We start from the raw sequence: 56,333 nt of genomic DNA, 5'->3' as shown, positions 1-56,333 counted from the left end.
GCAATGGCTACGAAATCGTGCTGATGGCATCGGACGCCCGCCTGGGCGGCAAGCTGCAATGGGATGGCAAGCGCGCCATCGTCGAGGGCAGCGTGATTCGCGTAGTGCAGGACGCGGCAAGGAAGCGTTGGCTGGTGAGCCAGCTGCCCGAGATGGAAGGCGCGCTTATTTCCGTCGAGGCGAACAGCGGTGAAATCGTCGCCATGGCGGGCGGCTTCGATTTCTACCGCAACCACTACAACCACGCCATGCAGGCCTACCGCCAGCCCGGTTCCAGCTTCAAGCCCTTCGTGTATTCGGCGGCGCTGGAAAAGGGATATTTCCCCGGCACGGCCGTGGACGATACGCAGCGCTTGCTGCTGCCGCAGGAAACGGGCGCGCAGCCGTGGCGTCCGCGCAATTACGGCAACAATTATGAAGGCTTCATCAGCGTGCGGCGCGGCCTCGTGCGCTCGAAAAACCTCGTGGCCGTCAGCCTGATGCAGGCGGCCGGTCCCGGCTACGTGCAGCACTACGCCACGCGCTTCGGCTTCGAGGGCGCGCGCAATCCCGTCTCCCTGCCGCTGGCGCTGGGCGCGGGCGCCGTCACGCCGCTGCAGCTGGCGCAATCATATGCCGTCTTCGCCAATGGCGGCATGCAGATGCCGCCAAAGCTGATCAAGGAAGTGCGCAGCCGCAGCGGCGCGGTGCTGTTCAGCGATGCGGCGCCACGCGCCAAGGGCGACCCGGCGCCAGGCACGCAAGTCATCTCCACGCGCAACGCCTACGTCATGGACAGCATGCTGCGCGACGTCGTCAAGAGCGGCACGGGACGCGGCGCGCTGGCGCTGGGACGCGGCGACGCGGCCGGCAAGACGGGGACATCGAATAACGCGTATGACGCCTGGTTCGCCGGCTATTCCTCGGGCCTTGTGTCCGTCGTCTGGCTCGGTTACGACCAGCCGAAAAGCCTGGGCAACGCCACGGGGGGGACTCTGGCGTTGCCCGTCTGGCGCGACTACATGCAAGTGGCCGTGCAGGGCCGCCGCGAACAGGTGCTGGCCGAACCGCCAGGCCTGGCCTTGCTCGACGGCGACTACGTGTATGCCGAGTACCTGGCCGGCGACTGCCTGAAGGATAACTTTGCCTTTATCCACAGCAGTGTCAGCTGCGGCAGTGGCGCTGCCGATACGCGCATGGCGCACGGTGAAGCTGGCGGCGATGGCGGCTCCAGCACGGGCACGAGCGAGGCGCGCACCTTGAGCGAAGCGCGCGAACGCGAACAAATTCTCAAATCATTTTCGGAAGAATAAGAGCATGCTGTTATATACGATTTACCTGGTGGCGATCGTCGCCGAAGCGATGTCCGGCGCCATCATGGGCATGCGGCGCGGCATGGATTTGTTCGGCATCTGCATGATCGGCACCGTCACGGCGCTCGGTGGCGGCACCGTGCGTGACGTGCTGCTGGGGCACTATCCGCTGGGCTGGATCGCGCATCCCGAATACCTGCTGTTTACCATCGGTGCGGCTGTCGTCACGGCTTTTGTCGCACGCTACCTGCACCATCTGCGCGCCATCTTCCTGCTGGTCGACGGACTGGGGCTCGTGGCGTTTTGCGTGATCGGCTGCGACATCGCCATGTCGGCCAAGATGCATCCGGCCATCGTCGTGCTGGCGGGGATGATCACGGGCGTCTTCGGCGGCCTGCTGCGCGATATCCTGTGCAACCAGATTCCCCTCGTGCTGCAGCGCGAAGTGTATGCCACCGTTGCCCTGTTTACGGGCAGCCTGTATGTGGGCCTGCTGTATTTCAAGGTCGACAGCTCTGTGGCGCAGCTGGCGTCCATCGGCGCCGGCTTCCTGTTCCGTTTCCTGGCCCTGCACTTTGAGTGGCGCCTGCCGAATTTCAATGGTGACCGCATACGTGGTTTTGAGTAAGGCAGTAGCCGCGTGAATATTTTTACGCGCCTTTAACCCCTTTTTCTGCGCCGCTGCGTTTCATGCTTGACACCCCAGCCAACCGGAGAAGAAGCGATGTCCAGCGCCCTCAAGATCACCCTGATACTGTCCCTGCTGCTGTCGGCAGGCTGCCATGCCGCCGGCACGGCGCCGCGCAAGACCCTGGCGCCGTTCGCCAGCGAGCAGGCCTTGAGCAGCTACCTGCAGCAGTTGCAGGCGCGCCAGGCGGCCCTGCAAAGGGAGCAGCAGAAACTGCAGCGCGCTACGGCGCAGTATTCGGCGCAGTACACGGCGGCGGCGCCGCCGGCCCCTGCTGAGCCGATGGTGGCGAAAGCCGCACCGGCAGCTTCGGCAGAAGCGGCGGAATCCGTCACCAATGTGCAGACGGCGGGCGTGGACGAAGGCGGCATCGTCAAGCTGCATGGCAAGCACCTGGTGATGCTCAGACGCGGCAAGCTGTTTACCGTGCAGGTGGATGGCAAGGCCTTGAAGCCCGTCGCGGTGCTAGACGCATTCGCGCCGGGCAGCGATCCGTCGGGCAGCTGGTATGACGAGATGCTGATCGACGGCGACACGGTGGTGGTCATCGGCTACAGCTACAGCCGTGGCGGCACGGAGATCGGCCTGTTCGACATCGATGCGAACGGCAAGCTGGCCTACCGCGCCACGTATCACTTGCGCTCCAACGATTACTATTCGTCGCGCAATTACGCCAGCCGGCTGATCGGCAGCAAACTGGTGTTCTATTCGCCCCTGTCGCTGAACTTGCACCGGGGTGACCCCTTTGGCGGCTTCCCGGCGCTGCGCCGCTGGCGTCACGATACGGTGCCGTCCGACTTCAAGCGCATCGCCCCTGCCACGCGCATTTACCGCACCGATGAAGAGCCCGAACCGGGCGCCGGCCTGACCCTGCATACGGTCACCGTGTGCGACCTGGCGCAGCGCGACATGCGCTGCGAAGCGACCGCCGTGATGGGGCCGCAGGGCCGCGTATTTTATGTGTCGGGCGAATCCGTTTTCGTGTGGACGACGCGCCGGGGCCGCGACTCGGGCGTGTTCCGCATTCCCCTCGATGGTTCGGCGCCCAGCGCCCTGAAGGTGGCGGGCGCGCCCGTCGACCAGTTTTCGTTCCTGGAAAGCGTGGATGGCCACCTGAACGTCTTGCTGCGCGCCGAAGGCCAGGGCGACGCCATGTGGGATGGCGCGCGGGGCCGCGGCGACATGGCCTTGCTGCGCGTGCCATTGACGTCGTTTTCCGATGGCCGCGACAGTGCGCCCGCCAGCAGCTACAAGCCGCTGCCCGGTGGCGGCGGCTACGGTCTGCAGAACCGCTATGTGGGGTCCTATCTGTTGTACGGCAATCCGGGCAATGGCGGCCGGCGGCAGGCGGACCAGGCCTGGCCGCGCCAGCCCCTGTATGCCGTGCGCTGGGCCGATGCGGGCAGCGTGCAAGCCTTGTCCCTGCCGCACGGCGTGGAGCGCATCGAGGCGCTGGGCAATGATGCCGTGGTGATCGGCGCGCAGGGCAAGGATCTGCACTTCAGCAGCATCCGCCTGGGGGCACAGGCGGCGATTGCCACGCGCTACATCCGCGCCGATGCGGCGCAGGGCGAGTCGCGCAGCCACGGCTTTTTCTACAAGCCACAAACGGCCAGCGAGGGCATGATCGGGCTGCCCATCCTGGGCGCGGACGAGCGGCCTGGCCTCAACAAGTCAGCCGCATCCGTGCTCTATCTGCGTAACAGCGGCTTGCAGTTGACGGAGCTGGGCGCGCTGGCGGCGCGGCCTGGCCCGGCGCCGGACGACGGCTGCCGCGCTTCCTGTGTGGACTGGTATGGCAATGCGCGGCCCCTGTTCCTGCAGGGCCGGGTCTTCGCCCTGCTCGGCTATGAAGTGGTGGAAGGGGCGCTCAAGGAGGGGCAGATCCGCGAAGTGCGCCGCGTCAGTTATGCACCTGCCGCACGCTGAAGGAGCATGTAAATTGTCGCTGCCGCGTAGTTCGGCTACACTGGTCCGCATGCCCGACACTTTACTGACCGCGACGGATGAAGACCTGATGCTGCGCTACAGCGCCGGCGACCTGCCGTCGTTTCGCGAATTGTACCGGCGCCATAGCCAGGGCCTGTACCGCTTCGTGGCCTGGCGTGCGCCGCGCCGCGCGTGGGTCGACGAGATCGTGCAGGATGCGTGGGCCAGCCTGCATGCTGCGCGCACGGGCTACCAGCCGCAGGCGGCGTTCCGCACCTATCTGTACCAGATCGCGCGCAACCGCCTGATCGACCTCCTGCGCCAGCGGGAAGGGCAGGAGCAAGGGGAAGCAGGCGAGCTGGCCGACGAGGGCGCATCGCCGCCGCAATCGCTGGAGCAGAAACAGCGGCACGCGCTGCTGCACGCGGCCATCGCCGCGCTGCCGGTGGAACAAAAGGAAGCGCTGGTGCTGCAGCAGTTCAGTGGCATGAGCATCCTCGAGATCGCCGTGGTGACGGGGGCGGAAGCGGAAACCGTCAAGAGCCGGCTGCGCTACGCCATGCAGAAATTGCGCGCGGGCTTGGACAGCGCCGCTGGCGCGGGAGGACAGGCATGACTACGCACGATACAGAGCATCAAGATGATCACGACGAAGAATTGAACGCGCTGCTGGCCAGTTTGCCGCAGCCCGCGCCTTCCAGCGCGCTCGATGCGGCCATTTTGGCAGACGCGGAAAAGGCCCTGCACAAGCCGGCGGCCGCGAACGACAGCGCCGATGGCGTGCTGCGCACCTTGCCCGCCAAGCAATCCCCGGACTATCTGCAGCGCTGGCGCGTTCCGCTGGGACTGGCGGCGGCCGTGCTGCTGACGGTAAACCTGATCGGCGTCGACTGGTTCGGCTCGAAGCCGGCGCAATTTCCCGTGGTTGGGGAACCGGTCACGCAGGAGGTGATGCCGGCTGCGGCGCCAGTGCCGCAGGCTGCCGTCTCCACGGCACCCGTGGCACCCGTGCAGGCGCCAGCACCGGCGCGAGTGCCAGCGCCAGCGCCGCGCGCCATGGCAGCAGCCAAGCCAGCGCCGCCGCCTGAACTGGCACCGCCACCGCCACCGCCGCCAGCCACGGACATGCAGCGGGCAATGGAGCAGCAAGTCGCCATGCAGGCCGAGTCCAGCCTGCAGCGCCAGGCACCCGTGCAGCGCGCGCTGGCCATGCCCGCTCCCGTCGTGGCAAAGTCGGCTCCGCTGCCGCTGCCGCCGCCGGCCAGGCTCGATGCTGGTGTATGGCTGGTGAAGATCGACGCCTTGTTAAAAGCGGGCGAAGGCGCGCTGGCGCACGAGGAATGGGCCGCGTTCCGGCAGGCGTATCCCGGTTATCCTGTGGCCGAGGAGCTGCGCCAGCGCCTGGAAAAAGTACCGAAGTAGCGCGCGTTACACGATCCCCTTCCTGCGCTCCCACACGGCGCTGCCGACGAAAATGGCGGCGCATACCCACATCACGGCCGGCAGGGCGTTCACGCCCACCGATTGCATCAGCACGCCCGTCAGCAGGGGGCCGCCGCCGCTGGTCACGCCCCAGGTGGCGTTGACGATGGCGCTGGCGCTGGTCAGCGACAGTCCCGTGAAACGCTCACCGCAGGCCACCAGCGCCAACATGTAGATGCCGCCCGCCGCCGCGCCCAGCAACAGCAGTAAGGTCCACCACAGCCACGGCGTACCGACGGCAAACGGCAGCAGCGGCAGCAGCAGGCAGACGGCCACGCCACAACCTGCGTGGACTTTGGCGCGGCCGAAGCGGTCGGCCATCCATCCCAGTGCGAACTGCAGGCCCGTATCGCCCACCAGCACCACGGTGGCCGACAGCAGGGCCAGGTCCGTGCTGATGCCGTGCTCCATCGCGTACAGCGGCAACAGGCTCAATGCCAGCGTATCGAACAGGGCAAAGAAGGCGGCGCCGAGCACGATCATCGGCATGCGCGGCAGGATCAAGGTCCATTTCACGCCATGTTCTTCCGGCTCGCGTTCCGGGCCACCGTTCGAGATCAGCATCAATCCCGGCACGGCCAGCAGGAACAGCAGGCCGCAGGCGGCGAAGCTCCAGCTGATCTTGTCGTTGAACAGGGCCACCAGGGCAGGGCCGATCAGCTGGAAAAAGGTAAAGCTGGTGGTGTACATGGCTACCACGCGTCCCCGCGAATTGTCGGGCGCCAGGCGGTTGACCCACGCTTCGCCGATGGTAAACAGCACGCCCATGGCGCCGCCAAACAGGAAGCGCAGCACGCTCCACGCCAGCAGGTGGTCGGTGAACTGCATGGCGATCGTCGCCAGCGACGCCACCCACACGGCGCCCAGCATGGTGGCGCGCGCGCCGAAACGTCCCACCCAGCGCGAGACGAATGGCGAGGCGGCCAGGATGCCGAGGGCGCTGACGGCCGTGATCATGCCGATGACGTCCGTGCCCACGCCGCGCTGGTGCAGGGTCAACGCGGTGAGCGGCATGGTCGCGCCCAGGCCCAGGCCGACCACGCCGATGCTCACCACGAGGGCGAAGAAGTCGCGCCACGGCATGTGCTTCATGTCTGCCCCCGCAGGGTGGAAAAGGTGTTTGGGATGGCTGGAAAACGGTGTGGATGCATGGGAAAGTAAGGGACTTTGCCTGCGGCGCTGGTGTTTGGCGCCGGACGGGCATATGATGATTTTAATAAGGGCAATATTGCAAAGCCGTAGTGTAGGCGATGTGTGCCACCGCTGGCCACGTCCATCGGTGTGGCCGCCGCTGCCGGCTCTGCTGTACAGTGAAGCGAGCGGCAGCGCTGTCATGGCGCTGTCATTGGATCGTCACGCCAGCGAGGAAGCTCTATGCGCCGTCCCATCGTTCTCGTTCCCGCTTGCCAGCGCCAGCTTGGCAGCCACGTCTGGCACATGGCGCAGGACAAATACCTGCACGCCGTGCTGCGCGGCGCCGGTTGCATGCCGCTGTTGCTGCCCGCTCTGGGCCTTGACGCGGACCTGGAAGCGGCGCTGCGCATCGCCGACGGCGTCATGCTGACCGGTTCGGCCTCGAACGTCGACGCTCGCCTGTATGGCGAAAACATCCTCCATCCCGACCTGCCGCAAGACTCCGCGCGCGACGCCACCACCTTGCCCCTGATCCGCGCCGCGCTGGCGCGCCAGCTGCCCCTGCTCGCCATCTGCCGTGGCTTCCAGGAAGTCAACGTGGCGCTGGGCGGCGGCTTGCACCAGGCCGTGCATGCGGTGCCGGGCATGCAGGACCATCGTGAAAACGTGCTCGATCCCCTGGCGCATCAGTACGCGCCCGCGCACCGCATCAAGTTGATGCCCGACGGCCTGCTGTCACGGCTGCTGGGCGGCGAGAGTGAAATGATGGTCAATTCCCTGCATGGCCAGGGCATCGCCCGGCTGGCCGATGGCTTGCTGGTGGAAGCCCTGGCGGACGACGGCCTGGTGGAAGCCTATACGGTGGCCAGCGCCGCCGGTTTTACCCTGGCCGTGCAGTGGCACCCGGAATGGCAGGTGGAAGACAATCCGCAGTCAATGCGGCTGTTCGATGCCTTCGGCCAGGCTTGCCGCGATTACCAGGAACAGCAGCATAGAAAGACAGGATGACAGGCGCGCCGCACGCAGTACGCGGTGTTCGATCAAGACCAACGAGAGGGAAACATGGCAATACGCGAAAATTTCACCTATACGGATATGGATTTGTGGCTCAATGAAAAGCGCGTCACGGAAATCGAATGCCTGGTACCCGATTTGACGGGCGTGGCGCGTGGGAAGATCCTGCCGCGCGGGAAATTCACCCAGGAGCGCGGCATGCGCATCCCGGAAGCGGTATTGGGCATGACGGTGACGGGCAATTACCCGGTCGACGATGGCGGCTACGACCGCGCCATTTCCAGCACCGACCGCGACATGATTTTAAAGGCCGATCCCACCACCATCACCATGGTGCCGTGGGCCACTGACCCCACTGCGCAAGTCATCCACGACTGCTATTTTGCCGACGGCATGCTGGTCGATTTTGCTCCAAGATCCGTGTTGCGGCGCGTGCTGAAACTGTATGCGGACAAGGGCTGGAAGCCCGTGGTGGCGCCGGAACTGGAGTTTTACCTGACGGCGAAGAACACGGACCCGGACCTGCCCTTGAAGCCGCCCATCGGGCGCAGCGGCCGGGCCGAGACCAGCCGCCAGGTGTACAGCATCGACGCCGTCAACGAGTTCGATCCGCTGTTCGAGGATATCTACGATTATTGCGAACTGATGAACCTTGACGTCGATACCCTGATCCACGAAATCGGCGCGGGGCAGATGGAAATCAACTTTCTGCACGGCGATCCATTGGGCCTGGCCGACAAGGTCTTCTTCTTCAAGCGCACCCTGCGCGAAGCGGCCTTGAAACACGATATGTACGCCACCTTCATGGCCAAGCCGATGGCCGGCGAGCCGGGGTCCGCCATGCATGTGCACCAGAGCGTTGTCGATGCGAAGACGGGGCTGAATATCTTCAGCAACGAGGATGGATCGGCCGCACCCATCTTCAAGCACTACATCGCGGGCCTGCAGCGCTACATGCCGTCGGCCATGGCCATCGTCGCGCCGTACGTGAACTCCTACCGCCGCATCGTGCGCCACACGGCGGCACCGATCAACATCCAGTGGGGACTGGACAACCGCACCGTGGGCTTCCGCGTGCCAGAGTCTGGCGTGCAGGACCGCCGCGTGGAAAACCGCATCATCGGCGCCGACGCGAATCCCTACCTGGCCCTGGCCGTCACGCTGGCCTGCGGATATCTCGGCATGACGGAGCAGCTGGAAGCGACGCCGATGATGGTGGGCAGCGCCTACGACATGAAGTTCGAACTGCCGCAAGGCTTGCCCGAGGCCTTGCAGTTGCTGCGCGCGGAAGACAAGCTGCGCACGGTGCTGGGCGAGCGCTTCATCGACGTGTATGCGGCTATCAAGGACCTGGAGCACCAGGAGTTCATGACGGTCATTAGCCCGTGGGAGCGCGAGCACTTGTTATTGCACGTTTAAAGGAACACGCATGAGCACAAACAACAATCCGCTGGCGCCAAGCGCCGCCCTGGTCGCCTCCGTGGCGCAGAAAAACGCGGCGCCGCAGGTATACGACACGGCCGCCATCCAGCAAATGGACTCGGCCCACTACCTGCATCCATTCACCGATTTCCAGGACCTGGCATCGAAAGGCGCTAGGGTGATGGTGCGCGGCGATGGTGTCTACCTGTGGGATAGCCAGGGCAAGAAAATCGTCGACGGCATGTCGGGCCTGTGGTGCGTGAACGTGGGTTATGGCCGCACGTCGATCTCGCAAGCCGTGTACCGGCAGATGGAGACGCTGCCCTTCTATAACAGTTTCTTTGGCACGACCAACGTGCCGGCCGCACAGCTGGCCGCCAAGCTGGCGCAAATCTCGCCACCGCAGTTCCAGCACGTGTTCTTTACCAGTTCCGGCTCGGAAGGCAACGACACCAACCTGCGCATGGTGCGCCGCTACTGGGACATCCTTGGCTACAAGGAGCGCCACACCATCATCAGCCGCCACAACGCGTATCACGGCAGCACGGTGGCGGGGGCGTCGCTGGGGGGCATGGATGGCATGCATGCGCAGGGCGGCTTGCCGATACCCGGCATCGCGCATATCGGCCAGCCGAATTACCTGGAATCGGGCCACGGATTGACTCCCGAGGAATTCGGTGTAAAAGCGGCCGGTTGGCTGGAAGACAAAATCCTGGAAATCGGCGCCGACAAGGTGGCCGCCTTCATCGGCGAGCCGGTGCAGGGCGCCGGTGGCGTGATCATCCCGCCATCGACCTACTGGCCCGAGATTCAGCGCATCTGCGACAAGTACGGCATTTTGCTCATCGCCGATGAAGTCATCTGCGGCTTCGGCCGCCTGGGGCGCTGGTTTGGCTCCGAACTGTTCGGCATCAAGCCCGACCTGATCACCTTTGCCAAGGGCGTCACCTCGGGCTATGTGCCCCTGGGCGGCGTTCTGGTGGGCGACAGGGTGGCCAAGGTGCTTATCGAGCAGGGCGGCGAATTCACGCACGGTTTCACGTATTCGGGCCATCCCGTGGCCTGCGCGGCCGCGCTGGAAAACATTCGCATCATCGAGGAAGAGCAGCTGGTGGCGAAGGTGGCCGACGATACGGGACCCTACCTGAAACAGTGCTTTGCCAGCCTGGGCGAACATCCGCTGGTCGGCTATGCGGACAGCTGCGGCCTGGTTGCGGGCCTGAACCTGGTGCGCAAGAAGGGCGCCACCGTGCACGAGAACGAGCCGTTCGACGAGAACCAGGGCGTGGGCATGATCTGCCGGGGCCACATGTTCGACAATGGTGTCATCATGCGCGCCGTGGGCGAACGCATGATCGTCGCCCCGCCGCTGGTCATGACCCGCGCGCAGATCGATGAAATGGTGGGCTTGATACGGGTGTGCCTGGACAAGACCCATGCGGAGGTGCAGGCGAAGGGCTGGGTGTAGGTTTTTGCCCCATTTTGCCGCCATCTGCGCATTTTTTGGACCGCAATGGCGGCAGTTCCGCTAAACTTCCATCTTGGCCGCTCGTACAGCGGCCAGTTTTTCATTTTGACACCCTCTTACCCTGAAGCCACCCACACATGACGATAGCAACACCAGCCGCGTCGGCCAACGACGCCCCAGCGCCTTTCTTGCTGATTGATCAATTGGTCAAGGAATTCGATGGCGTGCGCGCCGTCAATGATATTTCCGTGACGATCAACAAGGGCGAGATCTTCGCCCTGCTGGGCAGTTCAGGTTGCGGCAAGTCGACCCTGCTGCGCATGCTGGCCGGTTTCGAGACGCCGACGTCGGGGCGCATCGCCCTGGCGGGCAACAGCATCGTCGATGTGCCGCCGCACCAGCGGCCCATCAACATGATGTTCCAGTCGTACGCGCTGTTCCCCCATCTGTCCGTGTGGGACAACATTGCCTTTGGCCTGCGCCGCGACGGTTTGCCGAAAGCGGAAGTGGCGGCGCGGGTCGAGCAGATGCTGGCGCTGGTGCAGCTGGGCCAATACGCGAAGCGCAAGCCGCATCAGCTGTCGGGCGGGCAGCAGCAGCGCGTGGCGCTGGCGCGCAGCCTGGCCAAGCGACCGCAATTGCTGCTGCTCGACGAACCGCTGGGCGCGCTCGACAAGAAACTGCGCGAACGCACGCAGATGGAACTGGTGAACATCATCGAGCAGGTGGGCGTGACCTGCGTGATGGTCACGCACGACCAGGACGAAGCCATGAGCATGGCCACGCGCATCGCCGTCATGAGCGAAGGGCGCATCCTGCAGGTGGGCGCGCCCGGCGAAATCTACGAGACGCCGAATTGCCGTTTTGTCGCCGACTTCATCGGCAGCGTCAACCTGTTCGACGGCAGCATCACGCAGGACGAGCCGGATCACGTGGTGATCGCCACGCCCGATGGCGAGCACTATGTCTCGCACGGCATCACGGGCAACCTGGGCATGGATGTTTCGGTGGCCGTGCGCCCCGAAAAAATCGGCATCCAGATCGAGCCACCCGCTTTGGAAGAGCGCGCGTCGCCAGCGGAACATGGTTACAACTGCGCCCAGGGCGTGATCGTCGCCATGGCGTATTTTGGCAATGAAACCAGCTACCATGTGCGCCTCGACAGCGGCATGGTGGTGAAAGTCTCGCGCACCAACGCGGCCCGCCACGACGCCGCGCGCCTCGAGCGCGAGCAGCGCGTGTGGCTGTGGTGGGATGGCGCCGACATCGTCGTGCTGACCAGCTGAGGCCATCATGACGTCCATTTTGCAATCGCTGCGTAACCTTGTCACCCTGCGCTGGGTCACTGGGCGCAACGCCGTCATCGCCGTGCCTTCGCTGTTCCTCGCGGCCGCTTTTCTGGTTCCCTTCCTGATCGTGCTGCGCATCAGCCTGTCCGACATGGACACGGCGGGCAGTCCGTTCGGTGGCTTGCTGTCGTACGTCGACGGCATCGTTGTGCTGAAGGTCAAAATCGCCAACTACCTGTTCATCGCCGCCGATGAACTGTATTTGCTCACCTATCTCAGTTCCCTGAAATATGCGGCGATCACCACGGCCATCTGTCTGTTCATCGGCTACCCGTTCGCCTACTTCATGGCGCGCGCCAGACCGTCCATCCGGCCCGTGCTGATGATGCTGGTGATGCTGCCGTTCTGGACCTCCTTCCTGCTGCGCGTGTATGCGTGGAAGGGCATCCTGGCCAACCACGGCTTGCTCAACGACCTGCTGATCGCGCTGGGCGTCGTGCAGGAACCGCTGCACATGATGAACACCTCGTTTTCGCTGGTGGTGGGCATGGTGTACGCCTATCTGCCCTTCATGATCCTGCCCCTGTATGCGAATCTGGTGAAAATGGACATGCGCTACCTGGAAGCGGCGGCAGACCTGGGCGCCACCCCTTTGCAAGCGTTCTGGCGCATCACCGTGCCGCTGTCAAAGTCGGGCATCATCGCCGGCGCCATGCTGGTGTTCATTCCGTCCGTGGGCGAATACGTGATTCCCGAGCTGCTGGGCGGCCCGGAAACCTTGATGATCGGCCGCGTGCTGTGGGATGAATATTTCACCAATAACGACTGGGCCATGGCTTCGTCGGTGACGGTGCTGGTGGTCTTGCTGATCCTCGTGCCGATGGCCATTTTTAACAAATACAAAACTGACCAGGACGCGGAGGAGCGCACATGAACGGACCTACCTTCCCGCAGCGCTGGTTCGGGCGCGGCTGGCTCTCGCTGGGCTATCTGTTCCTCTACCTGCCCATCATCGTGCTGATCGTCTTCTCGTTCAACAGCTCGCGCCAGGACATGGTGTGGAGTGGCTTTTCGCTGCGCTGGTACAGCGAGTTGATGAGCGATACGGAAATCATCTCGGGTTTCGGTTTGTCCTTGAAGATCGCCTTCATGTCGGCCACCTCGTCCGTCATCCTGGGCACGTTTGCCGCTTTCGCCTTGAGCAGCTACCAGCGCTTCCGTGGCCGCACGGTGTTTTCCGCCATGGTCAGCGCGCCTTTGGTGATGCCGGAAGTGATCATCGGCCTGTCGCTGCTGCTGATGCTGGTGTCCATGCAAAAAGTCTTCGGTTTCCCCGAACGTGGCGTGTTGACCATCTGGCTCGGCCACACCCTGCTGGGCATGGCGTATGCGGCCGTGGTGGTGCAGTCGCGCCTGCAGGAGATGAGCAAGTCGCTGGCCGAAGCGGCGATGGACCTGGGATGCCGCGCGCACCAGGTGTTCTTCCTCGTCACCCTGCCGAACATCACGCAGGCGCTGGCCTCGGCCTGGCTGCTGACATTCACCCTGTCGCTCGATGACGTGGTGCTGTCGGCCTTCCTGTCCGGCCCTGGTTCGACGACGATGCCGCTGGTGATCTTCTCGCGCGCGCGCCTGGGGCTCGATCCGCGCGTCAATGCCATCGCCGCGCTGACCATCCTGGTGGTGACGCTCGCCGTGATCGCGTATGCCGTGATGCTGGCGCGCGCCGACCGGAAACGCCGCAAGCAGATGTCTGCGGCCTATTCGGCAGACTAGGAGTAAGCTGGCGTTTTCACCTTGCAGGAGACGACCATGACGGAAAACACCAGTTGGCATGCGCGGGCCGCAGCGCTCGCGATCGATGGACGCGCCTTCATCAACGGCGAGCGCGTCTGGGCCAGGTCCGGCCAGACTTTCGACAATCTGTCGCCCATCGATGGGCGCCTGCTGGGGCAAGTGGCCCGCTGCGATGGCGCGGATGTGGACACGGCCGTGCTGGCCGCCCGCGCCGCTTTTGACGACCGCCGTTGGGCAGGCAAGTCACCCGCCCAGCGCAAGCGCGTGCTGATCAAATTCGCCGACCTGGTGCAGAAATACGGCCCCGAGCTGGCCTTGCTGGAAACCCTGGACATGGGTAAGCCAATCAAGTACAGCCAGAGCGTGGACGTGGGCGCCACGGCCAACTGCCTGCGCTGGTATGGCGAGGCGATCGACAAGGTTTACGATGAAATCGCGCCTACCCCGGCCAACAGCCTGGCCCTGATCACGCGCGAACCGGTGGGCGTCGTCGCCGCCATCGTGCCGTGGAACTACCCGATGATCATGGCTGCCTGGAAGATCGCGCCGGCCCTCGCGGCAGGCAATAGCGTGATCCTCAAACCCTCTGAAAAATCCCCATTGACGGCCTTGCGCCTGGCCGACATCGCGCTGGAAGCGGGCGTGCCGGCCGGCGTTTTCAACGTGCTGCCAGGCTACGGTAACGAGGCCGGCGCCGCGCTGGCGTTGCACATGGACGTCGATTGCATCGGCTTTACGGGTTCCACGCGCACGGGGAAATTGATCGTGCAGATGGCGGGCCAGTCGAATTTGAAACGGGCGTGGACGGAATTGGGCGGCAAGTCCGCCAACATCGTCTGCGCCGATTGCCCGGACCTGGACAAGGCCGTGGCGGCTGCCGTCGGTTCCATCTTTTTCAACCAGGGTGAAAGCTGCAACGCGCCCTCGCGTCTGTTCGTGGAAGAATCGATCAAGGAAGAATTCCTGGCCAAGGCATTGGCCATGCTGCCCCGTTTCCAGCCCGGCGACCCGCTCGATGAAGCCACCGTCATGGGCGCCATCGTCGACGCCACGCAGATGAACACCGTCATGGGCTATATCGCGGCCGGCAAGAACGAAGGCGCACAGCTGCTCGGCGGCGGCGACGCCGTGCGTCTTGAGACGGGCGGCTATTACGTGCAGCCGACCATCTTTGGCGTGGACGCCGGCATGACGATTGCGCGCGAAGAGATCTTCGGCCCCGTCTTGTCCGTGCTGGGCTTTACGGATATCACCGAGGCCATCAAACAGGCCAACGCCACGCCGTACGGCTTGCAGGCGGCCGTGTGGACGTCCGACATTAGCAAGGCCATCCAGACGGCGCGCGCCCTGCGTGCCGGCACCGTGCACGTGAACCAGTACGACGGCGACGACATCACCGTGCCGTTCGGCGGCTACAAGCAGTCGGGCAACGGGCGCGACAAGTCGCTGCACGCGCTGGACAAGTACACGGAGCTGAAGACGACGTGGATACAGGTGGGATAAGACGAAGCGCTGTCGGCCTGGCGCGCAGCGCGCAAGCCGACAGGCGGAATCACATCAGAAGCAGTGTTCCAGTGCCGGGAAGCTGCCATCCTTGACGGCTTTTACATAGCCGGTGACGGCGTCGTCGATGCTGGCCGCGCCTTCCATGAAGTTGCGTACGAAGCGCGCCTTGCGGCCTGGGAAGACGCCCAGCATGTCGTGCATGACCAGCACCTGGCCCGAGCAGTCGGGACCGGCGCCGATGCCGATGGTGGGGATAGTCAGCATGTCGGTGACTTCCTTGCCCAGCTGCGACGGCATGGCTTCCATCAGCACGATGGCGGCGCCCGCGTTTTGCAGCACCAGCGCGTCGTTCTTCAGTTCCGCCGCGCTTTCCGTGCTCTTGCCCTGCACCTTGTAGCCGCCCAGCTGGTGCACCGATTGCGGCGTCAGGCCGATGTGGGCGCAGATGGGGATGCCACGCTCGGTGAGGAAGCGGACGGTCTCGGCCAGCCAGGCGCCGCCTTCGATCTTGATCATGTGCGCGCCCGCCTGCATCAGGATGACGGCATTCGCGTAGGCCGTTTCGGGCGTGCCATAGGCGCCGAACGGCAGGTCGGACATGATCATGGCGGACTTGGAGCCGCGCGCCACGGACGCCGTGTGATAGGCCAGTTCGGCCACGGTGACGGGCAGGGTGGAGTTGTGGCCGTTGCAGACCATGCCGAGCGAATCGCCGATCAGCAGGATCTCCACGCCGCAGCGGTCCATCAGGGACGCGAAACTGGCGTCATAGCAGGTCAGCATGGTGATCTTTTCACGGGCGGCGCGCAGCGTGGCCAGCGTATGGATGGTCACGGCCTTGTTGGCGACAGGCTTGGATGGCGCCGGCGCCGGCGTGGCGGCCTTGTCTTTTGCGGCCAGATCTGTTCCTTGCAAATAAGCGGACATAGGTATTCTCTAGAGTGAAAGGGGGGTGATGCGATTGCGACGCCGCTAGTGTAGTACTTTATGCGGCGTGCTGCAGGAGCGGCATTGTAGAGGATGGGAGCGAGAAGGGTCGGAGCTGGGGTCAGAGCTGGCTGATGGCCTGGTCAGCGACGCTTGCCAGGTAGTCCTGCGCCGGCCCGAGTCCCGGCACGACGATGGCGGGCGCCAGGGCCAAGAGCGGCACCAGCACGAAGGCGCGCTCGGCCAGGCGTGGATGCGGCACCGTCAAGGTCGGGCTGGCGATCTGTTCATCGCCGTACAGCAGCAAGTCCAGGTCCAGGGTGCGCGGGGCGTTGCGGTAAGGCCGCTCGCGCCCGTGCGCCGCCTCGATGGCGTGCAGGGCCAGCAGCAGTTCCTCTGCCGGCAGGGTGGTCGTGAGGCGCGCCACGGCGTTGATGTAGTCGTCACCGCTCGAATCGATGGGCGCCGTGCGGTAGCTGGGCGAGGCGGCGATCAGCGAGGCGCCGGGCAGGCGCGCCAGGCGCGCAAGCGCATCCTGCACATTCGCGCGCGCGTCGCCCAGGTTCGCCCCGATGCCGATGTAAGCGGTCACTTGTGCTAGTGCGTTCATTATTCGTCGCTGTTGCTGCCGGTGGCCGAGCCGCCCGTACCCGTCTTGCTGCGCGTGCTGCGGCGTGGCGGACGCTTCTTCTTGACGGCGCCCGGCGCGGCATTGGCGCTGACGAGCAGCGCTTCGCGCGTTTCCTCGTCGCCTTCATAAAAGGCTGTCCACCATTCGCCGATGTCCATGTCGATCTCGCCCGAGGCGCAGCGCAGCAGCAGGAAGTCGTAGCCGGCGCGGAAGCGCAGGTGCTCCAGCAATTTGTATGGCGCCTTGCCGACCCGGCGCTCGAAGCGCGGCTGCATCGACCAGATGTCGCGCATGTCGGAACCGATCTTGCGCTGCAAGGCCAGCTTTTCCGTTTGCGAATCGAGCACGTCGTCGGCCGCAAGGTGCAGCGCGGGGATGGTCGACTCGCCGGCGGCGCGGTAGGCCGTCCATTTTTCCAGCACCTGGTGCCACAGCAGCGAGGCAAACAGGAAGCCTGGCGAGACGGTCTTGCCGGCGGCGATGCGTTGATCCGTGGCGTCCAGCGCCAGGGTGACGAATTTCGCGCCCAGCGGCTGTTCCAGCACCACATCGAGCAGCGGCAGCAGGCCGTGATGCAAGCCTTCCTTGCGCAGCTGCTGCAGGCAGGCCAGCGCGTGGCCGCTCATCAGCAGTTTCAGCATTTCGTCGAACACGCGCGGCGCGGGCACGTTGTTGATCAGCGGCGCCATGATGGGAATCGGCGCGGCCGTGTGCGGCTCGATGGTGAATTTCAGCTTGGCGGCAAAGCGCACCACGCGCAGCATGCGCACGGGGTCTTCGCGGTAGCGTTCTTCCGGCTTGCCGATCATGCGCAGGGTCTTGGCGCGGATGTCTTCCACGCCGCCGTGGTAATCGAGCACTTCCTGCGTGGCCGGGTTGTAGTACATGGCGTTGATGGTGAAGTCGCGGCGCAGCGCATCTTCGTGCTGCAGACCGAAGGTATTGTCGCGCAGGACGCGGCCATGTTCATCCTTGGGCGCCGAGTCGGCGCCGGCGCCGCGGAAGGTCGTCACTTCCAGCAAATCCTGGCCGAACATCACGTGCACGATCTGGAAGCGCTTGCCGATGATGAAGGCGCGGCGGAACAGGCGTTTGACCTGTTCCGGCGTGGCGTTGGTGGCGATGTCGAAGTCTTTCGGCTTCACGCCCAGCAGCAGGTCGCGCACGGCGCCGCCGACGACAAAGGCCTCAAAACCCGCTTCTTGCAGGCTGCTGGTGACGCGGATGGCATTCGACGACACCAGTTTCGGGTCGATTCCGTGTTGCGCAGAACCGAGCACGATGGGTGCCGTGGTGTCGCGCGCTGCCTCTTTTTTAACGCCGAGGATCTTGCGGATGAATTTTTTAATCATTGAATAAGTGGAGTGATGGCCAGCCGTGGAGGGATGCATGTGCGCTCAAAGCGGTGTTGGGATTGGTCGCGACAGGGTGGGTAACGACCGACAGCAAGGGAATGTCGTTGTGCGAATCGCTGTAAAAATAGCTGCGCTCGAATTGTCCCAGTTCCTTGCCCATCTTTTCCAGCCAGGCGTGGGTGTGGGTCAGCTTGCCCGCGCCCAGGGTCGGCGTGCCCAGCAGCTTGCCCGTGACATTGCCTTGTTCGTCATATTCGGGCATGGCGGCCAGCAGATGTTCGACGCCCAGCGCATCGGCGATGGGTTTGGTGATGAAATGGTTGGTCGCCGTGACGATGGCCAGCAGGTCGCCCGCGTCCTGGTGCTGTTTCAGCAAGGCCACGACTTCCGGGCGGATGGCCGGCATGACCACTTCGGCCATGAATTGCCGGTGCAGCGCTTCCAGGCGTTCGCGCGGGAATTGCGCCAGTGTACCGAGGGAAAATTCCAGGTATTCCACCGGATCGAGCGTGCCGGCCTGGTATTGCGCGAAAAATTCGTCGTTGCGGCGGGTGAATTCGGCGGCGTCCACGGCACCGATGCGTACCAGGAATTCGCCCCACTCGTGATCCGAGTCGATGGGCAGCAGGGTGTGGTCGAGGTCAAACAGGGCCAGATTCATCATTCTTTCGCTTCCGCCTGCAGCAACTCGCGCAACAATGGCAAGGTGATCGGGCGTTGGGTTTCAAGGGAGTAGAGGTCGAGAGAGTCCAGCATCGTCGAGAGCGAACGCATGTCGCGCCGGAAATGGGACAGCAGATAGGGTAACACGCCGGGCGACAAGGTCAAGCCGCGGGTGGTGGCCGCCTGGGTCAGGGCGGCGATTTTTTCATCGTCGGTCAAGCCGTGGATTTGATAGATCAGGCCCCAGCCCATGCGCGTGCGCAAGTCTTCGCGCACGGGCAGCACGGCGGGCGGCACGGCGCCGCTGCATACCATGTAGGCCTTGTTGGCGCGGATTTCATTGAACAGGGCAAAGGCATCGATCTGCGCCAGCGGCGACAGCTTTTCGCAGTCGTCGAGCAGGTACAGGTCGACGTCAGGCGAATACACGAATTCGGACTCGATCGAGAAAGGCGAAATGTAACGCGCGCGCTCGGTGCTGGCCAGGGCCTTGAGCAGGTGGCTCTTGCCGGCGGCCAGTTCGCCCCACAGGTAGGCAAAATGTTCGCGCGAAGTGCGCGCGGCGAACTGGCGCATCAGCTGCGCCACTTCGGCATTCTGTCCCACCTCGAAGGTATCGAGGCTGTGCGCCTGGTCTGTGCCTAAATCGAGCACCAGTTGTTTCATGGCGTACGCCTTGTCCTGTTTTTCATTACTGCTTGTGCGTCGTCGTCGCTGTTGTTGGATTTTTATTAATTTAACATTGTAGTCGTATCGAGTGCCTGACAGAAGCGTAGCGAGCGGCAGCGATTTGTGGCCGAGAAGCGCAACCGTACTATAGTACGGTGAGCATCGCCGGCCGCAAAGTGCGACGCGCAGTAGCTTATGTCAGTCACCTTGTCATGCATTATAGAAGGTGCTGGACAGGTAGTGGCGTCTTAGATGCTTAAAAGCGACCATCAGGACGGCAGAAGCGGGTAAAGCGAGCAAAACGCCGACGAAACCGAATAGTTGTCCGAAGGCCAATAAGGCGAAGATCACGGCCAGCGGGTTCAGACCGATGCGCTCGCCCACCAGGCGCGGTGTGAGGAAAAAGCCTTCGATGACCTGGCCGCAGCCGTAGATGACGGCCACGGCGATGACGCCGCTCCAGTCGGCAAACTGCAGCAGGGCGGCGATCAGCGCCAGCATCAACCCCAGGCCGAAGCCCAGGTAGGGGATGAACACGAGCAAGCCCGTGATGATGCCCACAGGCAATGCCACTTCAAAACCGGCGATGGCCAGCGCCGCCGAGTAATACGTGGCCAGCACCAGCATGACGAGCAACTGGCCGCGCAGGTATTGCGCCAGCAGGGTGTCGACTTCCTGCGCCATGCCCACCGTGCGGCCGACCCAGCGCCGCGGTACGGCGCTTGCGATGCGCGCCAGCATCGGATGCCAGTCCAGCAACAGGTAGAACAGCACCACGGGAATCAGCACGACGGTGGCCAGCCAGCCCAGCACGGCCGTGCCGCCGATGCGGGCCGAGGCCAGCACGGTGCTCCAGATTTCATCGCCGCTGGTGGCCATCTGCTGGCTCAGCATGCGCTTGATGCCGGTGCCGTCCAGGCGCACGCGGATGCCCAGGTCGCGCAGTTTCGGCGCCAGGAAGTCGTTCGCCTTGTTCAGAAATTGCGGGATTTGCGCCTGCAGCAACGGAATTTCCTTTTGCAACACAGGCACGACAATCAGCACCAACGCCGTAATGGCGAGGAAAAACAACACTACGACGATCAGCACGGCCAGCGGACGGGGCACGTAAAAGCGCTTGTAATGCAGGCGTTGCAGGCGGTCCACGCCGGGATTGAGCACGTAGGCGAGGATGGCGGCGGCCAGGAAGGGCGTCAGGATGGGACCGAGGCTGACGAGCAGCAGCAAAAATGCCAGCCAGACCGCGATCCAAAATGCTGTTTGCTTCTGTTCGGCGGTGATGGCGAATGGCATGTAGTTTGTGCTGTTGCGTTAAAAAAAGGCAGTTAATTACGAAATGGCGGGGCAGTTTGATAAAATAGCGACTTGATCGACCGAATTCACCCGCTGGCGTCCTGCCGCACGATGTTGAAAAACATGCTTGCGCGCGCGTGCCGACGGGTATCCGCCTTCTATTTTACCGCCTCCGCTGCCACCACACCATGAACCAGACTTCTAATGTTTCCCTTTCCTACCGTGACGCTGGCGTCGATATCGACGCAGGCGACGCTTTAGTCGAAGCAATCAAGCCGTTTGCCAAGCGCACCCTGCGCGAAGGCGTGATGGGCGGCCTGGGCGGTTTTGGCGCCATGTTTGAAATCAGCAAGAAGTACAAGGAACCGGTGCTGGTCTCGGGCACCGACGGCGTCGGCACCAAATTGCGCCTGGCGTTCGAACTGAACCGCCACGACACGGTCGGCATCGACCTGGTCGCCATGAGCGTCAACGATATCCTGGTGCAAGGCGCCGAACCGCTGTTCTTCCTCGACTACTTCGCTTGCGGCAAGCTGGACGTGGCGATCGCCACGGACGTCATCAAGGGCATCGCCCAGGGTTGCGAACAGGCTGGCTGCGCGCTGATCGGCGGCGAAACGGCGGAAATGCCGAGCATGTACCCGGCCGGCGAATACGACTTGGCAGGTTTTGCCGTCGGCGCCGTGGAAAAATCGAAAATCATCGACGGCACCAAGATCGCTCCGGGCGACGTGGTGCTGGGCCTGGCCTCGTCGGGCGTGCACTCGAACGGTTACTCGCTGGTGCGCAAGATCATCGAAGTGGCGAAACCGGACCTGGAAGGCGACTTCCATGGCCGCAAGCTGGCCGACGTGCTGATGCAACCGACGCGCATCTACGTCAAGCCGTTGCTGGCGCTGATGGATGCCATGGAAGTCAAAGGCATGGTGCACATCACCGGTGGCGGCTTGGTGGAAAATATTCCGCGCGTGCTGCAGCCTGGCCTGGTGGCCGAGCTGGATTCGAAGGCATGGACCATGCCACCGCTGTTCACGTGGCTGCAACAGCACGGCGGCGTGGCTGACGCCGAGATGCACCGCGTCTTCAACTGCGGCATCGGCATGACCGTCATCGTCTCGCAGGAAAACGCGGACGCCGCTATCGCGCAATTGCAAGCGGCCGGCGAAAGCGTCTCGCGCATCGGTACTATCCGCGCGCGCGTGGGCGATGAGCATCAAACAATTGTTATCTAAGCTGTAGCTTGAACAAACAAGGCAGGCACTCGCGAGAGGCCTGCCTTTTTTTACGTCGCGAATCCGCCTAGCGCGCGTGCGCTGGCTTCATGCGGCCGTCCGGTTGCGAGCCACCCCTGCCGATCATGGCCACGCTGACAGCCGAGACGAGGGGGGCGAACAGGATGTAGCCGACGATGTGCCATGGCTCGCCATTGCCCGTTTTCAGCAGAAAGGTGGCGATGATGGGCATCAGGCCGCTGGCGAAGATGCCGGAGTCCAGCTAGGGTTTCAGCACCTTCGCCACCTTGGCCGCCCGCAGGCGAAACGCATCCGGCATGCCCGAGCCCAGCAGCGGGCGCAGATACAGGCGGAATGCATCCGTTACGTCGGTGCCGCTGGCGCTGATGAATTCGTCTTCCATGGTGCGCGTCTTGCCCGCCACTTCCGTCAGGGGCAGCAACTCGTAGTCGACAGAATAAAAGCCCGTGCGCTTGATGGCGACGGAACCGTCGCGGTCACCCCACATGGCGAACTGCACCGCCTTCTCTCCCACTTCGCGCGCCTCGCGCTGGTCGACGTCAGAGACGCAGCCGATGAAGGAGCGCTGCAGATAGCCGAAGGTATCGCCACGCACGCGCTTGATGCCGAGCCTGGCCTTGATTTCGTCGCACAGCAGGTCGGCCAGCGCGCCCGTGCCCGACAATTGCACATTGCCGTGCGCATCGCGTTCCACCTCCTTGGCCAGCAGGCTGGCGATAGGTTCGCCAGAGGCATCATGGATGCCTTCCGAGACGGCGACCACGCAGCGGCCATACTTTTCATAGGTCGCCTTTACGTCGGCAAGAAAGTTATCCAGCACGAAGACGCGCTCGGGCAGGTAGATCAGGTGCGGGCCATCGTCGGGGAACTTCTTGCCCAGCGCCGAGGCGGCCGTCAAAAAGCCTGCGTGGCGTCCCATCACCACGCCCACGTAGACGCCGGGCAAGGCCGCGTTGTCCAGGTTGGCGCCGGCGAAGGCTTGCGCGACGAAACGCGCGGCGGAGGGAAAACCGGGCGTGTGGTCGCTGCCCACCAGGTCGTTGTCGATGGTTTTCGGGATGTGGATACAGCGCAGCGGATAGCCGGCCTTGTGCGCTTCTTCGCTGACGATGCGCACCGTATCGGACGAGTCATTGCCGCCGATGTAGAAGAAATGCTCGATCTCGTGCGCGCGCAGCACTTCGAAGATTTGCTGGCAGTAGGCGATGTCCGGTTTGTCGCGCGTGGAGCCGAGGGCAGACGACGGCGTGGCGGCCACCAGTTCCAGGTTGTGGCTGGTTTCCTGGGTCAGATCGACGAATTCTTCATTGACGATGCCGCGCACCCCGTGCAGCGCGCCATATACGCGCGTGACATGTTGAAAGCGCCGCGATTCGAGCACCACGCCCACCAGCGACTGGTTGATGACGGCGGTGGGGCCGCCTCCCTGGGCAACAAGAATTTTTCCGGACGGCATGAGGTCTCCTCGTAGTGGAACGGCCCTCCAGCCTACTCCTTTTTTGCCGGGGCGCTGTCTTTTCCGCTCGTTCTGTCGAGGAATTTTTCCACGTCATCCCAAGCCTGGATGTGCGCTTATTCCGGCGCCCGTATATGTTCCACCAGTCCCATGCTGCGGCGTCCCGGCGCCGGTGTCAGCCAGCTGACCAGCACGGCGGCTGCCAGGCCGGCCGGCACGCCGAAGATGCCGGCGGAGATGGGCGCGATATGCATCCATTGACCGCTGGCATTGCCGCCCAACATGGTGCTCGTATGCAGCATGTAATACAGGCACACGCCAAAGCCCGTCAGCATACCGGCCAGCGCGCCCTGGTAGTTGGCGCGTTTCCAGAAGACCCCCAGCACCAGCGGCGGGAACAGGGTCGAGGCGGCCAGGGAAAACGCTACGCCCACCAGCGACAGGATGTCGGCCGGTTTTTGCGAGGCTGCATAGGCGGCGATGAAGGCCACGGCCAGCAGCAGCAATTTTGAAATCGTCACGCGCTTTTGCGTCGAGGCGGTGGGGTCGACCACCTTGTAATAGATGTCGTGCGACAGGGCGTTGGAGATGGCCAGCAGCAAGCCGTCGGCCGTCGACAGGGCGGCGGCCAGGCCGCCGGCCGCCACCAGGCCGGAAATCACATAGGGCAGGCCGGCGATCTCGGGCGTGGCCAGCACCAGCACGTCGGCGTCGATGGAAATTTCCGCCAGTTGCACGATGCCGTCGCGGTTGACGTCGACGATGCTGATCAGGGGACTGAGCTTGTCCACATTGGCCCAGTACGACACCCAGGTGGGCAGGTTCGTGTATTGCGTGCCCACGAGAGCGGAGTAAATATCGTACTTGACCAACACGGCCAGCGCAGGAATCGTGAGATAGATCAACAAGATGAAGAACAGGGTCCAGAACACGGAGACGCGCGTTTCGTGCACGGAGGGCGTGGTGTACGATCGCATGAGGATATGCGGCAAGGCGGCCGTGCCCAGCATCATGCAAAACACGAGGGCCAGGAAATTGTTGCGCTTGATGTCGGACTGCTCCCGGTTGGCGGCGGGGAATGGCTGCGCGTGTGGAATGATCGGCTCTGCGCGTTTCTGATTCTGTGCGTGCGCGGCTTGCCACAGCACGCGTGCCTCGTCGGGACTCTTCGGATACGCGATCAGGTAGCGTTCCGCGTTGCGGATATCGAATAGCGAGGCATTGCGCTGGCGCAAACTATCGAGCTGGCGCTGGGCCGCCAGATGGCCTTGTTCCCAGGACGCGGGCAAGCCGGCTATGCGCGCCTGGTAGCTTTGCGCGCGCTGGCGGAAAATGGCGCGCACCTCGTTTTCTTTCGGGTCCGTTTCCAGCACGTGTTCGCGCGCGCTCAGTTGCGGCAGCACCTTGCCGTAGGCGATCTGCGGCACGGGATTGTCCGCATGCTTGACCGACAGCCATATGGCGGGGATCAGAAAAGCGACGAGGATGATGATGTACTGGGCCACCTGCGTCCAGGTGATGGCGCGCATGCCGCCAAGAAAGGAGCAGACGAGGATGCTGGCCAGGCCCAGGAAGATGCCGACGGAAAAATCCACGCCCGTGAAGCGCGAGGCGATCAGGCCGACGGCGTAAATCTGCGCCACGACATACGTAAACGACACGATGATGGTGGCGGCCACGGCCACCACGCGCACGCTGGCGCCTCGTTTGTCGGTGCCGCTGCCGTAGCGGGCGGCGAGGAAATCGGGAATCGTGTACTGGCTGAACTTGCGCAGGTAGGGGGCGATCAGGAGTGCGACCAGGCAATAGCCGCCCGTCCAGCCCATGATGAAGGCCAGGCCGTCGAAGCCGTTCAGGTACAGGCCGCCGGCCAGGCTGATGAAGCTGGCCGCCGAAATCCAGTCGGCGGCCGTGGCCATGCCGTTGAACATGGCCGGTACCCGGCGTCCCGCCACATAGTATTCGGTGACGTTCGAGGTGCGGCTGATGACGCCGATGGTGGCGTACAGCGTGATGGTGACGAGCATGAACAGGTAGCCGATCCACGCGCGCGGCATGCCTTCCTGTTCCAGCACGGACAGGGCCAGCAGGAAGGCGGCAAAACCGGCGGTAAATAGCAGGTAGTAGCGGCATAGGCGTGCAAAAAAGCTGGGCTGGCCGCTCATGCGTGCTCCTCGGCATGAAAAGCCTGGTCGAGGCGCCGCATGCGCCAGGCATAGAAGGCGATGATGGCCAGGTACACCAGCGAGGCGCCCTGGGCCGCCATATAAAAGGGCAGCGGCCAGCCGAACAGGTTCAGATGCAACAGCTCGCGCGCATAAAACACGGTCAGGAAGCCCGTCAGCAGCCAGATCAGCAACAGGATGGCCGTCAGGCGCCGCGTCTTGTGCCAGTGTACATCGAGGCGCGCCTGCAGTTCGGGGCTGGGCGTGCGCGCCGGCCGCGCCAGGGGAACGGGTGGGCTGGGCTTATCCATACGTGATGTCGTCCTCTTCTGGCGCGTCCGGCAACAGCAGGGCGATGCTCAGGCGCAGCAGGGTGCCCGGCAGCTTCGGCGAGTGCGCGCGCGGATTGTTAAAAATATCGACTTCGGCGCCATGCTGCTGGGCAATCTCGCGCACGATGGCCAGGCCCAGGCCGCTACCGTCGACATTGCTGCCGAGAATGCGGTAAAAGCGTTCGAACACGTGCGCCCGTTCAGCCTGCGGTATGCCGGGGCCCGTGTCTTCCACTTCCAGGATGGCCAGCTCCAGGGTGCTGCGCACGCGCACCGTGACGCTGCCGCCCGACGGCGTGTAGCGCAGGGCATTGTCGATCAGGTTGCTCAGCAGTTCACGCAGCATCATGGCATTGCCGGAAATCATGATCGCATAGGCGGGCTGTTCGAAGCCCAGGTCGATATGCTGGGCGAACGAAGCTTGCACCCAGTCCTGCACCACGCCGCGCGCCATTTCGCTCAGCTCGATCGGCTCGAACGCCGTGCCCGCCTGCGGCTGGTTTTCCGCGCGTGCCAGGGCCAGCAGCTGGTTGACCAGGCGCGTGGCCGCTTCCGAACTTTTTGCCAGTTGCAGCAGCGAGCGGTGAATCTCGTCGTGGTCAGTCTGGCGCAGGGCCAGTTCGGATTGCATGCGCATGCCGGCCAGCGGCGTTTTCATCTGGTGCGCGGCATCGGCGATGAAGCGTTTCTGCATGTCGATCGACAGAGACAGCCGCGCCAGCATCTCGTTGAGCGAACCGACCAGCGGCGTGATTTCCTCGGGCACTTGGCCCGATTCGATGGGGCTCAAATCGTCGGGCGGCCGGGCGCGTATGCGCTCCTGCAATTGCGCCAGCGGCGACAGGCCGCGTGCCAGGGCAAACCAGACCAGGGCCAGGATCACGGGCAGGATGATGAACTGCGGCAAAATCACGCCCTTGATGATTTCATTGGCCAGCTGGGCGCGTTTTTCCAGCGTCTCGGCCACTTGCACCAGCGCGCGGTGCGGCTCATCGTCGTTGCTTGAAGGAATGTCGAGATAGCTGAACGCCACGCGCACGGGCGTGCCGTGGATGGTGTCGTTGCGAAACAGCACCATGCCGCTGCGGTATTTGTCAGGGTCTTGCGGCGACGGCAAATCGCGGTCGCCGTCGAGGTACTCGCCGCGCGGGCCTACCACCAGGTAATACAGGGTGTCGATATCGTCACCGCGCAGAAAATCGCGGCCCTTGCCGTTCTTTTCCGGCGCGCGGCGCAGCATGGCGCCGTCGGCTTGCTTGACCTGCTGCGTGAGCACCGTCACGCTGTCTTCCAGCGCATGGTCGAAGGGCTGATTGGCGATGCCCTTGGCCACCAGATAGGTGATGGCAATGCTCATTGGCCACAGCAGCAGCAAGGGCGCCAGCATCCAGTCGAGGATTTCGCCGAACAGCGAGTGCTCGATGGTGTCATCCTGTTCCGTGGTGGGCGGCTCGAACCAGTCGTCGTCGTCCGCCTCGTCCGCTGGCGCCTCGCGCGCCTTCACTTGCTGGCGGGTCCGCTGGGCGGGCTTGCCGACTCGCCCGCTTCGGCGTTCAGGCGCGCCGCTTCCGAGTATTTTTCCAGGCAATAGCCGAGGCCGCGCACGGTGGCGATACGCACGCCGCCCACTTCGATCTTCTTGCGCAAGCGGTGGACATACACTTCGATGGCGTTGTTCGACACTTCTTCGCCCCATTCGCACAGGTGGTCGACCAGCTGCTCTTTCGAGACGAGGCGGCCGGTGCGGCCCAGCAAGATTTCCAGCAAGCCCAGTTCGCGCGCCGACAAGTCGAGCATCTGGTCGTTGATGTAGGCGCTGCGCCCCACCTGGTCGTAGCTGAGGGGGCCATGCTTGATGACGGTGGCGCCGCCGCCGGCGCCGCGGCGCGTCAGGGCGCGCACTCTTGCCTCCAGTTCCGACAGGGCGAACGGCTTGGCCATATAATCATCGGCACCGAGGTCGAGGCCATTCACGCGTTGTTCGATGGAATCGGCGGCCGTCAGGATCAGTACCGGCAGCAGCGAGGCGCGCGCGCGCAGGCGACGCAGCACTTCCAGGCCGGACATCTTGGGCAGGCCCAGGTCGAGGATCAGCAAGTCGAATTCTTGGGTGGACAGGGCCGTATCGGCCTCTTGACCAGTCTTGACGTAGTCGATCGCATAACCGGACTGGCGCAGCGAGCGGGTCAGGCCATCGGCCAGCACGCTGTCATCTTCGGCAAGTAAAATACGCATGGTGCACTTCCTATGCTTGCGGCGTTAGAAGTTTGTATTGTGTTTCATTTTCCGCAAGGTAGCGAGTTTTTGTGAAAAACCAGGCTTGTATTGATCTGTTTCAAAACAAATCCACGTTCCGCTTGCATTGATCACTGTTTTTTTATACAGTACTGTCTGTGTAAAGAATTTAACCCACTGGCGCTATCGCAGGCTGCAGGATTCACGTGAATCCGCAACTGTAGAACGGCTGAAAGAACATATGGACGATAAAAAAGCTGTAGTACCCGCATCGGAAAAAGCCAAGGCGCTCGCCGCCGCACTGGCGCAGATCGAGAAGCAGTTTGGCAAAGGTTCGGTCATGCGCATGGATGCCAGCGCAGCGATCGAAGAAGTGCAAGTCGTGTCGACCGGTTCGCTCGGCCTCGATATCGCGCTGGGCGTGGGCGGCTTGCCGCGCGGCCGCGTGGTGGAAATTTACGGTCCGGAATCGTCGGGTAAAACCACCCTGACCCTGCAAACCATCGCTGAAATGCAAAAATTGGGCGGCACTTGCGCCTTTATCGATGCCGAGCACGCGCTGGACGTCGGTTACGCGCAAAAGCTGGGTGTGAACCTGCATGAATTGCTGATCTCGCAACCGGACACGGGCGAGCAGGCGCTGGAAATCTGCGACGCCCTCGTGCGTTCGGGCAGCGTCGACCTCGTCGTCATCGACTCCGTGGCCGCGCTGACGCCACGCGCCGAGATCGAAGGCGACATGGGCGACTCCCTGCCAGGCTTGCAAGCACGCCTGATGTCGCAAGCCCTGCGCAAGCTGACCGGTTCCATCAACCGCACCAATACCCTGGTCATCTTCATCAACCAGATCCGCATGAAGATCGGCGTGATGTTCGGCAGCCCGGAAACGACCACCGGCGGCAATGCGCTGAAATTCTACGCTTCCGTGCGCCTGGATATCCGCCGCACCGGCTCGATCAAGTCCGGCGATGAAGTGATCGGCAACGAAACCAAGGTCAAGGTCGTCAAGAACAAGATCGCGCCACCGTTCAAGGAAGCGCACTTCGACATCCTGTACGGCGCCGGCACCTCGCGCGAAGGCGAAATCCTGGACCTGGGCTCGGATGCCAAGATCGTGGAAAAATCCGGTTCGTGGTACAGCTACAACGGCGAACGCATCGGCCAGGGCAAGGACAACGCCCGCGCCTTCCTGCAAGAGCGTCCGGCACTGGCCCGCGAAATCGAAAACAAGGTCCGCGCTTCGCTGGGCGTGCGCGAACTGCCGCCGCTGGCTGCTGAAAAGCCGGAAAAAGCGGATAAAGCCGCCGACAAGGCTGCCAAGGCTGCGGAAGCCAAGGCTGCCGAGTAAGCTGCCGTCAGCCATCATTCGCGTTTGCGGATGGTGTCTGGCAAGGTGTCACCACGATCGCCGTCCCGCGCTGTTGCGCCGGGCGGCGATTGTGTTTGGGTGCTTTGATCGTACATGAAAGACAAGGTGGGGGTATGGCCGCAGTACAACTAAGCCTGAAGGGCAGGGCGCTACGTTTTTTGTCGATGCGCGAACACAGCCGCATGGAATTGCGGCGCAAGCTGCAGCGGCATGCGCAGGAGGGCGATGACGTGGAAGCCTTGCTCGACAGCCTGGAAAAGGCCAACTGGCTGTCGCAGGAACGTTTTTCCGAGTCGCTGATCCACCGCCGCTCGGCCCGCTTCGGCAATAGCCGCATCATGGCGGAATTGCAAAGCCACGGTATTGGTGGCGAGGCGCTGCAGGAGCTCAAGGCCGGCCTGGCCGAAGGCGAGACTGCGCGCGCCTGCGAAGTGTGGCGCCGCAAATTTGGCGAGGTGGCGCAGGATGCCGAGCAGCGCAACAAGCAGATGCGCTTCCTGATGCAGCGCGGTTTTTCCCAACGCGCCGTGCAAGTGGCCTTGAAGGGGCTGGATCCCGACGAGGAATAAGACCGGCGCCCCGCCGTGCCGCCAGAACTGCGCTTTCAAACGCCGTCTGTTTCCAGGATGGTGACGCCGCGCGATCGGGTATGCTGGCGCTCGAACGCTGTGCGATGCGCGCAGCACCACTGATCGTGACAGGATGCAAGATGAGCAACTGGAATGCCGGCTATATGGCCGAAATCGCCTATACCTATGGCTATTACGAAGAATTGAATCCTTTGCGTCTGCGGCTGCCCCTGCTGGCCGCCGGCCTGGCCTTGCCTGCCAGTGGCACGGCTTGCGAGCTGGGCTTTGGCCAGGGTATCAGCGCCAACATCCATGCGGCAGCGTCCGCCACGCGCTGGCATGGCAATGATTTCAATCCATCCCAGGCTGCATTTGCGCAGGAGCTGGCCAGCGCGGCCGGCGCCGGCGCGCAGTTCACGGATGAGTCGTTTGCGCAGTTTTGCCGCCGCGACGACTTGCCCGATTTCGACTTTATCTGCCTGCACGGGATATGGAGCTGGGTCTCGGCGGAAAATCGCGCGCTGATCGTCGACTTCCTGCGGCGCAAGCTGAAAGTCGGCGGTGTCGTCTTCATCAGCTACAACACTCAGCCAGGTTGGGCCGCAATGATGCCGATGCGCGACCTGATGGCCGAACATAGCCGCGTCATGAGTGCCCCGGGCCAGGGCGTGCTGGCCAGAGTCGAGGGCGCCATCGATTTCGTCGACAGGATGATCGCCGCGCAACCGCGCTACCTGGAGGCCAACCCGCTCCTGGCGGACCGCATCGAAAAGCTCAAGGCGATGGATGGACATTATCTTGCCCATGAGTATTTCAATGCTGACTGGCAGCCGATGGCTTTTTCCAGCGTCGCGGCCATGCTGGGTGAAGCCAAGCTCGAGTTTGCCGCGTCCGCCACCTATACCGCTCTGGTCGACATGCTGAACCTGACGGCCGAGCACCAGCAATTCCTGGCCGAGATACCCGATCCCATCTTCCGCGAGACGACGCGCTCCTTCCTCGTTAACGAGCAGTTCCGCAAGGATTACTGGGTCAAGGGGGCGCGCAGGCTGACACCGTTCGCCCAGGCCAGTGCCTTGCGGGCCGTGCGCGTGATGCTGGCCGTGCCGCGCGACGAGGTGGTGTTGAGCGTGCATGGCGTGCTGGGCGATGCCGATATGGATGAGCGCGTGTATGCGCCCGTGCTCGATGCCATGGCCGACCATCGCGTGTATACGATAGGCGAGCTGGAGCAGCAACTGGCGGGCAGCGAAGCCAACCTGGCCGCCTTGCTGCAGATCATGCTGGTGCTGGTCAGCAAGGGCAGCGTGCTGGCCGTCCAGGACGAGGCCGACATCGCCGTGGCGCGGCCGCAGACGGCGCGCCTGAATGTTTACTTGCTGGAACAGGCGCTGGAAAGAACCGATTTGACCATCCTCGCCAGTCCCCTGACGGGCAGCGGCGTGGCTGTATCGCATTTACAACAGCTATTCCTGTGGGCGAAACTGCAAGGTTGTTCAACGCCGCAAGACTTGGTGCGCGCGACATGGCCGGTGTTGCTGCGCCTGAACCAGCTGCTGACGCGGGATGAGCAACCGTTGTTGACGGAAGAGGAAAACCTGTCCGAGCTGCTGGCGCACGCGCAGTATTTTTCTGCACGTAGCTTGCCCATTTTACGCGTACTGGGCGTGACTGACTGAGGCGCGGCGCCGGCCAGGTTGCCGGTGCCCGCATACCTGCTTCCAGGTTATGCGCATTGTGAATATTTGTCATTCATTTTGCGATTTTCATTGATAATTTACGGCGGGCGGCCAGACCAATAAAAAATTATGTTGCGGCGCAACTAGCGCCCTATGTGCTACACTTTTAGGGTTTTTGCGGCGCCGCAGGTGCGGTTGCTGTTCGTAGAAGCTGCGAACAGAGTGCTTTAGGCACATGGCTGCTTACTAAATTATGGCCGCGCAAGCGGCATCGGTCTTATGCCCCTGTCAACTCCCGTATCCCGGCGCGCCCTACGGCACTCCCGCGTTATCGACGTCCAAGCGTATGTGCGCGACGACGGCCTGTGGGATATTGACGCCCATATCACCGATATCAAAAGCTATGACGCGACCCTGGCCTCCGGCCCCCGTCCCGCCGGCTCCCCTCTGCATGACCTCCACCTGCGCATTACCGTCGATCGCGAACTGAACATTGTCGAGGCCGAAGCTGCCTCCGATGCCGTGCCCTATCCCGGTTTTTGCGATACCATCGGCCCCGCTTACAGGGCGCTGATCGGTTTGAATTTATTGAAGAATTTCCGTCGCGACTTGAAACAGCGCCTGGCGGGAATCGCTGGCTGTACCCATTTGACCGAACTGGCGCAAGTCTTGCCGACTGCGACGGTTCAGGCATTTGCCGGCGATGTCTGGTCGACCCGTGACGGTGAGAATGCTGACTTGTCGCATGAAAAGCCGTTTCAACTCGACAAATGCCACGCCCTGCGCACGGATGGCGGGGCAGTTGCACAGTATTACCCGCGCTGGGTAGCCAAGGCGTGACCCCGGCGCTTTCCTGTTTTTTTTGCACCACTAACCGTATTTTTATACATCAGTATCAGAAGGGAAGCCAGCATGAAAATCCATGAGTATCAAGCCAAAGAAATCCTCCGGCAGCACGGAGTGACGGTACCACGCGGTATTCCGTGCATGTCCGTTGAAGAAGCCGTCAAGGCTGCGGAAACCCTGGGCGGCCCGGTATGGGTCGTCAAGGCACAGATCCACGCAGGTGGCCGCGGCAAGGGCGGCGGCGTCAAAGTGGCGAAATCGATGGAACAGGTCAAGGAATACGCTGACCAGATCATGGGCATGCAGCTGATCACGCATCAGACCAGCGCCGAAGGCCAGAAAGTCAACCGCCTGCTGGTGGAAGAAGGCGCCGACATCAAACAAGAACTGTACGTTTCGCTGGTCACCGACCGCGTCACCCAGAAAATCGTCCTGATGGCGTCGTCCGAAGGCGGCATGGACATCGAAGAAGTGGCCGAGAGCCACCCAGAGAAGATCCACCACGTCACCATCGATCCAGGCGTTGGCCTGACCGATGCCCAGGCAGACGACATCGCTGCCAAAATCGGCGTGCCTGCCGGTTCCATCGCTGACGCCCGCGTCAACCTGCAAGGCCTGTACAAAGCGTACTGGGAAACCGACTGCTCGCTGGCCGAGATCAATCCGCTGATCGTCACCGGTAGCGGCAAAGTCATTGCCTTGGACGCCAAGTTCAATTTTGACCCGAACGCCCTGTTCCGTCATCCGGAAATCGTCGCCCTGCGCGATCTGGACGAAGAAGATCCAGCTGAAATCGAAGCGTCGAAATTCGACCTGGCCTACATCTCGCTCGACGGCAATATCGGTTGCCTGGTAAACGGCGCCGGCCTGGCCATGGCTACCATGGACACCATCAAGCTGTTCGGCGGCGAGCCAGCCAACTTCCTGGACGTCGGCGGCGGTGCCACGGCAGAAAAAGTGACCGAAGCGTTCAAGATCATGCTGAAAAATCCAGGCCTGAAAGCCATCCTGGTGAACATTTTCGGCGGCATCATGCGTTGTGACGTGATCGCCGAAGGCGTTATCGCCGCGGTGAAAGCCGTTTCGCTGAACGTGCCACTGGTCGTGCGCATGAAGGGCACCAACGAAGACCTGGGCAAAAAGATGCTGGCCGATTCCGGTCTGCCTATCATCGCAGCCGACACCATGGAAGATGCAGCCAAGAGCGTCGTTGCCGCTGCTGCCGGTCAAGCTTAATTAAGGAATCAACATGTCCATTCTGATCAATAAAGATACCAAAGTCGTTACCCAAGGGATCACCGGCAAGACCGGCCAGTTCCACACCCGCGGTTGCCGCGACTACGCGAACGGCAAAGCTGCCTTCGTGGCAGGCGTGAACCCGAAAAAAGCCGGCGAAGACTTCGAAGGCATTCCTATTTTCGCTAACGTCACCGAAGCGAAAAAAGAAACCGGCGCCAACGTTTCCGTCATCTACGTGCCGCCAGCAGGCGCGGCAGCGGCGATCTGGGAAGCTGTCGAAGCTGAAATGGATCTGGCCATTTGCATCACCGAAGGCATTCCTGTACGTGACATGATGGCCTTGAAAGATCGCATGGCTAAAGCCAACAGCAAAACCTTGCTGCTGGGCCCTAACTGCCCAGGCTTGATCACGCCAGATGAAATCAAGATCGGCATCATGCCAGGTCACATCCATAAAAAAGGCCGCATCGGCGTGGTGTCGCGTTCGGGTACCCTGACCTATGAAGCAGTGGGTCAATTGACCGCACTGGGCCTGGGCCAATCGTCGGCAGTCGGCATCGGCGGCGACCCGATCAACGGTCTGAAGCACATCGACATCATGAAGATGTTCAATGATGATCCAGATACCGACGCGGTCATCATGATCGGCGAAATCGGTGGTCCGGACGAAGCCAACGCGGCTTATTGGATCAAAGACAACATGAAAAAACCGGTCGTTGGCTTCATCGCTGGCGTGACCGCTCCTCCAGGCAAGCGCATGGGCCACGCCGGCGCGCTGATCTCGGGCGGTGCCGATACGGCACAAGCCAAGCTGGAAATCATGGAAGCTTGCGGCATTACCGTGACCAAAAATCCGTCGGAAATGGCGCGTCTGCTGAAAGCCATGCTGTAATTTCAGCCTGGTCACCGCAGTACAAAAAAGGAGCTTCGGTTCCTTTTTTTTTGTCCGCAAGACAGGCCGATTCCCGGCCCGGGGCGACGCTGCTGGTCCGAACCCGCCCAAATGTGTCGCTTTTCTTTCCGTGCGTACTGCCGCTGCCCGGGCGCGCCGCTGGCATGGCGCTTGCACCGTACCTGGCGTGAGCAACGCACCATGGGAGGATACGATGCGCGCGCAAAGCGGATTTACCCTGATAGAACTGATGATCGTGGTGGCCATCGCCGGCATCCTGGCGGCCGTGGCCATTCCCCAGTATGGCGACTATACGATGCGGGCCAAGGTCAGCAACGTGCTGGCGGCGGCCGCCCCGTTGAAAACAGCCGTGGCCCTGTGCGTGCAGGAAAACGGTGGGCTGGCTACCGCCTGCAGCACCCCCACCCAGGCCGTGCCCAGCGCCATCCCCGTGTTTAGCCCGACGCGCGAGGTGGCCAGCGCCAAGGTCGACAAGGGCAATATCGAGCTGACCCTGGCGGGCGACATGGGCAGCGGCATGGGCGGTCAGACGGTGAGCATGGAGCTGCAGGTCGGCCCCAGCAGCTTGAGTTGGTTTAACAGCACCAGCGTGACGAATGCGGCGGCCAAGGAAGCCATTACCAGGAACAATATTCCGAAGGTGGTGGCGACGCAGTGAGCGGCGCCTTCCGCGCCAGTGTCAGACGATTTTTTGCCGGTCCGCGATCAGCGCTTCATAGGTGAGGTTTTGCAGCAGGGTGTAGTGGGTCGGTTCCAGGTCGATGAATTGCACACCATATGTATAGATTTCCGCCACCTCGGCGGCGTGGCCATTCGACGGCTTGCCCACGCTGACATTCTGGATGCGCGCGCGCGTATTGACGCGCATCTGATGCTTGTTCGGCTGCACCAGCAGGGTAAAGCTGAGCGTCACGCCTTCGTCGTCCGGCGTGAGCATGCTGGGCGCCTCGATCAGCGCGCCCGAGACGCTGAGGTTGACGATAAACACGGGCACGGCCGCCACGTCGCGGTAGCTGAGCTGCGCCGGAATGTCCACTTTTACGCGCATGGCCGTGCGCAGGCTGGTGCCCTGGATGGCGTCGGGAAAGCTCAGGTGGACATAATTGAGCGGGCGACCGAAGATGCGCAGGACGCTGCAGGAAAACGAACACACGGTAACGCCGGAAAACACGCGGATGGTCAGCTTGTCACCTTCGTTGAGCACGATGGACGCGCCGTTTTCCATCGGGATCTTGACGATCAGGTACTCATCTTTCACATAGCCGATTACGGTCGAGAAATGCTGGATGGGTTTGATGGTGCGGTGCGTGATGAACTGGATGCGTCCCCCCACCTGCAGATGCATGGCCTCGAATTCGAAGTCCTGGAGCTTGCTTTCCGCGGCGGGCTTGTTGCTTGTCATGCGATGCTCATCTGGATATTGTCGACTCGCAGTATGCATGATTTCTTGATGAAAAAGCATTTATATCAATGAATTTCATATTGGCATCGAAAAATGTTATGTACGCATGCTGGTAGACGGTTCTGGCAATTTACAATTGCATCAATATTGACGAATGTAAATCTTATGCCGCGTAGCTACTTCTGGACCATGTTGTTCCTGATCCTGCATCAAATCGACGCTGCCTACTGGAAAGAGTGGGAGATGTTTCATTTTCCGGGCGGCGTGCAGGGTTTCCTGGTGTTTAACCTGGCGGCGATTGCCCTGGTGCTGGCCGGTTACCGGCACGTGCTACTGGCAAGCCCGCAGGCGACCCTGTATGCGGGCGTCTGCGCGGCGCTGGGCGTGGGAACTTGTCTGATCCACGCCGGCTTTGCGCTGGCTGGGTTGGAACAATTCCACTTGCCCCTGTCGATGGCCATCATCGGGCTATGCCTGGCGTGTGCCGTGTGGCTGCTGCGCGACTTGCGCCGCGCCAAGCTTCATCTTGCGCGCAAGGCAGCATAGTTACACCTGCGCGTGCCAGTCGCCCGACTTGCCGCCATGTTTTTCCAGAACGCGCACGTTGGTCATGAGCATGCCCCGGTCGACGGCCTTGCACATGTCGTAGATCGTCAACAAGCCGATTTGCACGGCAGTGAGCGCTTCCATTTCCACGCCCGTCTTGCCCGTGGTATCGACCTGGGCCTTGCAGTGAATTCTTAGCGGTGTCCTTCGCTAGTTGGACAAAATTTGTCCAGTTTCCTGTGCAAATCAGTTGGCCGCAATACTAAAGCTTCGCCGCCAACTCTCTCGTACCAAATTAGCTCTAATAAATAGATTTAAGCTGTTGGGAACTCAGGCAGAGGTCCTTATACAATCAGCGGTGAAGTACCAACGTTTGCCTCAATGGAAAATGTTGCAAAAAAGTATCCATTTTGGTTAAATGCCAACAAAAAAAACTCTCTGTAGCTCCACAATGTGATAATGTTGATAGATTGCTACTTTGAAATAAATTTAATAATTTCTCTTCGTTAAAAAATTATATATACGGACCGTCCATGGATTATTTATACGAAAATTTAGGTGATGAGCGTTTTCAGGAATTTTGTAGCGCATTAATTAGTAAGGAATTTCCGAATATTCAGGTTTTTCCAGTTGGGCAACCGGACGGTGGAAGAGATACCATCGTTTATGGAATGGATAGTACAACAAAAAAATTTAAAGTATTTCAGGTTAAATTTGTAAGGAACGCCAATGAAGAACGTGATTTACACAAGTGGTTGGAAACGGTTGTGTCGAAGGAGGCTAAAAAGATTAATGCGTTGGTCGAACGAGGTGCTACTCAGTACTACATATTGACCAATGTCAGAGGCACTGCGCACCTCGATTCTGGTTCAAAAGACAAGATAAATTCAATCTTGGAATCTAGTATAAATGTGCCTTCAATCTGTTGGTGGCGTGATGACCTTAATTCTCTTTTTGAGAAAGATCCGTTATTCAAATGGTCCTTTCCTCAAATATTAAACGGGCAAGATATATTAAATAGCGCCCTATTTGAAAATATAACCGAGAACAAGCAACGAAAAGAGAATGTTGTTAGGGCCTATCTTGCTGATCAATTTGAAATGGACAGCGAAGTAAAATTTAAACAGATTGATCTCCAAAATAAATTAACCTATTTATATACTGATGTGCCTTTAAAGCGTAAAAAAATAAGTAAAAAGGATAAAAAACTTAGGAAAGTCCTAGGGGATGTTTTTAGGACGCATGTTGATGCTGAGACTGAGTACGGGCACAGTGACGATACAACTACGTTAGGCGCTGCAGAGTTCCTGTTGCATCCTTCGGTACAAAGGAATGTGAATAAAGTTCTATTGGAAGGTGGACCTGGACAAGGGAAGTCAACTATCTCGCAGTTCGTGTGTCACGTACATCGAGCAAAGCTATTAAAGAAAGAAGACGAATTAAAAGATATTGGAAAACATTTTGTCGATGCGCCTGTACGCTTCCCTATAAAAATCGACCTGAGACACATTGCGTCTTGGATCGAAAATGTAAATCCATACTCTTCTTCTATATCGGATGACTATTTTAGTAGTAACTGGAAGAAATCTCTTGAGTCTTTCTTGATGATGCATATTCTGTATCATTCAAGCATAGAAGAATTCACTGTTTCCGATTTTATCTCGATTTTAAAGCTTACTCCACTGTTAATCGTTTTCGATGGATTTGATGAGATTGCCAATATAAAATCTAGAAGGGAAGTAATTGACTTCATAGACAAAGGAATACATCGACTTTCGTTTAATGCTGAATCTATACAAGTTATAGTTACAAGTAGACCAGCAGCCTTCTCTGATACGGTTGTTTTTTCAGTTGATAGTTATCCTCATTTTGAATTGGTTGATGTCACGCAAGAAGTTATTAAAGAATATGTGGAAAAATGGATTAAAGCTGGACGCATGAATTCCCGTGATGCAGCTGATATTCGGGAGCAAACTAGCGAAAAATTACAATTGCCGCATTTACGCGAGCTCGCTAAAAGCCCTATGCAACTGGCGATATTTTTGACCCTCTTGAAGACTAAAGGTCAGTCGCTACCAAACAAAAGAACTGCACTTTATGATAGTTATATAAATCTCTTCTTTGATCGTGAGTCAGAAAAAAGCTCTCTGGTACGTGATAAGCGAGAACTAATTATTGATATCCATCAGTACTTGGCTTGGATATTACATTCTGAGGCCGAACAATATAAGCATAACGGCACGATAAAGTTCGATGATTTGAAGTCACGTGTCAAAAGCTATTTAGAGTCAGAGGGGCATAATGTCTCAATTGCTGATGAGCTATTCGATGCAATGAGTGAGCGCGTTTGTGCATTGGTATCTCGTGTGCAAGGAACTTTTGAGTTTGAGGTTCAACCACTCAGGGAATATTTCTGTGCAAAGTATTTATATACAACTGCTCAAAACTCCACTGCCGGTGAACAAAAGGCTGGCACAAAGCCGGACAGATTTCACGCACTTTTAAGAAATTTTTATTGGCAAAATGTCGTTCGTTTTTTCGCCGGATGCGCAGATGCGGGTGAACTTGATATGATTATTCAAGAGCTTAGGGATTTGCAGGACGACGACTCACTGAAATACACGCATTATGCGAGAACCATTACCGCTCAAATCCTATCCGACTATGTCTTCACTCAAAAACCTAAGAAACTTGTTAATGTTGTTCAGTTGATTGTGGATGGTATAAATATTGGATCTATATTGAACCAAGGATCGCATGTGAGCCGGAGCGAACATATTCTTTTGCCAGAAGCGTGTGGTCGTAATATAGTGGTGGAAGAGTGTTATAAACAGCTTTCGAAATTTCCTAAGCACGATTATGCCTGGGAGTTAGTTAGTATAATAACAAATAATCCATATAACAATGCAGATATTTGGATGAGCTATCTTCAGAATTATTCTGATGATAATAGCCTGACTGAGTGGTTTAGTATGGCTTATAGGCTTGAGTTAGTGCATAGATTAGATGATTCCCTCATAGATAATCTACTTAGTGTTGAAAAAGAAGAGCATTTGTTAAAGAGAGTTTTGGTTGCAATAAATGGAAAAGGAGCAAGTTATTTCAATAAAAATATTGAACTTAAGAATTTCGCGTTAAAAAATATTCTTTCTAGAGATATAGAAACGATACCGCGTGATTCTAATAATAAGGGCTCTGCGTTGAGTTTTCTGGCTACCTTCACTCACCCCTATTTACTTCGAACCATATTCCGTAATGGCGATGAAGATGTATTATGTGAACAATATGTTTCAAGAATGCTAGAAATGAGTAGGGGCGCATATGATATAAAAGTTTTTGATGTGGAGGACGAGGTCGATGGTAAAGTTGGAAAATATTTAGAATTAATCTCATTTGCGCTGGAATCGAGTTTGTATCAATATCGTACTAGTTTGGCTCCTTGGGATTGCCTTGTGGAAAGCGGAAGGGCTGTTTTCGGAGAAGAGTGGTGTTTTTATGTTTTAGCAGTAATAGCTTCCAGGATAAAAGGTAGAAATGATGATGTATCTGCTTTGGATAATCTCGATGATAACAAGGTCTCTTTATGCGGCCGAGCTAGGTATGCTCGACTGAAGTCTGGTAATGTTAAGTACTGGGAGGAACGCTTCTCGCAAAAGGGAGAAAAAACGTTTGTATTGCTTTTATTCATAAATTGGGCAACGCCTCGCGTGATACTGGAGCTTTATCCCCTTGTTTCTTCGGTTGTTAAAAAGATGAAAAAACCTGATCTGGAGCGAGTTGAGAAAGCACTGGATACTACATCCGATAGTTTTCTTTCCGGTGCAAATCAAAAAATTATTGAGTCTGCTATTCTGCAATATGCTGATTCAGATAGAATGAAATACTTGATTAGTTATAGATATCCTCTAGAAATGAGGGCCGATTTCATTCTCAAATTCATAGATATATCCACCATAAAAAATAAACAAAAATTGCCTATTAAGCTTTACTCTTTAATTGGAAAGATATGGCAAGGTACCATCAGTGAATCTGTTATTCTGCAGATACGAGATATATATAAGCAGTCTTCTGCTGATAGCGAAAGGTATTATTATCCCACACAGGGAAAAAAAGAATTTCCGTTAAAGCTTGCGCAAGAGGTCATGAGAAATTGCAAAGACTATCCGCGTGCGGTTGTTGTTTTGGCTGAGCGAACATGTCGTGGACATGCTATTTCTAAAATGGAACCTATTGGCGCAATAGCAAAGAGAGAAAACTGGTTTGAAAACTAGTATGTTTTTGGTGATTAATGGCATTATCTATAATGCCAGACATTTTTAATCGTATGTTCCTTTGGATTAAGCATCGGGGGTAGTATTCCCGATGTCATCTAATTTTCATTCTTGATCATTTTCTTCCGCCAATTCCAAAAATCATCAAGCTTTTTAATGTGGTAAATCAATTTGCAAGCTTGACGGCCCAAGAAAATATGATTAGAAATCAACCACTTAAGAAGATGCGCTCCAATCGCCCGACTTGCCGCCATGCTTTTCCAGCACGCGCACATTCGTCATGACCATGCCCCGGTCGACGGCCTTGCACATGTCGTAGATGGTCAGCAAACCGATTTGCACGGAAGTGAGCGCTTCCATTTCCACGCCCGTCTTGCCCGTCGTGTCGACCTGGGCGCGGCAGTGCACGCTGTTGGCCGCTTCATCCACTTCAAAATCGACGGTGACGCGCGTGAGGGCCAGCGGGTGACACAGGGGAATCAGGTCGCTGGTGCGCTTGGCGCCCATGATGGCGGCGATGCGGGCGATGCCCAGCACGTCGCCTTTCTTGGCGTTGCCGGAAATAATCAAGGCCAGGGTGGCGGGTTGCATGCGGATGGTGCCGGCGGCCACGGCGCTGCGGCGCGTGTCTTCCTTGCTGCCCACGTCCACCATATGGGCCTGGCCCGTGGCGTCGAAATGGGTCAGTTCCCCGGCGGGGCCTTGCTTGTCTGCTGTTGTCATGGTGTCAAAATAGGTGAGGAAATCGGGGGCGCGGCACGCCGGGCTACTACGCCATGCCACCGGCATGACGCGTGGGAATAGGCGTCGCTAACAAGGTATGATAGCACCCGTGAATTCAAAAACTACCCTTCCGATCGTCCTTGAAAACGCCGGTGCGGCATGGCTGCGCGGCGCCAGGCGCGCGTCAGTGCTGGCCGCCCTGTGCTGCGCGGCGCCAGGTGCGCTGGCGCAAACCTATACGTCCGCGCCAGCGGCGCCAGCCGCCAGCGTGGCAGCCAAGCCGGCCGGCAGCTGGACGCCGCTGGCCGTGCCGCCGGCGCCGAATCTGCCGAACCTGGGCGATACCTCGCGCGATGACCTGTCGCCGGCGATGGAGCGCAAGATCGGCGAGGAAATCATGCGCGGCATCCGCGGCGACCGCGATTACCTCGACGACGCGCCCTTGCTCGAATACCTGAATACCTTCGGCAACTCCCTCGTGGCGGCGCGCCCCAGCGTGCGCGGCGAAACGAATTACGACTATTTCTTCTTTGCCGTGCGCGATCCCCAGTTGAATGCGTTTGCCTTGCCTGGTGGCTTCATCGGCGTGCACTCGGCTTTGGTGCTGGCGGCGCAAACGGAGGCGGAACTGGCTTCCGTGCTGTCGCATGAGATCGGCCACGTGGCGCAGCGCCATATCGCGCGCATGCTGGGCCAGCAGCGCCAGGATGCCCTGATGCCGCTGGCCGCCATGCTGCTGGCGGCGCTCGCTTCGCGCGCGGGCGGCGACGTGGCCATGGGCGTGTTTGCCGCCGGCCAGGGCCTGGCCATCCAGCGCCAGCTCAATTTCGGCCGCGACGCCGAACGGGAGGCGGACCGCATCGGTTTTCAGATCATGGGCGAGGCCGGTTTCGACACCACCGGCATGGTGGCCTTCTTCGGCCGCATGCAGGCGGCCAGCCGTTCGTACAGCGACCTGATGCCCGCCTACCTGCAGACCCACCCGCTGACGACGGAACGCATCGCCGACATCCAGGCGCGCATCCGCGAGCAGCCGTACAAACAGCGTGCGGACAGCCTGAGTTTCCACCTGGCCCGGGCCCGCGCCCGCGTGCTGCAGGATGAAAGCGTGCAAGGCCTGTTGAATGCCAAGGCTGTCTTCAAGACGCAGCTGGAACAGCAAAGCCGTTTCCAGGTGACGGCCGCCCACTATGGCTTGTCCTTTGTCGCCGTCAAGCAGGGCAAGCCAGCCGAGGCGCAAAAGGAACTCGATGCGGCCAATGCTGCCCTGCACCAGCCGGCCGGGCCGAATGTGTTTACCTCGGGCGGCACGCAGGCCCCCAATTCCCTGCTGGCGGCGATGGGGCTGGAAGTGCTGTTGATGCCGGCGCAGAAGAAGGAAGTGGCGCAACAGGCTTTGAAGGCGGCCGATGCGGCGCGCCAGCAGTTTCCCCTCTCGCGCGGCATCGCCCACCAGTATGCGGAAGCGCTGATGGCTGCCGGCAAGCTGGAGCAATCGACCTTGTACCTGCGCGAACAGGTACAGCTCTACAAGGAAGAGCCGGAACTGTACGATTTATTGGCGAAAGCCTATGCGGACCAGGGCAAGATGACCTTGCAGCACATGGCGCTGGCCGAATCCTACGTGCTGCAGGGCGCCACCATGGCCGCGCTGGACCAGCTGACGATCGCCCGCAAATCGACGGACGCGACTTTTTACGACCAGGCCGTGATCGATGCGCGCGAGCGGGAATTGCAGGAAAAGCGCCGCGAACAGATCAAGGACCAGAAGGGCTAACTCCTATCCGGCTTGCGGCGCGGATTGGAAACCGAAGGTCTGCGGCACGGCATCGTAGCGCAGCGGCTGCACGGCAATCTCTGTGCCGTCATGCAATAGGGTCAGCTTGCCCCGGCGTTCTTCCAGCCACGCCAGCAGGGCTTCGTCGCTGGCCTGCTGGCCATCGACGCGCAGCGACGCCAGCACGTGCGCCATGTCGCGGTCATCGACTTGCGCCACGATGTCGCCCTGGCGCAGGATCAGCGCACCGTTGTCGCACAGGTAAGCCTGCCCGATTTGCGCCAGCGGCGTACCCGTCTGCAAGACAAAACCGTGCTGCGGATCGCTGCGGGCGATATACGGCGTCGCTTCCAGATTCACGTACACGCGCTGCGGGCCATTCTGGAAAAACCAGCAACCGCGTTCGTCCTGGCCGTAATTGCGGTTGATAAAGTTCAACAGGGCCGCGTGGGCGATCTTGTCGCCGGGCAGTTGTTGCTGCTGCGCATGCTGGTCGCGCATGCGCCAGTGGCCGCGCGCGTCCAGGCCCAGCCAGCCGTAGCAGTGGGGCACGTTCGGCCATTTGGCCAGCGCCTGTTTGACGAGTTCATCCATGTGTAGCGTTTTCCGTGTGAGTGCGCGCGTCGCCAGCGTGACAGGTTTGCGCTGCCGATGGCGCCGTGTTGCCGCCTTCAAAAAAATGGATCAGCCGTTGCGGCAGCCAACGTGTGCTTCCCGGCAACTTGCCTGCGGCAAAGCCGACGTGGCCGCCTTGGCGCGGATACTCGAGCGTGACCTTGGGCGCGGCGCTGCGCGGCAAGAAGCGCCCGGGCAGGAAGGGATCATTTTGCGCATTCAGTACCAGGGTCGGCACGGTGATGTCCGAGATGACGTGCTTGGCGCTGGCGCGGTGCCAGTAATCGTCGGCGTCGCGGTAGCCGTGCAGGGGCGCCGTGACGACATTGTCGAAGGCGTGCAAGTCGCGCGCGGCCAGCATGGCCTCGCGCGCAAACAGGCCGGGAAACTGTTCCAGCTTGGCCAGACATTTCGGTTTGAGCGTGTTCAGGAACATGCGCGTGTAGAGCCGGTTGGCGCCGGACGACAGGGCCTTGCCCCCTTGCGCCAGATCCAGCGGGGCCGATACGGCCGCCGCCGCATCGATGAAATCGGCCTGGTGCTGCGACTGGCCTAGCCAGCACAGCAGGGCGTTCCCGCCCAGCGAGACGCCGGCCGCGTAAAACTTCCCCGTGGCGCGCGGGCGCAGGCGCTGCACGATCCAGTCCACTTCCTGCGCATCGCCCGAATGGTAAAAGCGGGGCGCCAGGTTTGTTTCGCCCGAGCAGCCGCGAAAATGCGGCACGGCGCCCGACCAGCCGCGCGCGGCCACCTCGGCCATCAGGGCGCGCGCGTAATGGCTGTTCGACGACCCTTCCAGGCCGTGGAACAGCACCACGAAGGGCTGGCCCGGCTGGCCGTCGACCAGGTCGACATCGACGAAGTCGCCATCGGGCGCTTGCCAGCGTTCGCGGCGGAAGGCCACGGAAGGCTTGGCGAGGCACACGGCTGGATAAATCGTCTGCGCGTGGCCGCCAGGCAGCCAGAGCGGGGCGGTATAGGGGGCGTTGTAGATAAGAGGCAAAGACATCAGTGCAGGATCTGCGTCCCCGCGTCGTCTGCCGGCGCGCCACCCGGCGCCATGGACGCGTGGTGCAGCACGATGCGCCAGCCGCGCGGCGTTTTCACGTACACATTCGTGGCCAGCAGATGCGCCGGGCCGTTTTCTTCCTGGGTGACACCTTCGATTACCGTGTGCACGGAACTCATCAGGTTGTGCGTTTCATGCAGCTGTGCCGGCACGATATGCAGGCCACCACCCGCCAGAATGGTTTCCCATGAGGCGCGGATGGCGGCATGGCCGATCAGGCGCGCGCCGCCCGGGTGGATGCAGACGATCTCTTCATCGTCGGCCCATAGCGCCATCAGCGCTTCGAGGTCGGCGCGGTGCAAGGCATCGTAGAACGCCGCTTCGACTTCGGCGGCGCTGCCATTGAGTTCTTTCAGACGTTTCATGACGACTCCGGCTTGAGCGGTATATATGTCACTCAGAGGTGCAAATGAAAACGGCGCGCTGGGGGCGCGCCGCTGGGCAGTTTAATGATGGCCGGCGCTGGCGCCTTCCTTCAGGGTGTAGGCCGTGCCGCAGTAGGGGCACTTGGCGATACCGTCCTTGTTGAATTCCAGGAACACGCGCGGATGCGACGACCACAGCGGCATGGCCGGGTTAGGGCAGTGGGCTGGCAAGTCTTTACTGTCGAGTTCGACCGCTGGCTGGGTGGTTTTTGTCATCTTGTCATGCTCCGTGAGGCTGTATGGAAGGAAGTCGGCTGCTGCCAAAAGCACGATTTTAACGGATTCAGGCAGACAGCAAAAATCATGGCTAAAATGGCGCCTTGATCATCTTCGGCTGCGGCGCGGGTTTTTGCGGAAATATGGCAGCTGCAGCGCCACACTGACTGGATTTGCCTTGCCGGTATTACCGTTGCGCCCATGCGCCCCGCGCACCATTGTTGTGCAGTTACCACAGTGCGCCTGCCGGAGCGTCGCGTGAACGCCGTCCCGGCCGCCAGCGATGATGCCGTGCTGAAAGATGCCTGGCGCGCTGGCCTGAACCTGGGGGCGCCCACCCTGCTGGGCATCGCCGCCTGGGGCATGGTGGTGGGCGTGGCCATGGTGAAAAGCGGCCTGACGGTGGCGCAGGCGGGAGCCATGACACTGTTCGTCTTTGCCGGCTCGGCCCAGCTCGCGTCCTTGCCCCTGCTGGCCGCGCACGCGCCCGTGTGGGTGATCTTCGCCACGGCCCTCGTCGTCAATTTGCGTTTTGTTATCTTTTCCGTGCTGCTGGCACCCCATTTCGCCCATCTGCCGTGGCGCCAGCGCTTTGCGCTCGGCTATGTGGCGGGCGACATCACCGTGGGCCTGTTCCTGCAGCGCTACCCCCATGAAACCCCGGACCCGGCCAAGCTGCCTTTCCTGAAAGGCTTGATTTATCCCAATTGGCTGGCCTGGCAAATCGGTTCCTTCATCGGCATCGTGCTGGGCGCCGTCGTGCCGGCCGAATGGGGACTGGGTTTTGCCGGGACCCTGGCCATCCTGTGCGTGACGGTGCCGCTGATTCTCAGCCGCGCGGCCCTGTGCGGCGTGCTGGTGGCGGGCACGGTGGCCGTGCTGGCCTTCAGCCTGCCGTATAAACTGGGCTTGCTGGTGGCCGTGCTGGTGGGCATGGTCAGCGCCATGGCCGTGGAAGAGTTGACAGAAAAATGGACAAAACGCCATGTTTGACGGCATAGACTGGGGCAGGGCCGACGTGTGGATCGCCATCGCCGTGCTGGTGGTGGCGACAGCCGCCACGCGCAGCACCTTTTGGCTGATCGGCCACCACATCACCATTCCGCGCCGCGTGGGCGAGATGCTGCGCTATGCGCCGGCCTGCGCGCTGGCGGCCATCATCGCGCCCGACATGCTGATGGAAGGGCAGCAAGTGCACTTCGAATTATCGAATTTGAAACTCTTGTCGGGTATTGCCGCCACGCTCTTTTTTGTGATCCGCCGCAATATGCTGCAAACCATTGTGTTTGGCATGCTGGTTTTCACGGGCTTGCGGCTGTTGCATGTTTTTCAGTAAAGCAGGACAAATCGGGGATTTGGTCTGGTCATTGCGGTAAAATAGCGCACTTCCTTCCACTCGTCATCTGGATCGCCATGTCAGCTGTTCTCAACTTCATCCGTCTGCAAGATTTGATCGCCCAAAATGCACTGCAAGGCAAGCGCGTGTTTATCCGCGCCGACCTGAACGTCCCGCAAGATGACAGTGGCAAGATCACCGAAGATACGCGCATCCGCGCCTCGGTGCCGGCCATCCGCGCCGCGCTGGACGCTGGCGCTGCCGTCATGGTGACGTCGCACCTGGGCCGTCCGACGGAAGGCGAGTTCAAGCCTGCCGACAGCCTGGCGCCCGTGGCCGCCCGCTTGTCCGAGCTGCTGGGCCAAGAAGTTGCACTGAAACAAAATTGGGTCGATGGCGCCGGCCTGGAAAACCTGGCCGCCGGCCAGGTCGTCCTGCTGGAAAACGTACGCGTGAACAAGGGCGAAAAGAAAAACAGCGATGAGCTGGCGCAAAAAATGGCCAAGCTGTGCGATATCTACGTCAATGACGCGTTCGGCACGGCCCACCGCGCCGAGGCATCCACGCACGGCATCGCCAAGTTCGCCCCCGTCGCCTGCGCCGGCCCACTGCTGGCCGCCGAACTCGATGCACTGGGGAAAGCTTTGCACGCCCCAGCCCGCCCGCTGCTGGCCATTGTTGCTGGTTCGAAAGTATCGAGCAAGCTGACCATCCTGAAAGCGCTGTCCGACAAGGTCGATAACCTGATCGTCGGCGGCGGCATCGCCAACACCTTCATGAAAGCCGTCGGCTTGAATGTCGGCAAGTCGCTGGTGGAAGCGGAACTCGTCGAAGAAGCCAAAGCCATCATCGAGATCATGGCCAAGCGCGGCGCGCAAGTGCCGATTCCCGTCGATGTCGTGTGCGCCAAGGAGTTTTCGCCTACGGCCGCCGCCACTGTCAAGGACGTGGCCGACGTGGCGGACGACGACATGATCCTCGATATCGGCCCGAAAACGGCGGCCCTGCTGGCGCAGCAAATCGCCGCCGCCGGCACCATCGTGTGGAACGGCCCCGTTGGCGTGTTCGAATTCGACCAGTTCGGCAACGGCACCAAGACCCTGGCCTTGGCCATTGCCGAGTCGAAAGCATTTTCCATCGCTGGCGGTGGCGACACCCTGGCGGCGATTGCAAAATACGACATTACCGATAAAATCAGCTATATCTCGACGGGCGGCGGCGCTTTCCTGGAGTTCCTGGAAGGCAAGACTTTGCCCGCAGTGGAAATTCTCATGCAACGTGCTGGCTGATACAGCCTGACTGTAGTGCCACCAAGCGCAGCCTGACCGCTGCGCTTTTACCTTGCCGGATGCAGCATCGAGCCGGCCTTGCTCACCTTCGCTCGCGCACAAGGACTCCTATGCCACGCGGTACAAAAATCGTAGCAACAATTGGCCCCGCCTCCACTGACTTCGATATCCTGGTGAAGATGATACGTGCGGGCGTCGATGTGGTGCGTTTGAATTTTTCCCACGGCAAGGCGCAAGACCATATCGACCGCGCGGCGCTGGTGCGCCTGGCGGCGGCCGAGTGCGGCCGCGAAGTGGCCATCATGGCCGACATGCAGGGCCCGAAGATTCGCGTCGGCAAGTTTGAAAACACGCGCATCGAGCTTGAAGCGGGCGCGCGCTTCATCCTCGACGCCAAGTGGGGAGAAAACGGCGAACTGGGCAACCAGGAGCGGGTCGGCCTCGATTACAAGGCCCTGCCGCGCGACCTGCACAAGGGCGACGTGCTGTTGCTGAACGACGGCCTCATCGTGCTGATCGTCGAGCGCATCCACGGCAGCGAAATTCACACCACCGTCAAGATCGGTGGCGAGTTGTCGAACAACAAAGGCATCAACCGCCAGGGCGGCGGCCTGTCCGCGCCGGCGCTGACAGCCAAGGATATGGAAGATATCAAGACGGCCATGAGTTTCCAGGCCGACTATCTGGCTATTTCCTTCCCGAAATGCGCGACCGACATGGAAATGGCGCGCCAGCTGGCCAATATCGCCGGCGAACCGTACCACCACAAGCCGATGATGATCGCCAAGATCGAGCGCGCGGAAGCCATTCCTGCCCTGCAGGAAATCCTCGACGCGTCCGACGGCATCATGGTGGCCCGTGGCGATCTGGCGGTCGAAGTGGGCAATGCGGCCGTGCCGGCCTTGCAAAAGCGCATGATCAAGATGGCGCGCGCGTCGAATAAACTGGCCATTACTGCCACGCAGATGATGGAATCGATGATCGTCAACGCCGTGCCGACCCGCGCCGAAGTATCCGACGTGGCCAATGCCGTGCTCGATGGCACGGATGCCGTCATGACCTCGGCCGAAACGGCCTCGGGCAAATACCCGATCGAGACGGTGGAAATGATGGCCGCCATCTGCGTCGAAGCGGAACTGTCCGAATACAACAAGCTCGATGCCGATTTCCTCAACGTCACCTTTACCCGCATCGACCAGTCGATCGCGTATGGCGCGCTGTTTACGGCCCACCATTTGCGCGTGAAAGCCATCGTGGCGCTGACGGAATCCGGTTCCACCGCCTTGTGGATGAGCCGCCACAGTATCGACACGCCGATATACGCGCTCACGCCCAGTGTGACCACTTTGCGCAAAGCCGCGCTGTACCGCAATGTTCGGGCGTATCATCTGATGCAGAACGCCCCCAGTGCGCAAGTGCTGAAGCAGGCAGAAGAGCTGCTGGTGGCGCAGGGCATCGTCAGAAAGGGTGACATGATCGTCGTCACCTGGGGCGAGCCGATGGGCCAGGTGGGCGGCACGAATGCCCTGAAAATCGTCAAAGTAGGCGAATTCGACTAAACGTAAGAATTCAGGCGCCGGCGCGGTAATCGACCGCGAAGCGCCGCAACGGTTTCTATTGTTCTCTGGAGTATCACCATGTCTCTCGTATCCATGCGTCAACTGCTGGACCATGCCGCCGAAAACGGTTATGGCATTCCTGCTTTCAACGTCAATAACCTGGAGCAAGTGCAAGCCATCATGGCTGCCGCCGATGCGCTCAACAGCCCGGTGATCATGCAAGCGTCCGCTGGCGCGCGCAAGTACGCCGGTGAAGCGTTCCTGCGCCACCTGATCGACGCCGCCGTCGAAGCGTATCCGCACATTCCCGTCGTCATGCACCAGGATCACGGCCAGTCGCCGGCCGTCTGCATGGCCGCCATCCGCTCGGGCTTCACGTCCGTGATGATGGACGGTTCGCTGGAAGCGGACGGCAAGTCGGTCGCTTCCTACGAATACAACGTGGAAGTGTCGCGTGAAGTGGTGAAATTCTCGCACGCCATCGGCGTGACGGTGGAAGCGGAACTGGGCGTGCTCGGTTCGCTGGAAACCATGAAGGGCGACAAGGAAGATGGCCACGGCGCCGACGGCACCATGACTCGCGAGCAACTGCTGACGGACGTGGCGCAAGCGGCCGACTTCGTGCAGCGCACCCAGTGCGACGCCCTGGCGATCGCCATCGGCACCTCGCACGGCGCGTATAAATTCACGCGCAAGCCTACGGGCGACATCCTGGCCATCGACCGCATCAAGGAAATCCACGCGCGCATCCCGAACACCCACCTGGTGATGCACGGTTCCTCGTCGGTGCCGCAGGAATTGCTGGCCATCATCCGCGAATTCGGCGGCGACATGAAGGAAACCTACGGCGTGCCAGTCGAGGAAATCCAGGAAGGCATCCGTCACGGCGTGCGCAAGATCAACATCGACACCGACATCCGCCTGGCGATGACGGCCGCGATCCGCAAGTATCTGTTTGAAAACCCGTCGAAATTCGACCCGCGCGACTTCCTGAAGCCAGCCCGTACCGCCGCCGAGCAAATCGTGCGCGCGCGCATGCAGGCTTTCGGCTGCGAAGGCCAGGCGTCGAAGATCAAGGTCATCACGATGGAAAAAATGGCCGAGCGCTACAAGGCCGGCGAGCTGTCGCAAATTGTGAAGTAAAATTCTGTCTGGAACGGGCCGGAAGCAATGCTCCGTGCCCGATTTTCTCGACCGGCGGGCACCCCCTGCCTGCCGGTTTCGTTTCATCCAACTATTCCCCCGCTATGAACAGCCTCTATCAGACTTCCATCCACTCCCTGCCATTGCTGGGCCACGGCAAGGTCCGCGACAACTACGCCGTTGGCGACGACAAGATTTTGATCGTCACCACGGACCGCCTGTCGGCCTTCGATGTCGTCATGAACGAGCCTATCCCCGGCAAGGGCAAGGTCCTCAACCAGATGAGCGACTTCTGGTTCGAGAAACTGGGCCATATCGTGCCGAACCACCTGACCGGCGTGGCGCCGGAATCCGTGGTGGCGCCCGAGGAAGTGGAACAAGTGCAAGGCCGCGCCGTCGTGGCCAAGCGCTTGAAACCCATCATGGTAGAGGCGGTCGTGCGCGGCTACATCATCGGTTCGGGCTGGAAAGATTATCAGGACACGGGCAGCATCTGCGGCATCGCGCTGCCAGCCGGCCTGCAACAGGCGGAAAAACTGCCGGAACCGATCTTCACGCCGGCAGCCAAGGCCGAGCTGGGCGAGCATGATGAAAACATCAGCTTTGCTGAAATGGAAGAGCGCATCGGTGCCGAACTGGCTGCCAAGATGCGTGACGTCGCCATTCAACTGTACAAGACGGCCGCCGAATACGCGGCCACGCGCGGCATCATCATTGCCGACACCAAGTTCGAATTCGGCCTGGATGACAACGGCGTCATGCATCTGATGGATGAAGTGCTGACGGCCGACTCGTCGCGCTTCTGGCCCGCCGATTCGTATCAGCCGGGCATCTCGCCGCCGTCGTTCGACAAGCAATTCGTGCGCGACTACCTGGAAACGCTGACCTGGGGCAAGACCGCACCGGCGCCCGCGCTGCCGGCCGACGTCATTGAAAAAACCCAGGCCAAGTACTTCGAAGCCATCGAACGCCTGACGGGCGAGAAGCTGAAGGCCTGAGATGACTGAGCAAAAATTGAACCCCAAGCCGCTGGTTGGCGTCATCATGGGTTCGTCCTCGGACTGGGACGTGATGCAGAATGCGGTTGCTATGCTGAAACAGTTTGGCGTGCCGTACGAAGCGCAAGTCATTTCTGCGCACCGCATGCCCGACGAGATGTATGCGTACGCGAAAAGTGCGCGCGCGCGCGGCTTGCGCGCCATCATCGCCGGCGCCGGCGGCGCCGCCCACCTGCCTGGCATGGTGGCGGCGATGACCATCGTGCCCGTGCTGGGCGTGCCCGTGCCGTCGAAATACTTGCGCGGCGAAGATTCCATGCTGTCCATCCTGCAAATGCCCAAGGGCGTGCCAGTAGCCACCTTCGCCATCGGCGAAGCGGGCGCGGCGAATGCGGCGCTGACGGCGGTGGCGATGCTTGCCGCTAACGACGACGCCCTGGCCGAGCGCTTGGAAGCCTTCCGCGCCACGCAAACGGCCGCCGCCAAGGCCATGGTCTTGCCTGAATAATGTGCTTGAAAAATAATGAATAGTAAATCGACTTCCCCATTGCTGCCCGCCGCCAACCCACCGGCGTGGCTGGGCGTGATGGGCGGCGGCCAGCTCGGCCGCATGTTTGCCCAGGCCGCTCAGAGCATGGGCTATCAAGTGGCTGTACTGGAACCGTCCGACGCCTGCCCTGCGGGGCAGGTGGCGCAGCGCCTGGTCAATGCCGGCTACAGCGATGCGGCTGGCCTCGACGCCCTGGCCGCGCAATGCCTAGCCGTCACCACGGAATTCGAGAACGTGCCGGCCGACAGCTTGTCGCGCCTGGCCAAACGCGTGTTCGTGGCGCCGGATGCCCACGGCGTGTCGGTGGCGCAAGACCGCATCGCGGAAAAGCGTTTCTTTGTCGACTGCGCGGCCAAGTCGGGCGTGCTGCCGGCGCCGCACATGGTCATCGCCACGCAGGCAGATATCGACAGCATAGTCGACGACTTGCTGCCAGGTATCTTGAAGACCGTGCGCATGGGCTATGACGGCAAGGGCCAGTTCCGCGTGCGCACGCGCGACGAGGTGCGTGCCGCGTTCGCGGAAATGGGCGAGGTCACTTGCCTGTTGGAAAAAATGCTGCCGCTGGCGTATGAAGTGTCGGTGCTGACGGCGCGCGGCGTGGATGGCCAGTCGGTCGTGTATCCGATCGCCGAAAACGTACACCGCGACGGCGTCTTGTTTACCACCACCGTGCCGGGCCCGAATGTGTCGGACGATTGCGCCGCCAAGGCGCAGCGGGCGGCGCAAGCCATGGTCGCCGAACTCGGCTATGTCGGCGTGCTGTGCATCGAATTTTTCGTGCTGACCGACGGTAGCCTGGTGGTCAACGAAATGGCGCCGCGTCCGCACAACAGCGGCCACTACACGATGGATGCCTGCGTTACCAGCCAGTTCGCGCAGCAGGTGCGGGCCATGGCGCGCTTGCCGCTGGGCGACGTGCGCCAGCATTCGCCGGCCGTGATGCTCAACATCCTGGGCGACGCCTGGTTTGCCGACGGCAGCGATGCCGCCTGCGAACCGGCGTGGGACCAGGTGCTGGCGCTGCCGGGCGCCTGTTTGCATCTGTATGGCAAGGACGATCCGCGCCGTGGCCGCAAGATGGGCCACCTGACCCTGATTGCCGCCACCTTGCAAGAGGCACAGCAGCGCCTGCGCGACGCTTGCCTGATCCTGGGAATTACGCCGTGAGCGTGCCCGCACAAGATCTGGAAGCCGCCGCTGCCGTGCTGGAAGCGGGCGGCCTCGTCGCTTTCCCGACGGAAACGGTGTACGGCCTGGGCGCCGATGCAGAAAACCCGGCCGCCGTGGCGCGCATCTATGAAGCCAAGGGCCGTCCCTCGGATCACCCCGTGATCGTGCACGTGGCGCCCGGCGCCGACTTGGCGCACTGGTCCGACGATATCCCGCAGGAAGCGGAGCAACTGGTGGCTGCCTTCTGGCCCGGTCCGCTGACCCTGATCGTCAAGCGCGCCGCGCATATCCCCGACGCCGTCTCCGGCGGCCAGGACACGGTGGGTTTGCGCTGCCCGTCGCATCCGGTGGCTATCGCATTGCTACGCACCTTCAAGGGCGGCAAAGGCGGCCTGGCGGCGCCGTCGGCAAACAAATTCGGCAATGTCAGCCCGACCACGGCGCAGCATGTGCGCGATGAATTCGCTGCGGAACTCGCTAGTGGCTTGCTGGGCCTGGTGCTCGATGGCGGACAGAGCGACGTGGGCATCGAGTCGACCATCGTCGACCTGTCGCGCCTGGCCACGCACGGTCCCGTGCTGTTGCGCCCCGGTCATATCAGCAGCGAGCAGATCGCCGCCGTCATTGGCCGCGCACCGGCCGTGGCGGATGCGGCCGCGCCGCGCGCCTCGGGCACGCTGGAATCGCATTACGCACCACATACGCCTGTTGCGATGCAGCACAGCGACGACGTGCGCGCCACCTTGAACCGCCTGCTCAACGACGGGCGCCGCGTGGCCCTGATCCACTACTCGGATCTGCCGCCGGCCAGCGCCAGCGTGCGCCTGGCGGCCAGTCCGGAAAATTACGCGCATGCACTGTATGCCTCGCTGCGCACGATGGACCAGGTCGGCGCCGAGCTGATACTCGTCGAAGCACCGCCGACCGGCCCCGCGTGGCTGGGCGTCAACGACCGTTTGCGGCGTGCCGCGTTCGGCTCAAGTGGTATCTTGCAGCAATTCCTGTCCGCCTAATAAAAAGCCCCGAAAGGGGCTTTTTATTGATGCAGCGCAATAGCGATGCTTGCCACGAAACATACTAATTCCTCCATAATTCAGCGGATCGCCCGGTCATGACAGGGCAGCGGCGGTGTTGTTATTTCATTGATTTTTAAAACATATTTTCTATACAAGCCTGAGGAACGATGGCATATTAGTTGGGTAGCGAATAGCACGCCCGTTCGTTTAGAAACCAGAAAAAAGACCGAGGAGACAAAATGCATCAAACAAAATTCGCGCTGGCCGTGCTGGCTGCGGCTGTCCTGGCAGGTTGCGGCGGCGCCAGTGGCGGTGATCAAACCTTGAAAGTTAAATACACGGCGCAGGTGTCGTTCGGCGACAGCCTGTCCGATGTCGGTTCGTATGCTGTGGGCACAGTGCTGGCGAAAGGTGGCGGCAAGTTCACCATCAATGGCGACAATACCAAGATCAATCCTGAACTGACGGGCAAGAACTGGACCGAGCACCTGGCCGCGCAATTCGGCCTGGCCGCGCCATGCGCCGCTGAGACTGGCCTGGAAGGCAATGCGGCGCAAGGCTTGTCCGTGCCGCGCGTCAAGCATGCAGGCTGCTTCGGCTACGCCATGGGCGGCTCGCGCGTGACTAATCCGGTTGGCCCGAACAACAAGGCGACGGGCAGCGCGCTGGGCGCCCTGACCGTGCCCGTGGTGACGCAGATCGCGAACCACCTGGCAGTTTCCGGCGGCAAGTTCAGCGGCACGGAAGCCGTTTTCGTGATGGCGGGCGGTAATGACGTGCTGTACCAACTGGGCGCATTGCAAACGGGCGCGACGGACGCCGGCAAGAAGGCGGGTGCTGCTGCTGGTGCGCAAGCCTTCGCCACTAACCTGGCGGTGGCCCTGGCGGCCGGCGCCACCAATCCTACTACGGCAGTGGCTGCTATTGGGGCCGCCATCAAAACAGCCAGTGCGGCGCCTGGCGCCACGTCGACGACCATCGTCGGTGCCGCCGTGCAAGCTGCCATGATTGCAGGTAATGCAAATGCCCAGACGCAGGCTCCTGCCCTGGCCGCCAAGGCGCAAGCCGATGCGACGGTGACGGGCAATGCTGCCGGCGCCAAGGCCGGTGCCGACTTTGCTGCGGCCCAGGGACCATTGCTGGTTGCCGCCATGAAACAAGCGGGCACCGAACTGGTGGCGCTGGTCAAGGACCAGATCATCGCCAAGGGCGCCAACTATGTGGTGGTCAACAACCTGCCGGACGTGGCCGGTACGCCATCGGGCTTGAGCAAGGATGCCAACACCAAGGCGCTTATCAATGCCATGGTCAGCGCCTTCAATGGCGAACTGAGCGGCGGCCTGAACGGCAATGCGAAAGTCTTGCTGGTCGACGTGTTTGCCGTCAGCCATGACCAGGGCGTCAATCCTGGCCCGTATGGCTTGACCAACGTCAGCGAGACTGCGTGCGACTTGAGTGCGCCAGGCAATATTCTGGGCAGCTCGCTGGTCTGCAATGGCACGAACCTGAAAACGGGCGACGTCAGCCACTACTCATATGCCGACGATGTGCACCCTACGCCGTTCAATAACCTGTTGCTGGCCCGCTACGTGGCCAAGGACATGGTCGTG

52 protein-coding genes and 1 pseudogene (2 of these 53 running past the window's edge) are annotated in these 56,333 nt (G+C 60.9%); 33 read left to right on the top strand and 20 right to left on the bottom strand.

The window, feature by feature from the left end; all coding sequences use genetic code 11:
* The 5 genes from ACQ4WY_RS12065 to ACQ4WY_RS12045 form a co-directional block, all read left to right on the top strand.
* Positions 1-1,292, top strand: partial view of a penicillin-binding protein 1A gene (locus ACQ4WY_RS12065; protein ID WP_436504181.1) — the 3' portion only. The gene continues 1,141 nt to the left of window position 1, outside the view; 1,292 of the gene's 2,433 nt are visible here — the last part of the coding sequence; the start codon falls outside the window, past its left edge; its stop codon occupies positions 1,290-1,292.
* Positions 1,293-1,296: 4 nt separating this feature from the next.
* The gene (locus ACQ4WY_RS12060; RefSeq protein ID WP_070254674.1) at positions 1,297-1,920 is read left to right on the top strand and encodes a trimeric intracellular cation channel family protein; all 624 of its coding nucleotides are present in this window, start codon (positions 1,297-1,299) and stop codon (positions 1,918-1,920) included.
* Positions 1,921-2,016: 96 nt separating this feature from the next.
* On the top strand, positions 2,017-3,909 hold the full coding sequence (locus tag ACQ4WY_RS12055; protein ID WP_436504179.1) for a beta-propeller domain-containing protein: 1,893 nt from the start codon (positions 2,017-2,019) through the stop codon (positions 3,907-3,909).
* A 49-nt stretch (positions 3,910-3,958) separates the two neighbouring features.
* The gene (locus ACQ4WY_RS12050; protein ID WP_436504178.1) at positions 3,959-4,525 is read left to right on the top strand and encodes a sigma-70 family RNA polymerase sigma factor; all 567 of its coding nucleotides are present in this window, start codon (positions 3,959-3,961) and stop codon (positions 4,523-4,525) included.
* Positions 4,522-5,331, top strand: coding sequence for a hypothetical protein (locus ACQ4WY_RS12045; RefSeq protein ID WP_436504177.1), 810 nt, complete (start codon positions 4,522-4,524; stop codon positions 5,329-5,331). Before ACQ4WY_RS12050 ends, ACQ4WY_RS12045 begins: the two co-directional genes overlap by 4 nt.
* A 6-nt stretch (positions 5,332-5,337) precedes the next feature.
* On the opposite strand, the gene ACQ4WY_RS12040 is transcribed toward ACQ4WY_RS12045, so the two are convergent.
* The gene (locus tag ACQ4WY_RS12040) at positions 5,338-6,726 is read right to left on the bottom strand and encodes an MFS transporter (RefSeq protein ID WP_436504176.1); all 1,389 of its coding nucleotides are present in this window, start codon (positions 6,724-6,726) and stop codon (positions 5,338-5,340) included.
* A gap of 39 nt (positions 6,727-6,765) precedes the next feature.
* Between ACQ4WY_RS12040 and ACQ4WY_RS12035 the strand changes: the two genes are divergently transcribed.
* The 7 genes from ACQ4WY_RS12035 (at position 6,766) to ACQ4WY_RS12005 (ending at position 15,018) form a co-directional block, all read left to right on the top strand.
* On the top strand, positions 6,766-7,533 hold the full coding sequence (locus ACQ4WY_RS12035) for a gamma-glutamyl-gamma-aminobutyrate hydrolase family protein (protein ID WP_436504175.1): 768 nt from the start codon (positions 6,766-6,768) through the stop codon (positions 7,531-7,533).
* Positions 7,534-7,587: 54 nt separating this feature from the next.
* Positions 7,588-8,958 carry a glutamine synthetase family protein gene (locus tag ACQ4WY_RS12030; protein WP_034788700.1) on the top strand — a complete coding sequence of 457 codons (1,371 nt, stop codon included), beginning with the start codon at positions 7,588-7,590 and terminating at the stop codon, positions 8,956-8,958.
* 10 nt (positions 8,959-8,968) lie between these two features.
* Positions 8,969-10,429, top strand: coding sequence for an aspartate aminotransferase family protein (locus ACQ4WY_RS12025; protein WP_436504174.1), 1,461 nt, complete (start codon positions 8,969-8,971; stop codon positions 10,427-10,429).
* Between the two features lie 137 nt (positions 10,430-10,566).
* On the top strand, positions 10,567-11,715 hold the full coding sequence (locus ACQ4WY_RS12020) for an ABC transporter ATP-binding protein (protein WP_436504173.1): 1,149 nt from the start codon (positions 10,567-10,569) through the stop codon (positions 11,713-11,715).
* Positions 11,716-11,722: 7 nt separating this feature from the next.
* The gene (locus ACQ4WY_RS12015) at positions 11,723-12,652 is read left to right on the top strand and encodes an ABC transporter permease subunit (RefSeq protein ID WP_436504172.1); all 930 of its coding nucleotides are present in this window, start codon (positions 11,723-11,725) and stop codon (positions 12,650-12,652) included.
* Positions 12,649-13,494, top strand: coding sequence for an ABC transporter permease (locus ACQ4WY_RS12010; protein WP_436504171.1), 846 nt, complete (start codon positions 12,649-12,651; stop codon positions 13,492-13,494). Before ACQ4WY_RS12015 ends, ACQ4WY_RS12010 begins: the two co-directional genes overlap by 4 nt.
* Before the next feature lie 36 nt (positions 13,495-13,530).
* On the top strand, positions 13,531-15,018 hold the full coding sequence (locus ACQ4WY_RS12005) for an aldehyde dehydrogenase (protein WP_436504170.1): 1,488 nt from the start codon (positions 13,531-13,533) through the stop codon (positions 15,016-15,018).
* Between the two features lie 54 nt (positions 15,019-15,072).
* On the opposite strand, the gene panB is transcribed toward ACQ4WY_RS12005, so the two are convergent.
* The 6 genes from panB to ACQ4WY_RS11975 all read right to left on the bottom strand — a co-directional run bounded on the left by panB (position 15,073) and on the right by ACQ4WY_RS11975 (position 20,559).
* Positions 15,073-15,948, bottom strand: coding sequence for a 3-methyl-2-oxobutanoate hydroxymethyltransferase (gene panB, locus ACQ4WY_RS12000; protein ID WP_353659807.1), 876 nt, complete (start codon positions 15,946-15,948; stop codon positions 15,073-15,075).
* Positions 15,949-16,069: 121 nt separating this feature from the next.
* On the bottom strand, positions 16,070-16,558 hold the full coding sequence (folK, locus tag ACQ4WY_RS11995; RefSeq protein WP_436504169.1) for a 2-amino-4-hydroxy-6-hydroxymethyldihydropteridine diphosphokinase: 489 nt from the start codon (positions 16,556-16,558) through the stop codon (positions 16,070-16,072).
* Positions 16,558-17,931, bottom strand: coding sequence for a polynucleotide adenylyltransferase PcnB (gene pcnB, locus ACQ4WY_RS11990; protein ID WP_436504168.1), 1,374 nt, complete (start codon positions 17,929-17,931; stop codon positions 16,558-16,560). Before pcnB ends, folK begins: the two co-directional genes overlap by 1 nt.
* Complete coding sequence (locus ACQ4WY_RS11985) at positions 17,924-18,595, bottom strand: histidinol-phosphatase (protein ID WP_436504442.1); 672 nt, start codon at positions 18,593-18,595, stop codon at positions 17,924-17,926. The genes pcnB and ACQ4WY_RS11985 overlap by 8 nt, the downstream gene beginning before the upstream one ends.
* Positions 18,595-19,263: a DnaA regulatory inactivator Hda gene (gene hda / locus ACQ4WY_RS11980; protein ID WP_034788687.1), complete on the bottom strand. Its 669-nt coding sequence runs from the start codon at positions 19,261-19,263 to the stop codon at positions 18,595-18,597. The genes ACQ4WY_RS11985 and hda overlap by 1 nt, the downstream gene beginning before the upstream one ends.
* 213 nt (positions 19,264-19,476) lie before the next feature.
* Positions 19,477-20,559, bottom strand: a complete 1,083-nt coding sequence (locus tag ACQ4WY_RS11975; protein WP_436504167.1) for an AI-2E family transporter — start codon at positions 20,557-20,559, stop codon at positions 19,477-19,479.
* A 188-nt stretch (positions 20,560-20,747) separates the two neighbouring features.
* On the opposite strand from ACQ4WY_RS11975, the gene purM reads away from it, so the two are divergent.
* Complete coding sequence (gene purM, locus ACQ4WY_RS11970) at positions 20,748-21,791, top strand: phosphoribosylformylglycinamidine cyclo-ligase (protein WP_096238012.1); 1,044 nt, start codon at positions 20,748-20,750, stop codon at positions 21,789-21,791.
* A 67-nt stretch (positions 21,792-21,858) separates the two neighbouring features.
* Here purM and ACQ4WY_RS11965 read toward each other — a convergent pair whose 3' ends face one another.
* The 6 genes from ACQ4WY_RS11965 to ACQ4WY_RS11940 form a co-directional block, all read right to left on the bottom strand.
* Positions 21,859-22,023 carry a hypothetical protein gene (locus ACQ4WY_RS11965; protein ID WP_436504166.1) on the bottom strand — a complete coding sequence of 55 codons (165 nt, stop codon included), beginning with the start codon at positions 22,021-22,023 and terminating at the stop codon, positions 21,859-21,861.
* 30 nt (positions 22,024-22,053) lie between these two features.
* Positions 22,054-23,268 carry a 6-phosphofructokinase gene (locus ACQ4WY_RS11960; RefSeq protein ID WP_436504165.1) on the bottom strand — a complete coding sequence of 405 codons (1,215 nt, stop codon included), beginning with the start codon at positions 23,266-23,268 and terminating at the stop codon, positions 22,054-22,056.
* Between the two features lie 116 nt (positions 23,269-23,384).
* Entirely contained in the window at positions 23,385-25,433 is a 2,049-nt protein-coding gene (locus ACQ4WY_RS11955) for a sodium:solute symporter family protein (protein WP_436504164.1), read from the bottom strand.
* Positions 25,430-25,744 carry a DUF4212 domain-containing protein gene (locus ACQ4WY_RS11950; RefSeq protein WP_436504163.1) on the bottom strand — a complete coding sequence of 105 codons (315 nt, stop codon included), beginning with the start codon at positions 25,742-25,744 and terminating at the stop codon, positions 25,430-25,432. Before ACQ4WY_RS11950 ends, ACQ4WY_RS11955 begins: the two co-directional genes overlap by 4 nt.
* Positions 25,737-27,269, bottom strand: a complete 1,533-nt coding sequence (locus ACQ4WY_RS11945) for a sensor histidine kinase (RefSeq protein ID WP_436504162.1) — start codon at positions 27,267-27,269, stop codon at positions 25,737-25,739. Before ACQ4WY_RS11945 ends, ACQ4WY_RS11950 begins: the two co-directional genes overlap by 8 nt.
* Positions 27,266-28,000: a response regulator gene (locus tag ACQ4WY_RS11940; RefSeq protein ID WP_436504160.1), complete on the bottom strand. Its 735-nt coding sequence runs from the start codon at positions 27,998-28,000 to the stop codon at positions 27,266-27,268. The genes ACQ4WY_RS11945 and ACQ4WY_RS11940 overlap by 4 nt, the downstream gene beginning before the upstream one ends.
* Positions 28,001-28,241: 241 nt before the next feature.
* Between ACQ4WY_RS11940 and recA the strand changes: the two genes are divergently transcribed.
* From recA to ACQ4WY_RS11905, 7 genes are all read left to right on the top strand, one after another.
* Positions 28,242-29,348, top strand: coding sequence for a recombinase RecA (recA, locus tag ACQ4WY_RS11935; protein WP_152250761.1), 1,107 nt, complete (start codon positions 28,242-28,244; stop codon positions 29,346-29,348).
* 134 nt (positions 29,349-29,482) lie between these two features.
* Positions 29,483-29,938, top strand: a complete 456-nt coding sequence (gene recX / locus ACQ4WY_RS11930) for a recombination regulator RecX (protein ID WP_436504159.1) — start codon at positions 29,483-29,485, stop codon at positions 29,936-29,938.
* Between the two features lie 140 nt (positions 29,939-30,078).
* Positions 30,079-31,617, top strand: a complete 1,539-nt coding sequence (locus tag ACQ4WY_RS11925; RefSeq protein WP_436504158.1) for a methyltransferase regulatory domain-containing protein — start codon at positions 30,079-30,081, stop codon at positions 31,615-31,617.
* Positions 31,618-31,896: 279 nt separating this feature from the next.
* Positions 31,897-32,457: a DUF2889 domain-containing protein gene (locus ACQ4WY_RS11920; RefSeq protein WP_152250764.1), complete on the top strand. Its 561-nt coding sequence runs from the start codon at positions 31,897-31,899 to the stop codon at positions 32,455-32,457.
* Positions 32,458-32,529: 72 nt separating this feature from the next.
* A complete protein-coding gene (sucC, locus tag ACQ4WY_RS11915; protein ID WP_131685687.1) occupies positions 32,530-33,699 on the top strand; it encodes an ADP-forming succinate--CoA ligase subunit beta in 1,170 nt (389 codons plus the stop codon).
* A 13-nt stretch (positions 33,700-33,712) separates the two neighbouring features.
* Positions 33,713-34,594 carry a succinate--CoA ligase subunit alpha gene (gene sucD, locus ACQ4WY_RS11910; protein WP_034746085.1) on the top strand — a complete coding sequence of 294 codons (882 nt, stop codon included), beginning with the start codon at positions 33,713-33,715 and terminating at the stop codon, positions 34,592-34,594.
* A 214-nt stretch (positions 34,595-34,808) separates the two neighbouring features.
* Positions 34,809-35,273 carry a pilin gene (locus ACQ4WY_RS11905; protein WP_436504157.1) on the top strand — a complete coding sequence of 155 codons (465 nt, stop codon included), beginning with the start codon at positions 34,809-34,811 and terminating at the stop codon, positions 35,271-35,273.
* 21 nt (positions 35,274-35,294) lie between these two features.
* On the opposite strand, the gene ACQ4WY_RS11900 is transcribed toward ACQ4WY_RS11905, so the two are convergent.
* Positions 35,295-36,017 (bottom strand): flagellar brake protein, encoded by a 723-nt coding sequence (locus ACQ4WY_RS11900; RefSeq protein ID WP_436504156.1) that lies wholly within the window; start codon positions 36,015-36,017, stop codon positions 35,295-35,297.
* A gap of 165 nt (positions 36,018-36,182) precedes the next feature.
* Here ACQ4WY_RS11900 and ACQ4WY_RS11895 point away from each other — a divergent pair, with 165 nt between their 5' ends.
* Entirely contained in the window at positions 36,183-36,563 is a 381-nt protein-coding gene (locus tag ACQ4WY_RS11895) for a DUF6713 family protein (protein WP_436504155.1), read from the top strand.
* Here the strand turns inward: ACQ4WY_RS11895 and ACQ4WY_RS11890 are convergent.
* Positions 36,564-36,755: pseudogene (locus ACQ4WY_RS11890) on the bottom strand (cyclic pyranopterin monophosphate synthase MoaC); the annotation flags it as partial.
* Positions 36,756-37,096: 341 nt separating this feature from the next.
* Between ACQ4WY_RS11890 and ACQ4WY_RS11885 the strand changes: the two are divergent.
* Positions 37,097-40,834, top strand: a complete 3,738-nt coding sequence (locus tag ACQ4WY_RS11885) for an NACHT domain-containing protein (RefSeq protein WP_436504154.1) — start codon at positions 37,097-37,099, stop codon at positions 40,832-40,834.
* Positions 40,835-41,050: 216 nt separating this feature from the next.
* Here the strand turns inward: ACQ4WY_RS11885 and moaC are convergent, their stop codons facing one another.
* A complete protein-coding gene (gene moaC, locus ACQ4WY_RS11880) occupies positions 41,051-41,557 on the bottom strand; it encodes a cyclic pyranopterin monophosphate synthase MoaC (protein WP_436504153.1) in 507 nt (168 codons plus the stop codon).
* 187 nt (positions 41,558-41,744) lie between these two features.
* Here moaC and ACQ4WY_RS11875 point away from each other — a divergent pair, with 187 nt between their 5' ends.
* Positions 41,745-43,334: a beta-barrel assembly-enhancing protease gene (locus ACQ4WY_RS11875; RefSeq protein ID WP_436504440.1), complete on the top strand. Its 1,590-nt coding sequence runs from the start codon at positions 41,745-41,747 to the stop codon at positions 43,332-43,334.
* Positions 43,335-43,337: 3 nt separating this feature from the next.
* Here the strand turns inward: ACQ4WY_RS11875 and ACQ4WY_RS11870 are convergent, their stop codons facing one another.
* The 4 genes from ACQ4WY_RS11870 to ACQ4WY_RS11855 form a co-directional block, all read right to left on the bottom strand.
* Positions 43,338-43,928 carry a DUF2946 family protein gene (locus tag ACQ4WY_RS11870; protein WP_436504152.1) on the bottom strand — a complete coding sequence of 197 codons (591 nt, stop codon included), beginning with the start codon at positions 43,926-43,928 and terminating at the stop codon, positions 43,338-43,340.
* Positions 43,921-44,958 (bottom strand): YheT family hydrolase, encoded by a 1,038-nt coding sequence (locus ACQ4WY_RS11865; protein ID WP_436504151.1) that lies wholly within the window; start codon positions 44,956-44,958, stop codon positions 43,921-43,923. The genes ACQ4WY_RS11870 and ACQ4WY_RS11865 overlap by 8 nt, the downstream gene beginning before the upstream one ends.
* A complete protein-coding gene (locus ACQ4WY_RS11860; protein ID WP_353659834.1) occupies positions 44,958-45,383 on the bottom strand; it encodes a YybH family protein in 426 nt (141 codons plus the stop codon). Before ACQ4WY_RS11860 ends, ACQ4WY_RS11865 begins: the two co-directional genes overlap by 1 nt.
* Before the next feature lie 81 nt (positions 45,384-45,464).
* Positions 45,465-45,659 carry a zinc-finger domain-containing protein gene (locus tag ACQ4WY_RS11855; protein WP_034780619.1) on the bottom strand — a complete coding sequence of 65 codons (195 nt, stop codon included), beginning with the start codon at positions 45,657-45,659 and terminating at the stop codon, positions 45,465-45,467.
* 258 nt (positions 45,660-45,917) lie between these two features.
* Between ACQ4WY_RS11855 and ACQ4WY_RS11850 the strand changes: the two genes are divergently transcribed.
* The 10 genes from ACQ4WY_RS11850 to ACQ4WY_RS11805 form a co-directional block, all read left to right on the top strand.
* On the top strand, positions 45,918-46,652 hold the full coding sequence (locus tag ACQ4WY_RS11850) for an AzlC family ABC transporter permease (protein ID WP_436504150.1): 735 nt from the start codon (positions 45,918-45,920) through the stop codon (positions 46,650-46,652).
* The gene (locus tag ACQ4WY_RS11845; protein WP_099666364.1) at positions 46,645-46,995 is read left to right on the top strand and encodes an AzlD domain-containing protein; all 351 of its coding nucleotides are present in this window, start codon (positions 46,645-46,647) and stop codon (positions 46,993-46,995) included. Before ACQ4WY_RS11850 ends, ACQ4WY_RS11845 begins: the two co-directional genes overlap by 8 nt.
* Positions 46,996-47,072: 77 nt before the next feature.
* Positions 47,073-48,284: a phosphoglycerate kinase gene (locus tag ACQ4WY_RS11840; RefSeq protein ID WP_353659836.1), complete on the top strand. Its 1,212-nt coding sequence runs from the start codon at positions 47,073-47,075 to the stop codon at positions 48,282-48,284.
* A 110-nt stretch (positions 48,285-48,394) separates the two neighbouring features.
* The gene (gene pyk / locus ACQ4WY_RS11835; protein WP_436504149.1) at positions 48,395-49,843 is read left to right on the top strand and encodes a pyruvate kinase; all 1,449 of its coding nucleotides are present in this window, start codon (positions 48,395-48,397) and stop codon (positions 49,841-49,843) included.
* Between the two features lie 78 nt (positions 49,844-49,921).
* Positions 49,922-50,986 carry a class II fructose-bisphosphate aldolase gene (gene fba / locus ACQ4WY_RS11830; protein ID WP_010401625.1) on the top strand — a complete coding sequence of 355 codons (1,065 nt, stop codon included), beginning with the start codon at positions 49,922-49,924 and terminating at the stop codon, positions 50,984-50,986.
* Between the two features lie 104 nt (positions 50,987-51,090).
* Complete coding sequence (locus ACQ4WY_RS11825) at positions 51,091-51,984, top strand: phosphoribosylaminoimidazolesuccinocarboxamide synthase (protein ID WP_436504148.1); 894 nt, start codon at positions 51,091-51,093, stop codon at positions 51,982-51,984.
* Position 51,985: 1 nt separating this feature from the next.
* Positions 51,986-52,492 (top strand): 5-(carboxyamino)imidazole ribonucleotide mutase, encoded by a 507-nt coding sequence (purE, locus tag ACQ4WY_RS11820; protein WP_353659839.1) that lies wholly within the window; start codon positions 51,986-51,988, stop codon positions 52,490-52,492.
* A gap of 15 nt (positions 52,493-52,507) precedes the next feature.
* Complete coding sequence (locus tag ACQ4WY_RS11815) at positions 52,508-53,704, top strand: 5-(carboxyamino)imidazole ribonucleotide synthase (RefSeq protein WP_436504147.1); 1,197 nt, start codon at positions 52,508-52,510, stop codon at positions 53,702-53,704.
* On the top strand, positions 53,701-54,720 hold the full coding sequence (locus ACQ4WY_RS11810; protein ID WP_436504146.1) for an L-threonylcarbamoyladenylate synthase: 1,020 nt from the start codon (positions 53,701-53,703) through the stop codon (positions 54,718-54,720). The genes ACQ4WY_RS11815 and ACQ4WY_RS11810 overlap by 4 nt, the downstream gene beginning before the upstream one ends.
* 242 nt (positions 54,721-54,962) lie before the next feature.
* A protein-coding gene (locus ACQ4WY_RS11805; protein WP_436504145.1) for an SGNH/GDSL hydrolase family protein crosses the window boundary here: on the top strand, positions 54,963-56,333 show its 5' portion. It continues 15 nt past the right edge of the window; 1,371 of the gene's 1,386 nt are visible here — the first part of the coding sequence; the start codon lies at positions 54,963-54,965; the stop codon falls past the right edge of the window.

Source organism: Janthinobacterium salmonicoloratum, assembly GCF_051380845.1.
GTDB lineage: Bacteria > Pseudomonadota > Gammaproteobacteria > Burkholderiales > Burkholderiaceae_D > Janthinobacterium > Janthinobacterium lividum_F.
Note: the sequence above shows the minus strand (reverse complement) of the source record. Positions and strands in the feature narration are given on the sequence as shown.

What these genes read in the sequence shown, in the direction of transcription:
- ACQ4WY_RS11845 (WP_099666364.1), top strand. Translation starts at nt 46,645, where the DNA reads ATGTTTGACGGCATAGACTGGGGCAGGGCCGACGTGTGGATCGCCATC.
- ACQ4WY_RS11950 (WP_436504163.1), bottom strand. Translation starts at nt 25,744, where the DNA reads ATGGATAAGCCCAGCCCACCCGTTCCCCTGGCGCGGCCGGCGCGCACG.
- ACQ4WY_RS11895 (WP_436504155.1), top strand. Translation starts at nt 36,183, where the DNA reads ATGCCGCGTAGCTACTTCTGGACCATGTTGTTCCTGATCCTGCATCAA.
- recA (WP_152250761.1), top strand. Translation starts at nt 28,242, where the DNA reads ATGGACGATAAAAAAGCTGTAGTACCCGCATCGGAAAAAGCCAAGGCG.
- ACQ4WY_RS12050 (WP_436504178.1), top strand. Translation starts at nt 3,959, where the DNA reads ATGCCCGACACTTTACTGACCGCGACGGATGAAGACCTGATGCTGCGC.
- ACQ4WY_RS11840 (WP_353659836.1), top strand. Translation starts at nt 47,073, where the DNA reads ATGTCAGCTGTTCTCAACTTCATCCGTCTGCAAGATTTGATCGCCCAA.
- ACQ4WY_RS11955 (WP_436504164.1), bottom strand. Translation starts at nt 25,433, where the DNA reads ATGAGCGGCCAGCCCAGCTTTTTTGCACGCCTATGCCGCTACTACCTG.
- ACQ4WY_RS11925 (WP_436504158.1), top strand. Translation starts at nt 30,079, where the DNA reads ATGAGCAACTGGAATGCCGGCTATATGGCCGAAATCGCCTATACCTAT.
- ACQ4WY_RS11870 (WP_436504152.1), bottom strand. Translation starts at nt 43,928, where the DNA reads ATGGATGAACTCGTCAAACAGGCGCTGGCCAAATGGCCGAACGTGCCC.
- folK (WP_436504169.1), bottom strand. Translation starts at nt 16,558, where the DNA reads ATGAACGCACTAGCACAAGTGACCGCTTACATCGGCATCGGGGCGAAC.
- ACQ4WY_RS12060 (WP_070254674.1), top strand. Translation starts at nt 1,297, where the DNA reads ATGCTGTTATATACGATTTACCTGGTGGCGATCGTCGCCGAAGCGATG.
- sucC (WP_131685687.1), top strand. Translation starts at nt 32,530, where the DNA reads ATGAAAATCCATGAGTATCAAGCCAAAGAAATCCTCCGGCAGCACGGA.
- ACQ4WY_RS11885 (WP_436504154.1), top strand. Translation starts at nt 37,097, where the DNA reads ATGGATTATTTATACGAAAATTTAGGTGATGAGCGTTTTCAGGAATTT.
- ACQ4WY_RS12045 (WP_436504177.1), top strand. Translation starts at nt 4,522, where the DNA reads ATGACTACGCACGATACAGAGCATCAAGATGATCACGACGAAGAATTG.
- ACQ4WY_RS11920 (WP_152250764.1), top strand. Translation starts at nt 31,897, where the DNA reads ATGCCCCTGTCAACTCCCGTATCCCGGCGCGCCCTACGGCACTCCCGC.
- moaC (WP_436504153.1), bottom strand. Translation starts at nt 41,557, where the DNA reads ATGACAACAGCAGACAAGCAAGGCCCCGCCGGGGAACTGACCCATTTC.
- ACQ4WY_RS11985 (WP_436504442.1), bottom strand. Translation starts at nt 18,595, where the DNA reads ATGAATCTGGCCCTGTTTGACCTCGACCACACCCTGCTGCCCATCGAC.
- panB (WP_353659807.1), bottom strand. Translation starts at nt 15,948, where the DNA reads ATGTCCGCTTATTTGCAAGGAACAGATCTGGCCGCAAAAGACAAGGCC.
- ACQ4WY_RS11815 (WP_436504147.1), top strand. Translation starts at nt 52,508, where the DNA reads ATGAATAGTAAATCGACTTCCCCATTGCTGCCCGCCGCCAACCCACCG.
- ACQ4WY_RS12025 (WP_436504174.1), top strand. Translation starts at nt 8,969, where the DNA reads ATGAGCACAAACAACAATCCGCTGGCGCCAAGCGCCGCCCTGGTCGCC.
- pcnB (WP_436504168.1), bottom strand. Translation starts at nt 17,931, where the DNA reads ATGATTAAAAAATTCATCCGCAAGATCCTCGGCGTTAAAAAAGAGGCA.
- hda (WP_034788687.1), bottom strand. Translation starts at nt 19,263, where the DNA reads ATGAAACAACTGGTGCTCGATTTAGGCACAGACCAGGCGCACAGCCTC.
- ACQ4WY_RS12010 (WP_436504171.1), top strand. Translation starts at nt 12,649, where the DNA reads ATGAACGGACCTACCTTCCCGCAGCGCTGGTTCGGGCGCGGCTGGCTC.
- ACQ4WY_RS11860 (WP_353659834.1), bottom strand. Translation starts at nt 45,383, where the DNA reads ATGAAACGTCTGAAAGAACTCAATGGCAGCGCCGCCGAAGTCGAAGCG.
- ACQ4WY_RS12040 (WP_436504176.1), bottom strand. Translation starts at nt 6,726, where the DNA reads ATGACAGCGCTGCCGCTCGCTTCACTGTACAGCAGAGCCGGCAGCGGC.
- ACQ4WY_RS11965 (WP_436504166.1), bottom strand. Translation starts at nt 22,023, where the DNA reads ATGCCCATCATCGCCACCTTTCTGCTGAAAACGGGCAATGGCGAGCCA.
- purE (WP_353659839.1), top strand. Translation starts at nt 51,986, where the DNA reads ATGACTGAGCAAAAATTGAACCCCAAGCCGCTGGTTGGCGTCATCATG.
- purM (WP_096238012.1), top strand. Translation starts at nt 20,748, where the DNA reads ATGAACCAGACTTCTAATGTTTCCCTTTCCTACCGTGACGCTGGCGTC.
- ACQ4WY_RS12005 (WP_436504170.1), top strand. Translation starts at nt 13,531, where the DNA reads ATGACGGAAAACACCAGTTGGCATGCGCGGGCCGCAGCGCTCGCGATC.
- ACQ4WY_RS11975 (WP_436504167.1), bottom strand. Translation starts at nt 20,559, where the DNA reads ATGCCATTCGCCATCACCGCCGAACAGAAGCAAACAGCATTTTGGATC.
- ACQ4WY_RS12015 (WP_436504172.1), top strand. Translation starts at nt 11,723, where the DNA reads ATGACGTCCATTTTGCAATCGCTGCGTAACCTTGTCACCCTGCGCTGG.
- ACQ4WY_RS12020 (WP_436504173.1), top strand. Translation starts at nt 10,567, where the DNA reads ATGACGATAGCAACACCAGCCGCGTCGGCCAACGACGCCCCAGCGCCT.
- ACQ4WY_RS11900 (WP_436504156.1), bottom strand. Translation starts at nt 36,017, where the DNA reads ATGACAAGCAACAAGCCCGCCGCGGAAAGCAAGCTCCAGGACTTCGAA.
- ACQ4WY_RS11825 (WP_436504148.1), top strand. Translation starts at nt 51,091, where the DNA reads ATGAACAGCCTCTATCAGACTTCCATCCACTCCCTGCCATTGCTGGGC.
- fba (WP_010401625.1), top strand. Translation starts at nt 49,922, where the DNA reads ATGTCTCTCGTATCCATGCGTCAACTGCTGGACCATGCCGCCGAAAAC.
- ACQ4WY_RS12035 (WP_436504175.1), top strand. Translation starts at nt 6,766, where the DNA reads ATGCGCCGTCCCATCGTTCTCGTTCCCGCTTGCCAGCGCCAGCTTGGC.
- ACQ4WY_RS11855 (WP_034780619.1), bottom strand. Translation starts at nt 45,659, where the DNA reads ATGACAAAAACCACCCAGCCAGCGGTCGAACTCGACAGTAAAGACTTG.
- ACQ4WY_RS11905 (WP_436504157.1), top strand. Translation starts at nt 34,809, where the DNA reads ATGCGCGCGCAAAGCGGATTTACCCTGATAGAACTGATGATCGTGGTG.
- pyk (WP_436504149.1), top strand. Translation starts at nt 48,395, where the DNA reads ATGCCACGCGGTACAAAAATCGTAGCAACAATTGGCCCCGCCTCCACT.
- ACQ4WY_RS12055 (WP_436504179.1), top strand. Translation starts at nt 2,017, where the DNA reads ATGTCCAGCGCCCTCAAGATCACCCTGATACTGTCCCTGCTGCTGTCG.
- sucD (WP_034746085.1), top strand. Translation starts at nt 33,713, where the DNA reads ATGTCCATTCTGATCAATAAAGATACCAAAGTCGTTACCCAAGGGATC.
- recX (WP_436504159.1), top strand. Translation starts at nt 29,483, where the DNA reads ATGGCCGCAGTACAACTAAGCCTGAAGGGCAGGGCGCTACGTTTTTTG.
- ACQ4WY_RS11865 (WP_436504151.1), bottom strand. Translation starts at nt 44,958, where the DNA reads ATGTCTTTGCCTCTTATCTACAACGCCCCCTATACCGCCCCGCTCTGG.
- ACQ4WY_RS11940 (WP_436504160.1), bottom strand. Translation starts at nt 28,000, where the DNA reads ATGCGTATTTTACTTGCCGAAGATGACAGCGTGCTGGCCGATGGCCTG.
- ACQ4WY_RS11960 (WP_436504165.1), bottom strand. Translation starts at nt 23,268, where the DNA reads ATGCCGTCCGGAAAAATTCTTGTTGCCCAGGGAGGCGGCCCCACCGCC.
- ACQ4WY_RS12030 (WP_034788700.1), top strand. Translation starts at nt 7,588, where the DNA reads ATGGCAATACGCGAAAATTTCACCTATACGGATATGGATTTGTGGCTC.